Raw genomic sequence first — 45,887 nt, 5'->3', positions numbered from 1 at the left:
ATTTTCTTTGTGTAGCATAGGAGAACCTCATAAGTCCTTTTTCTTATATTATACTCCTAAATACGAAGAAAAGCCCTTAGAAAATCAATTCTAAGGACTTTGTCTTCAGTCTGACACTCTTGCACTAGATGCAGGAGTGTTTCTTTATATCAAGATTATTTCTTATCGTCTTCATCCATGCTGAGAACGCTGAGGAAGGCTTCTTGTGGTACTTCGACAGAGCCGATGGCTTTCATGCGTTTTTTACCGGCTTTTTGTTTTTCTAGGAGTTTGCGTTTACGGGAAACGTCACCACCATAACACTTGGCCAAAACGTTTTTGCGAAGGGCCTTAATATCGCTACGAGCAACGATTTTCTGACCGATCGCTGCCTGGATAGGCACTTCAAACTGCTGACGAGGGATGATTTTCTTGAGCTTGTCAACGATGATTTTCCCACGTTCGTAGGCAAATTCCTTGTGGACGATAAAGCTGAGTGCATCGACCTTGTCGCCATTAAGGAGAATATCCATTTTCACCAACTTGGATGAACGGTATTCCGAAATCTCATAGTCAAAGCTAGCATAACCACGAGTGGACGATTTAAGCTTGTCAAAGAAGTCAAAGACAATCTCCGCAAGTGGAATTTGGTAGATGACATTGACACGATTATCATCGATATAATCCATAGTTACAAAGTCACCACGTTTGCGTTGGGCCAATTCCATGACCGCACCGACGTATTCCTGCGGTACCATGATTTGTGCCTTAACGTAAGGCTCTTCAATCGTGGCAATCTTGGTTGGGTCTGGGAATTCTGAAGGGTTGGCTACATCAATCGTTTCACCGTCCGTCATGTTGACATGGTAGACTACCGACGGGGCTGTCATAATGAGATCAATGTTAAACTCACGCTCAATCCGTTCTTGAATAACATCCATGTGCAGGAGACCCAAGAAACCACAACGGAAACCAAATCCGAGTGCTTGTGACGTTTCTGGCTCAAACTGCAAGCTGGCATCGTTGAGTTGAAGTTTTTCCAAGGCTTCACGGAGGTCATTGTACTTGTTGGAATCGATTGGGTAGATACCTGCAAAGACCATTGGATTCATCTGCTTGTAGCCCGCTAGTGGCTCGCTGGCAGGATTTTCTGCCAAGGTCACTGTATCACCGACACGGGTGTCGGCAACCGTCTTGATAGAGGCTGCAATGTAACCTACATCACCAGTCGCCAAGTAATCACGACCGATTGCTTTTGGTGTGAAGATACCAACTTCCGTCACATCAAAGGTCTTGCCATTGCTCATCATCTGAATAGTATCGCCAGGTTTTACCACACCGTTGACAATACGAACTTGCAGGATAACGCCTCGATACGGATCGTAAACCGAGTCAAAAATCAAGGCTTGAAGCGGTGCAGCTACATCACCAGTCGGTGCTGGAACCTTCTCGACAATCTGCTCCAAGATTTCCTCGATACCAATACCAGCCTTGGCTGATGTTGGCACTGCTTCAGAAGCATCCAAACCAATCACATCTTCGATTTCCTGACGAACACGTTCTGGGTCTGCTGCTGGCAGGTCAATCTTGTTAATGATTGGCAAGATTTCCAAATCATTGTCCAAGGCTAGATAAACGTTGGCCAAGGTCTGTGCTTCAATCCCTTGAGCAGCATCCACCACTAAAATCGCTCCTTCACAGGCAGCCAACGAACGCGATACCTCATAGGTAAAATCCACGTGTCCTGGTGTGTCAATCAAGTGGAAAATGTATGTCTCTCCATCTTTAGCTGTATAGTTGAGTTCGATTGCGTTGAGTTTAATTGTGATGCCACGCTCGCGTTCCAAGTCCATACTATCCAGCAACTGGGCTTGCATTTCACGGCTGGAAACTGTTTCTGTCTTCTCAAGAATACGGTCAGCCAAGGTTGATTTACCATGGTCGATGTGGGCAATAATGGAGAAATTACGAATTTTCTCCTGTCGTTTTTTCAAATCTTCTAAATTCATGTTTCTTCCTCTACAAGAGTATTACTCTTTATTATATCAGAAATACCAAGAACTTGCCATAAGAAAAACACCTAGAAAACTAGGTGTCTGCTCTGCTATTTCCCCAACCACAGGGCGATTTCGCGTTGGGCTGCTTCCAGACTGTCTGAACCATGAACAACATTGGCCACAATACCATCAACTGGAGCTGTTGCAAAATCTCCACGAATGGTTCCTGGTAAGGCATTGGCTGGATTAGTCGCCCCCATCATATCACGCCAGGACTTGACAACCTCTGGTCCTTCCAAAATTCCAGCGATGACAGGACCACTTGTCATGTATTGCACCAAAAGCGGGAAGAAAGGCTTATCTGTTAAATGCTCATAATGTTGCGCGACTAAGTCCTCTGTCGCCGTCAGCATTTTCAAATCACGAATAACAAAACCACGACGCTCTATTCTGCTGAGAACTTGTCCAACAAATCCACGCTGAACAGCATCTGGCTTAATGATAAAGAAGGTTTGTTCCATTATCACTCCTAAATCTCACTTAAAATGGCATCCCAAGCCTGATCATAGCCGTGCCGAGTTTCAGATGAAAAGACGACAAACTGGTCATTCTTATCAAAATCCAATTTCTTTTTGATAATGGACTCATGCTTGTTCCATTTGCCACGAGGAATTTTATCAGCTTTGGTAGCAACGATGATGACTGGGATTTCATAGTACTTTAAAAACTCATACATCTGAACATCGTCTGCTGATGGTTCATGACGCATATCCACCAGACTGACAACCACGCGCAGATTTTCACGACTTGTCAAATATTCCTCAATCATCTTGCCCCATTTTGCTCGTTCAGCCTTGGAAACCTTGGCATAGCCATAACCGGGCACATCGACAAAACGAATCTTATCATCAATATTGTAAAAGTTTAACTGCTGGGTCTTTCCAGGTTTTCCCGAAGTACGAGCTAGATTTTTTCTTCCGAGTAAGGTATTGATGAAGGAAGATTTTCCGACATTTGATCGACCAGCCAGGGCGATTTCTGGGATATCGTCATCAGGGTACTGGGCCTTTGAAACTGCACTCAGAAGAATTTCAGCATTGTGTGTATTGATTTCCATTCTTTACCTCTCATAAATAAGGGGGAGAAAGCTAATTGCTTATCACCCCTAATGATCATTTTTAGGCAGTTTCTAGCAATGGTTTTTCCTTGCCATCTACTGCTGCTTTTGTAACACGAACACGTTTGACGTCATCTTGACTTGGAACTTCAAACATAACATCCAACATCGTTTCTTCGATAATGGAACGAAGACCACGTGCACCTGTTTTTCGCTCGATTGCTTTTTCAGCAATGGCAAGTAAGGCATCCTCGTCAAAATCCAATTCTACATCATCATAAGACAAGAGGGTCTGGTATTGTTTAACCAACGCATTCTTAGGCTCTGTTAAAATACGGACCAAGTCTTCGGTTGTTAATTGATCCAAGGCTGCAAATACCGGCAAGCGACCAATCAACTCAGGAATAATACCAAATTTTTGAATGTCGTCTGCAATGATATGTTGCATGTATGATTCTTTTTCATCAATGGCACGATTGTTTTGACCGAAACCGATGATTTTTTCACCAAGACGTTGTTTAACGATTTCTTCAATCCCATCAAAAGCACCACCTACGATGAATAAAATGTTTTTGGTATCCACATGAATCATTTCTTGGTTTGGATGTTTGCGTCCGCCTTGCGGTGGAACACTGGCAACTGTTCCTTCAATGATTTTCAAGAGAGCCTGTTGGACACCTTCACCCGAAACATCGCGGGTAATGGACACATTTTCACCTTTTTTGGCAATCTTATCAATTTCATCCACATAGATAATTCCTCGTTCTGCCCGGTCAATGTTAAAATCTGCAGCCTGCAAAAGCTTGAGGAGAATATTTTCTACGTCCTCACCGACATAACCCGCCTCAGTAAGAGCAGTCGCATCAGCAATAGCAAATGGGACATTCAAACTTTTAGCCAAGGTTTGAGCCAAGAAGGTTTTTCCTGAACCAGTCGGGCCAATCATGAGGATATTTGATTTTTGTAAATCAACATCGTTCTCATCACGACTATCCTGGAAATTGATACGTTTGTAGTGATTGTAAACAGCTACAGCCAAAGCACGTTTAGCACGGTCTTGTCCAATGACATAATTGTTTAAAATATTGAGTAATTCCTGTGGCTTAGGTGTGTCAGCCAAGTCTGTCAACACTTCTTCAGCCAATTCTTCACGAATGATTTCTTGGGCCAATTCTACACATTCATTACAAATGAAAACATTATTTCCTGCTATAATTTTTTTAACTTCTTCTTGATTTTTTCCACAAAATGAACAATAAATCAACTCATGGGTATGCTTAACAGCCATATATTTCCTCTTTCATATCTCTTATCTAAATAAAAAGCCATAAATAGCATGAATGCTATTAACCAGATTGGTAAAAGCATTCAATAAAAATAAAATGGCTAGACCAAAACGTTTCTTTCTAAAGGCTTGAATAGCACAAAGGACGCATATTCCGCAGAGAAACGCTGTAAATAAACCGAATAAACTTCTCTCCATGCCTAACCATCTCTTCTTTCATAGGTTTTTATTGTAAAATCATACGGGTTTTTCTCGTCTTTTGGACGTAAATTGGCGCTTTGTAGCTGAAATTTCTCCATAGGAAATGCTTTCGGAAAATACACATCGCCATTAAATTGACCGTGAATATCTGTCACTATTAAAGCTTCAATGTAAGGTGCAAAAGCAGTAAAAATTTGTCCCCCACCAAGCACAAATAGTGTCTGCTCCTGTTTGTTATACCAATCTAGGACAGCTTCCACACTGTGTAAAATGGTAACATGTTCATTCTCTAGTTGATAGGTTTTATCTGTAGTCAAAACGATGGTGTGACGATTGGGAAGAGCACGTTTACCCATGCCGTCGAAGGTTATACGTCCCATCACCATCGTGTGACCTGTTGTCGTTTCTTTAAAATGAGCCCAGTCAGCAGGCAAATACCAGGGCAATTTATCGCCTTTTCCAATCAATCCATTTTCATCTTGGGCCCAAATTGCAACTATCTTCTTTGTCATTTTCTCTCACTTTCCGTCCTATCATTCTATCAAAAAAACATGAAAAATGCACTTACCAAGTAGGTCTAGTGCAAATTTTTATCATGTTGAAACTATCACCGACTCCTCAGATATAGGGAAGATTCCGAGATTTGTAGAATGTGAATCTAGTGGGACTGGAAAGCCCCCTCATCTTAAATCGCCAAGTCAAACTTAAGTTGCGGTTTAACTGGATTGTAGTCCACCAACTCAAAATCTTCTGCTTTAATATCAAAAAAGTTTGTTCCGTCTGGGACGTTCAAGACCAAACGAGGCTCTACTTCAGATGGTGTACGACGAAGTAATTCTTCAGCCTGTTCAAACTGATTGTCATAGATGTGAAGATTGTTGATGAAATAGAAAAACTTCCCTACCTTCCAACCAAAATGCTTGGCAATCATCATTTGTAATGCAACATACTGCATAGCGTTGATATGATGGGCTACCAACATATCATTTGACCGTTGAGTGAGGGTCGCATCGAGATAAATCTCCCCATCCACTCGACGAACATCAAACATAGTTTGAAAGGCACATGGCAAGAGACCTGCAGATTGGTCAAAAGCTTCATAGTCCCACAAAGAAATCACATTGCGGCGATTCCATGGATTTTCCTCCAATTGCTTGAGGATTTTTGAAATGATGTCATGCTTTTTAACAATAGCACCGTAACGTTCACCGATTGTACCTGTTCCATCTACTTCCCAATCATTCCAATACTGGACACCGTATTTTTCCTGTAAAACCGACAAATCATTGGTCTGGTCTTGGTAAATCCAGAGAATTTCTTTAATGGCTGACTTGATTGGAATTGGTCTTAATGTAGTAATAGGGAACTCGCCCTTGGCCAAGTCATACTCTGCAAAGGCACCTGTAATGTACTTGGAATTGGCTACATTTCCATCCTTGTAACGAGGGCGAGCATTTTCCGAAAAAACGCCCTCTTCCATAATCTTACGAATGTTTTCTTTAAAAATTCTATCTGCTTTTGTCATGGTTTTAGTATAGCAAATTCTACGTAAAAACTCCAGTTTTGAACAGGAGTTGTCATTTATAGAGCAAGGGGTAGAGGTTGAGCTGGAACAAACCAGCGAGGGCAGTTACTAGACTGAACAAAATAAAATACAAGGCAACCAAGAGAACACTCAACAATATATGACGAACATTTTTAGTGTAAATAGCCGTTGGTAAACTAGCGAGACCGAAAAAGGGAATGATGAAAAATGTTAGTTTGAAATTCACATTTACAATATCAAACCATTGGCCTATTGGTAAAAATAGCATGACGATGAGAAAAGTTGCAAGGCTGTACAAGACTAGATTTAACCGTTTTAATAGTGTCAGATTCATGAGAAACTCCTTCTAGGGACCAAAGAAAACATAGCCCAGTCCAAATATCAAGGGGAAGGAAATAATCAATAGAATACTGGTAATGCCCGTCCAAAGTTTTTTATAGTAAATCGACAAGATGAGAATCAATGCCCCTAGCAAAGGCAAAATCATCATGGTCGCCACGTTTCCCCAACTAGACGGGAAGAACCAGTCTCGAATCCAGTAATCAAGGAAAAAAGCAGATAGCAAAATCAACAGACCAAGTATAGTCAGATAATTCGTTACTTTTGACATATTTACATTTTTCATGGACCAACACTCCTTTCTTCACTATTATTGTACGCCTAAATACTACATTTTTCAATATATGTATATAAAGAAATTGTGACAGCGGATTAAAAAAAGCAGAGTTCCCTCTGCTTTAGATATTATTTCAAAACGAGTGATGCAGCACCTAAGACACCTGCATCATTACCACGTGTTGCCAAAACAATTTGTGTACTTTCCTTGATTTGTGGGAAGCTGTTTTCAGCAAAGACCTTACGAACACCATCCAACAAGAAATCCCCTGCTGCTGACACACCGCCACCCAGAACGATGTAGGCAGGATTGAGGACTGCAGCAATGTTTGCACAAGCAACACCTAGGTATTCTGAGAAGTGACGGTAGACAATCAAAGCCAAATCATCGCCTTCTTTTGCCAAATCAAAGACATCCTTAGCCGTTACATCTTGTCCATCATCAATCATTTGTTTCAGTTTTGCATCGCCAGCGTATTGATCAGCATAGCGACGGCTGAGGTTGACAATACCTGTCGCAGAAGCAACGGTTTCTAGACAACCTTTCTTACCACAAGTACAAGCAAATGGCTCATCAAAGTCAACTGTGATATGGCCCAATTCACCACCAGCACCTTTGACACCACGAATCAGGTTTCCGGCAGCGATGACACCGCCACCGACACCTGTACCAAGCGTCATAAAGACAACGTTTGGATTATTGTTTCCAGCACCAACCCATTGCTCACCAAGGGCCGCTACGTTTGCATCGTTGTCGATAAAGAATGGCAAACCAAGGGCAGATTCAAACTGCTCTTTAACCAATTGCAAGGTTTTCCAGTTGAGGTTATAGGCACCGATAACAGTACCAGCTTCGCTATCAACCACACCAGGCGAACCCATACCAACACCCAAGAAATCATCCTTTGTCAAACCATGAGTTTCAAAGCGATGTTTGATGCTGTCAATGATATCAGGAACAATGTGACTTCCTTCATCCAAAATATTTGTCTTGATAGACCATTTTTCTTGAATCTCACCATCAGTCGTCAGAATTGCCAACTTAACAGATGTACCACCTAAGTCAATACCAATAATTTTTTTAGACATAATCATCACCTCAAATGTATTTTCTTTATTATAACACAATGCAAAGGTTTGCGTAAAGCCTTTTCATAAATTTGTAAGTATAAAAAATGCCCTATCTAAAAAGATAGAGCAAAATTAAAAATTGAATATGTAAGATAAACCTTCCAATGGAAAAGAGCATAACTGTTGTAAAATTACTACCTTCCTTGGTCCCATTGTAGAGAAAGAGGGTGGAGATAAAGGTAAAGCCCATAGCAAATCCAACCATCTGAACAGCATGATAAGACTGACTGTAAAAATAAAGCGTGACAGCCAGCAAGAGCATGGATAAAACCGTAAATATCAAGCGTAAAGCATTCATCTTTTTGGTCTTAAAATAGCTAAACAAAGCCGCTCCCAAGGTCACCAAGAGATAGATGACCATATATGACATAACAAGAACTTTCATCTAGCCCTCCAGTTCGCTCAGATACTCATACCGCTCATACTTTTCTAAGAGCAGGTCGTTTTTCTCATCCAATTCCTTCTGCAATTCGGACAATTTTGTAAAATCACTGCCACAGGTCAGCATTTCCGTCTCGATTTCCGCAATCCGCTCCTCCAAGCCAGCAATATCCTCTTCGATGGTCGCCCATTCCTGCTTCTCAAAGTAGGACATCCGCTTCTTGTTCTCTTTGCTTTTCTCGGTTTTCTCCTTTGGTTTTTCCAAGGAAATGGCAGAGCGGGAAGCCAGAAAGGCTTTCTCATCCAGATAGTCTGTGTAGTTGCCAAAGAAGGTCTGAATGCCGTCGTCTTCAAAGGCCAAGATTTTGTTAGCCACCTTGTCCAAGAAATAACGGTCGTGACTGACGGTAATGACCGGACCAGCAAAGCCCTGTAAGAAATGTTCCAAGACTGTCAATGTCGCTATGTCCAAGTCGTTGGTCGGCTCGTCCAGCAAGAGAACATTGGGTCGTTGCAAGAGAATTTTCAGCAGGTAAAGCCGCTTCTTCTCCCCACCAGACAATTTTTCAATCAGGGTACCATGGGTGTTACGTGGAAAGAGGAATTGCTCCAGGAGTTCTGCGATAGAAACCATACCAGATGTCGTCTTAGCTTCTTCTGCCACTTCCTGCAAGAAATTGATGACCCGCTTGCTTTCGTCCAAGCCCTTGATGGTCTGAGAAAAATAACCGATGCGGATGGTTTCGCCAATATCTACCTTACCGCTGTCTGTCTGCAAATCACCTGCGATTAGATTGAGTAAGGTAGATTTTCCTTTACCATTATCACCGACAATTCCTATGCGGTCCTTGTTTTGAATGAGCAGGTTAAAGTCTTTTAAAATGGGCTTGTCAGGATAGGAAAAGCTGACATTTTCAAAGTTAATGACTTTTTTACCGATACGAGAGGTTTCAAAATTGATTTCCAATTCGCTATCGTCTATCTTGTTGGCTAAATCGCCTTTGAGGTCATGGAAACGATTGATACGAGCCTGTTGCTTGGTAGCACGAGCTTGAGGTTGTCTGCGCATCCAAGCCAGCTCTTGTTTGTAGAGCTGCTCTTTCTTATGGCGAAGGGCGGCATCTCGCTCGTCCTGCTCTGCCTTCAAGCGAACATAGTCTTGGTAATTGCCCTGATATTCGGTCAAGCTAGCACGGTCTAGTTCGAAAATCCGTGTTGCCACATTGTCCAAGAAATAGCGATCGTGGGTAATAAAGAGAACAGACTTTTTAGTATTTTTCAAGAAAGTCGTCAACCACTCAATGGTATCAATGTCCAAGTGGTTGGTCGGTTCATCTAGCAAGAGCAAGTCAGCATTTCCAAGGAGGACTTGGGCCAATTGCACTCTTCTACGTAGACCACCTGATAACTCAGCAACAGTTTCGTTGAGGTCTGTTAGACCGAGTTTCGACAAGACAGTCTTGACCTGGCTTTCAATCTCCCAAGCGTTGTGAGCATCCATCTCAGCCATCACCTTTTCCAGCCTTGCTTGACTGCTTTCATCATAGTTTGACAAGAGCCGTTCATATTCACGGATTAACTGGGTTTCCCGTAAATCCGAAGACAGAACAGTATCTAAGACAGTTTGGCTTTCATCAAATTCAGGCTCTTGGGTTAGGTAAGAAATTTTATAGGCATTCTTAGTCTGGAAAGGCGACACATCGCCATCAAAACCGATGCGACCTGACAGAACATCCAGCAAAGTCGTCTTTCCTGTACCATTGACCCCAATAATCCCGATACGGTCGCCCTGATGGATGATGAAAGACAGATCAGCAAAGACCGTTTTATCACCAACAGACTTGGTCAGGTGTTCAACGATAAAATCACTCATTCTCTAAGATTCCTTTCACAAATGTCATAATGGCTTGCTCTTCGTTTTCCAGCTGTCCTTCCACGATTTGGAATTCAACCTCTTTGAGCAGTTCTCCTAATACTGGACCTGGTTTGAGGTCAAATGCCTTCATCAGATGTCCCCCATTGACAACAATTTCATGCTTGTCATGGATAGTCAAGGCTTGGTCAATCTTGTCAATTGCTGCAAAATCTGTAACAAGACCTTGTGCTTGACGGAGTTCCTCTACTAAGTACATGAATTCTTTGCCATACTTGAAACAGATTTGCTTGGTAACAGGTCCTGCTTGGCGAAGCTGGTAAATCTCTACCAACTTGACCACGCTGCGTTGGAAATCATTGCTGGTTTTCCATTTTTTCAGGAAGGATTTGATATTCTCGATACCTAAACAGACAAAGAGCATGGCCCAAGCTTGTTCAGAAGTCGAAAAGCGAAATTCTGCTGTCAAACTTGTTAGCATGGCCTCTAATTCATCACTTTTTCCAGCTAAATCAGGCAAGAAATTGTAAGCCTTGGAATCAATCATAGCGCGCAAGCCTTTTCGCCAAAAATCCGCTATCAAGAGTTTATCAAACTCGATAAAGCTACGTTCCACCGAGATTTTTTCCAAGAGCGGTGCAGTTTGAACCATGGCTTCAAAGGTAGTCGGCTCAATCTCAAAGTCCAAGGTCGCCGCAAAGCGAAATCCACGCATGATACGGAGAGCATCTTCGTTAAAACGCTCAGCCGGGATGCCTACAGCCCGTAGGGTACGGTTTTCTAAGTCAGTCATCCCATCAAAGAGATCAACAATCTGTGCTTCTTCATCCAAGGCGAAGGCGTTGACAGTGAAGTCGCGACGTTTGAGATCCTCTTCTAAGGAACGCACAAAGGAAACCTGGCTAGGCCTGCGGAAGTCGACATACTCCTCCTCTGTCCGAAAAGTCGTGATTTCATACTCTTTGCCACCTTCCAAGACTAGGACAGTTCCATGCTCAATCCCCACATCAATAGTCCGAGGAAAGATTTGCTTGGTTTCTTGCGGATAGCTAGAAGTCGCAATATCGACATCATGAATAGTCCTACAGAGAATGGCATCACGAACGGAACCGCCAACGAAATAAGCCTCGTAACCAGCTGCTTTAATTTTCTCTAAAATCGGCAAAGCCTCCTGAAACTCAGAAGGCAGATTGTTTAATTTCATAATAAGTGTTCCAAACCATAAACGAGTTGTGAGCGTTTGACTACCTCTTTAATGCCGAGATTGACACCGCCCATAAAGGAAATACGATCGTAAGAGTCATGACGAATGGTCAAGCCTTCTCCCTGTGCCCCAAAAATCACTTCCTGATGGGCAACAAGGCCTGGCAAGCGTACTGAGTGGATACGGAAGCCATCAAATTCTGCCCCACGAGCGCCAGCAATCAGTTCTTCTTCATCTGCTGCACCTTGAGCCTGCGACTGACGGACTTGTGAAATGAGTTCGGCCGTTTTGACAGCCGTACCACTCGGTGCATCCTTCTTCTTATCATGGTGCAATTCGATGATTTCAAGATTTGGGAAATACTTGGCTGCTTGAGCTGCAAATTGCATAAGCAAGATGGCTCCAATCGCAAAATTAGGGGCAATCAAACCTCCCAAGCCCTTCTCAGCAGACAAGGCGATTAATTCTTCAATTTCTTCTGGGGTAAAGCCCGTTGTTCCAACCACAGGTGCGAAACCATTTTCCAAGGCAAAACGGGTGTTTTCATAGGCAAATTTTGGCGTTGTAAAATCCACCCAGACATCAGCTTCTAGGCTGGCAACTTCTTCTTTGGTCTTGAAAACAGGAACACCATCTACTTCTGTTTCTGTCGCAAATGGGTCTACCAAGGCAGCCAGACTAAGTTCTGCGTCATCCTTGACCATCTCAACAGCCGTTGAACCCATTTTTCCTTTGAATCCTGCGATAATTACCTTAATTGTCATGCAAACTCCTATTCAATGATGGGAGAAATACCAAAGGCCACTGCCCCTTCTCCCAAGTGCGTACCGATGACCGAACCAAATGACACGATTGGTAAATCGCTACCGACACCTGCTTCTTCCAATTGCTGTTTAAAGTTATCAGCTTTTTCAGGAGCGTTGGCATGTATGATAGCAATCTGATACTGTCCTTCGGTCGTTTGTTCTTGGAGGATTTCCAAGAGTCGCTTAATGGCCTTCTTCTCCGTCCGAACTTTTTCATACACTTCAATCTTACCCTCGCCTGTAAAATACAGAATCGGTTTGATGCTCAAAAGATTGCCAAGCAAGGCCGCACCATTGGACAAGCGACCACCTTTTACCAAATGATTGAGGTCATCAACCATGATGAAGGCTGTAGTCTTCCCAATTTCTTGGTCCAATTTCACAGTAATTTCTTCAAAACTAAGTCCTGCATCAGCCCATTTGAGAACATTTTCGACCATCATGCCTAAAGGAGCCGATGTGATTTTGGTATCTGGAAAGGCAACGGTTAATCCTTCAAATTCATCAGCCAAATATTGAATATTTTGATAAAAACCTGAAATACCTGATGACAAGAATAAGCCAAGAGCGTGTGTATAGCCTTTCTCTGTTAATTTAGCCAGAATTTCTTCTAGTTCCATCAAACTCGGTTGACTTGTTTTAGGTAATTCTTTCGATGAAGCCATTTTTTGATAAAACTCTTCAACCGTCAAATTTTGCCCTTCGATATAATTTTCCCCATCGATGCTGACTGGAATACTTAGGACAAACAGGTCATCCCGCTCAATACTTTGAACATTCAAAACAGCTGATGAGTCAGTAATAACTGCTAATTTCATATTAAAACTCCAAATTTACCCCTGGTGCATCAAAAGCGATTTCAGTTACTTCATAAGTCATACGTTTCAAAATGCTCAACAATGGATCAACTAATTCGCGTTTTTCTTCATCAGTAAATTCAGTCGGTTCTTGAACATAGCGATCTTGTAGATGGACTCTTTGACTCATAGCACCAGAAATGACAAAGTGATTCAATACAATAATAAATCGCAAAATTGTAATCATTGAGGTCTTTTTTTCATCCTCATTGCGCTCTAACAATTGGAAATCAACATTTAATTTGGTCTCAGGAACACCGTTCTCCTTTTCCCAAGCATGATTTCGTGCATCAAAGTGATATTGATTAACAAATTCTTTATCGCGAATGATTTCCATTTTTCTACTCCTCTAAAAACAATAGTATTCATATTATATCACAAAGCAAACTAAAAATGCTAAAAAACCTTGCCCGGAGACAAGGTTTTCATACTTATTTCGATTGACGAAGGGCACCGTAGAGGACACCTGAAACAACTGCACCGACTGCTACATATGCTAGATAAAGCAATGGGTTAGATGTCAAAGCGATAACGAAGATACCACCGTGTGGAGCCATCAATTGAATACCTGACAAACCAACCAAGGCACCTGCAAGAGCAGAACCAGCGATAAAGCTTGGGATAGCACGTGCTGGGTCAGCTGCACCAAATGGAATCGCACCTTCAGTAATGAATGAAAGACCCATTACGATGTTTGTCAAACCTGAGTTACGCTCTTCTTGTGTGAATTTGTCTTTGAAAAGAAGGGTTGCAACGAATACTGCCAACGGTGGAACCATACCGCCTGCCATAACTGCTGCCATGGCAACAGAACCACCATCTGCAACAGTTGCTGCAAGTGTACCTGTACCGAAGACATAAGCTGCTTTATTGACTGGGCCACCCATATCGACTGCCATCATACCACCGAGGACAAGTCCAAGGAGAATTGCAGAGCTACCCTCAAGACCTGCAAGGAAGTTGTTCATACCAGTGTTGATAGCTGCCATTGGGATGTTGACGAAGAACATCAAGAAACCTGTGATAGCTGTACCCAAAAGTGGCAAGAGCAAGATAGCATTCAAACCTTGAAGTGATTTTGGCATATTACGCAAAGCATTGCGAAGAACAAGCACGACACCACCAGCAAGGAAACCACCTACAAGGGCACCCAAGAAACCAGATGATACTCCAGCAAGGGCAAGGGTTTCTTCGCCACCAGCTGCGTAAGGAATTTTACCGAATGCAAGACCGCTGCTAGCAATTGAACCAGCTACGAAACCTGCAACCAAACCTGGTTTTTCAGCGATTGAGTAAGCAATGTAACCTGCAAGAAGTGGCAACATAAAGCCGAAGGCTGCTCCACCAATTTTCATGAACATTGCTGAGATTTCATGGTATGAACCAAGACTACCAAGACTGTCTTGCGGCACACCTAGAGCTCCATCGAATAGGAAGGCAAGGGCAATCAAGATACCGCCACCGATAACGAATGGCAACATTTGAGAAACACCACTCATCAAGTGTTTATAGAATGCTTTACCAAGACTGAGTTTTTCAGAAGATTCCACTGTAGCAGCTCCTTCTGTTGCTGTATATGTAGATGCTTTTCCATCCAAAATGATGTTAATCAATTCTTCTGGTTGTTTGATACCAGCTGCAACTGGACGAGAGACCAATGGTTTACCATTGAAACGAGTCATATCAACAGCCTTATCTGCTGCGATGATAACACCTGCTGCTTTCTTGATGTCTTCAGCAGTCAGTTTGTTACCTACACCTGATGCACCGTTTGTTTCAACCTTGATATCAACACCCATTTCAGCAGCTTGTTTCTTAAGTGCTTCTTCTGCCATGTAAGTATGAGCAATACCTGTTGTACATGCTGTAACTGCAACGATAAATGGACGATCACCGCTTGGAGCTACAACCACTTCTTCAACTGCCTTATCTGCGGCTTCAGCTGTATCGAAGACTGCAATCACTTCTTCAGGATTTGTTGCTGCACGAAGTCTATCAGCAAATCCAGGCTTCATCAAGTATTTAGACAATTCCGCAAGGGCAGCCAAGTGAGTATCGTTAGCACCTTCTGGAGCTGCAATCATGAAGAACAAGTCTGTTGGTTGACCGTCAAGACTTGCGTAGTCAACACCCTTGTTTGATTTTGCAAAGAGAACAGTCGCTTCTTTTACAGCAGCATTCTTAGCGTGTGGCATTGCGATACCGTCGCCAAGTCCTGTTGTCGTTTGTGCTTCACGGTTCATAATACCTGTTTTGAATACCTCAAAATCATTCACATAACCTTTATCAACCAAGCTAGTTATCATTTCATCGATAACTGCTTCCTTGCTTGTCGCTTGCAAATCAAGCAACATGACATCTTTTCTCAAAACGTCTTGAATTTTCATAGTGTTTCTACCTCAACTTTTTCATAAGTTTCCTTAATAAATTCGATACTTGCCAAATCGTCTGAAAAGGCTGTTGCCGTACCGCAAGCAACTCCCCATTTTAGGGCTTCGATCGGATCTTGTGAGCGAACGTATTCGCCAGTAAATCCTGCCACCATGGAATCTCCAGCTCCGACAGAATTTTTCACTGTTCCCTTGATTGGTTTGGCAAAGTAAGTAGCTGCTGGAGTGACCAACAAGGCTCCGTCACCTGCCATAGAAATGATAACATTCTGAGCTCCCATATCTAAGATTTTCTTAGCATAGGTCTCGATATCTGCAATGCAATTCAACTCAACATTGAAGATTGCTTCAAGTTCATGATTGTTTGGCTTAACCAAGAGTGGTTGGTGAGCAAGTGAATCCAGAAGTGTTTGACCTTCAAAGTCACAGACAACTTGCGCTCCTGCTTTTTTCGCCACCGGAATCAGTCTGTTATAGACTTCATTACCAAGACTAGCTGGTGCAGACCCTGCAAAAACAACTGTGTCTTCCTTGGTCAAACCTGCTAAAACCATTTCTAATTCAGCCAATTGTGTATCTGTCACAATCGGTCCCAATCCGTTGATTTCTGTCTCTTGGTCGGCCTTGATTTTCACGTTAATCCGTGTATCTTGGTTAACTTGTACAAAATCGGTATCAATGCCTTCAGCAACCAATCCATCCTTGATGAACAGGCCGGTAAATCCGCCAAGGAACCCTGTCGCTGTGTTTGGATAGCCCAAACGTTTCAAGACACGACTGACGTTGATTCCCTTACCGCCGGCATACTTATCGTCGCTCTCCATACGATTGACACTGCCCGTTTCGACATGTTCTAAACGAACGATATAGTCAATGGCTGGATTGAGCGTAACTGTATAAATCATACCTCGATTACCCTCGTTTTCTCTTTTATGATGTCCAACAAACTGCTCTCCGAAGATTGACAGATAATGTTGGCTTTTTCGATTGCTGCAACTTTGGCAAAGGAAAATCGACCGATTTTTGACGCATCTGCTAAAACAAAGCTTTCTTTAGCATTGTCAATAATTGTGCGTTTGATGGTCGCTTCTTCGATATCTGGCGTTGTAAAGTAATTTTTATCAATGCCATTCATACCCAGAAATGCCTTATCAAAGTTGAGCTGACGAATTTGTTCCAATGCTATCGCACCGACAGAGGCATCGGTTGACCGCTTGACAATACCACCAATGATGATGGTCTTTACCTTGCGTTCAACTAATTTTACCGCATGGTGGATAGAGTTGGTCACGACTGTCAGATTTTCCTGTTGAAGATAATCAATCAGTACCCCTGTGGTTGTGCCTGCATCTAAGAAAATCACATCTCCGTCCAAAATCAGTTGAGCTGCTCGTTCAGCAATCTCTCTTTTTTCTTGAACGTTTTTGACAGATTTTTCAAGAATAGATTCTTCCAGTTGCAAATTGGCGGGTGCTTCTGCACCGCCATGTACTCTTCGAAGCTTCCCTTCATTTTCTAACTCGTCCAAATCCCTACGAACAGTGGATTCAGATGTTGCTAGAATGTCAACCAATTCTTCCAATCGGACAAATTGTTGTGCTTGAATACGTTCTAGTATGACTTGCTTGCGTTCTGATTTGAGAATATTCAACACCTCCTGCAATCGTTTACAAAATAAATTATACACTAAATAATATCATTGTCAATCATTTTCTAGCAAAATCTTTCAAAAAATGTCAATTTTCTTCAAAAAAAGAACAATCTCTTATGAAATTGTCCCATTTTCTATCAATGATATGATCATCTCTTTAACCTTAGCCATCTCTTCTGGTCTTCCAATAGATAGGCGAATATAGCCTGCCAATTTACCCGTTGGATAGTATTTGAAATTCCAATCCTGTGCCAAGGCTTGCTGATAAAAATCTTCTGCCCATGGTGCCTTGAAAGTTACAAAACTCGCCTGACTAGGTAGAACTTGACAGTTATTTAACCCTTGCAAGAATAAGATCATTTCTTCTCGCAAATTCTGAATTACTCCCACTGTTTCTAAAACTTTGTCTGTATAATTCAATGCAACGGCTGCCATTTTTGCAGTCAAGTTTGACAAGCTGAATGGGGGAATGACCTTGTCCAATTCATAAATTAACTCTTCACTTCCTACCGCAAAGCAACTCGTAAACCTGCAAGTCCAAAAGCCTTTGATAAGGTCCGTAAAACTAAAACATTGTCAAATTGTTGCAGACGACTGATAAAGCTTTCGACATTTGCAAATTCAATATAAGCCTCATCGATAACCAGCAAACCTTGAAAAGATTGTGCTAACCGCTCCAAGTCTTCCATAAAATAGGCAACAGATGACGGATTATTTGGATTAGACAGCATGAGAATTTTGGCGCTCGTTTCTTGAGCACGCGCCAACAGGCTCTCCACAGGCAAAACCAAGGTTCCATCATTTTCAACCAGGTCAACGGCTTCAAACTGGCTACCATGCATGTGATTATAAGTTTCATACATGAAAAAGTCAGGATTAACAGTCAAAAAAGTATCATCTTTTTCCATAAAGGTGGACACAATCATGTGAATAAGGTGATCAGAGCCCACACCTACCGTCACTTGTTTTGGACTCACTCCCAGATAGGTTGCATATTTCTCAATCAGTTCGGAGTAAGTGTTATCACCGTAATAACTCAACTGGCTTATTTCCAAGCTCTCCAAGGTTTTTTGTTGCAAAAATGACCAGTCGATTATGCGATTTTCATTGTTACCTAGGTCAAATTTGGCAATTCTTCCTAATTTGTATGGCTTATAATCATCAAATACTTTGCGTTTCATCATTTCTCCTTCTAGCAAGAAAAACACAGTCTAATCAACTGTGTCTTCTTCTTTGATTTTTTCAAAAATAGTTAATTCTTCAGCTGTAAAATTGTAGTTTTCTAACAAGTCTGGACGACGTTGGTAGGTTTTGCGTAGACTTTCTTCCAAACGCCATTTACGAATATTTTCATGGTGACCGCTCATGAGAACATCTGGTACAACCATACCCCGATATTCATAGGGACGCGTGTATTGCGGATACTCCAATAGTCCAGATGAAAAACTATCATCCGTATGGCTGGCTTCCTTGCCAATAACCTCTGGAATCAGGCGAACAGTAGCATCAATCATGGTCATAGCTGCCAACTCCCCCCCTGTCAGAACATAGTCCCCAAGAGAAATCTCATCTGTCACCAAGGTCTTAATCCGCTCATCATATCCTTCATAATGTCCACAGATAAAAATCAACTGTTCTTCCTGAGCTAATTCTTCAGCATAGGCTTGGTTAAACGTTTTACCAGCAGGATCCAGCAAGATAACACGTGGATTGGTTTGTTCAATGCTATCCATGGTATCAAAAATTGGCTGGGCACGGAGTAGCATTCCTTGGCCACCACCGTATGGCTCATCGTCCACATGGCGAGCCTTTTCAGCTTTTTCACGAAAATTGTGGTAGTTGATTTCCAACAAGCCCTTGTCGCGTGCCTTGCCCACGATAGAATGTTCAAGTGGGGCAAACATCTCAGGGAAGAGGGTCAAAATATCAATTCTCATCGTCTAAGCCCTCGAGCAATTCCACATCGACACGATTATTTGGAATATCAATGTTCAAAACAACAGGTGGAATATATGGCAAGAGCAGGTCTTTCTTACCTTTGCGTTTCACCACCCAGACATCATTGGCACCTGGTTGCAAGATTTCCTTGATTTGTCCGATCAACTGGTCATTTTCATAGACATCCAAGCCGATAATTTCATGGTAATAAAACTCGCCGTCTTCGAGATCGGTCAAGTTTTCCTCGGCGATTTTCAAACTAAAGCCCTTGTACTTTTCAATATCGTTGATATGGTACATGCCCTTAAATTTGATAATATCAAAGTTCTTAGCCTTACGGTGACTAGCAATTTCCACTTCCATGACAAACTGGTCTTTATCATTAAACAAGGCCAATTTTGCCCCTTTTTTGAAGCGTTCTTCTGCAAAATCGGTCACAGATAAAACGCGCATTTCTCCTTGCAAGCCTTGGGTGTTAACAATTTTTCCAACGTTAAAATAGTTCATGATTTCTCCATTTGATTTTCTATCCTTTTATTTTAACACGACGAAGGTATTTTCTCAATATCGAAACAAAAAAGCAGGAAAAAATCAATCCTACTTTTTAAATATTTCTCTATTGTTTATAATAGACTTCATTCACAAATTCTTCTGCTGATGGAAGAGCTTGACTTATAAATAATCTAACTCTTGAAATATCACTCAAATCTGTTTCACCTGTATTTGGAAACTCAAATGCAACACCTGAAGGAATTACTCTAAAGACTGCACCATGCATTCCAAAATGATAGCCTCCAATTCCAATTCCATTAGCATCTATTTCTTTAAGTTCTATTTTGGCATCTACTTCATTTGTGACATTACCTAATGAATCAATGCTTAATGTTTTACCATTTGCGTTTGACCATGTTCCTGCAATACTTGAGAAGTCGCCCGCCAATAATCCCTGCAAATTAATTGTAGTCGCAGATGTATGTTCTTGCACAGGTGTACCTTTTTCAAATTTTAGCCATGAAAGTGCGCTTAAATCTACAACTGCTGCAGACGAAGGATTGGTTGCTCCTTCTGCCTGTAAGGAAAGTTGACCTACAGCAGAGTCATATCTATAGTTTTTAAAACTACCAGCGGATTCTAAAGAGTAACTTCCGTCTTCAAGTGGCCATAACGTCACTTTTTCACCAATCTCTGGACCTTGCTGACGGAACTGATCAACCAGTCTTATCAATTGTCCGTCATTTCCTACAGTATAAAGGTCAATTAGAACAAATTGAGAATTTGTTGATAGGGCAACTGCTAATTCATCTACTCCATCTTTATCAAAGTCGTTTTGTATATAATATGCTCCAGTATAAACAGTTGGATATTGTTTAAGTCCATAAAGTAGACTACTCACTTCTTCACGATTTAAGGCTGAAAGTTCCAATCCCAAACTAGCTTGATACCGGTCGATAACCTTTTGATAGCTAGAATAATCCACATCTACCATCTTCGTTTCCGACTGACTTGAAGTTGTTGATGTAGTTGAACTCGATGTAGCTTGTGAACTAGATTGGCTACTTGCAGCTGTCTCCTGCTTCACTTCACCCGACTTACAAGCAGTCAAAAGCACAACAGATAAAAGTAATATTATTTTCTTCATTCTTTTATAGTCTCCTAAAATTTAGTGGTTCGTCTACCTACTTAGAGAATCCACATCATCTATTTTATAATAATAAACATATTTGTCAAGGTATCTGATTGGTACACAAACCAATAATTTACTAACATATTTTTTCAACTGGTGTACTTCCAGCGAGAATTAATATACTTATATTTTCATTTCCTGCTATTGAATGTGCATATTTACTTGCAGCTTCTTGGCTTAAAAATACATGGGCTTGATTATAGTCATAAACTATGTTGTAGATATCATTAAAACTATCAATAGTACCAACATAACTCTGTTTCTCGTTTATCAAGTCATAAAGTGTTATTCTATATTTTAATTGCTCTTCTGCCCATCTCTTCTCCTCATGTGATTTTTTCATTTTAGGGAAAACAAAAAATCTAAAATATATGGCACTACCAAGTAATAAATAAAATAATATTTCAGTCAATTTAGCATCTCCTACAATTTTTTGAAACTTTCATATTGTTCCTGAATTGCTTCTTTATATTTTTTTATTGTCCTAGTATGGGTAAATACTGATGAGTAAACCTGATAATAAACTAAGTAATAACGTGAAACAAATAGAAAAAGATACACAAATGCGACTGTTTTTACATTCTCAGTGTAATCCCTAGAAATGTTATTTTCATGGATTGTATAATGTGGTTCTCGTGCTAAACTATCTGCAGCTGCATTTTTTATACCGTCTTTACTAAAAACCGAGCGACGATATTTAAATATTTTCATTTTATTGTATGGGAATTTAAAAAGTTGGTAGTCTGAGTACCAGAAGAATGTATAAACTGAGAGCATTGAGTAAACAAAAAACAATATCGTCCAAATTTTAATGCCTCCAAAAAGAAAACACATTATTCCAATAAAAAGATTCCAGTAGAACACATCACCAAATTATTATTTCAACGGTATCTTTGGTGTATCAAAATAATTTTTGAAAAATGTTGTAATTTTTTCCATAAAATGTCTCCAAAATTAGTAATAGATAGATTAGCATTTCCTTGTAAAGCTCCTCCTTGAGCGCATATTTTCACACAGTGCTATCTATCTCTTATATTGTCCTCTCATGCATATTTTTTCAAAGCAAATGTTAAAAAATTAGAATTTTAAAAAGCCGGATTGCTCCGACTTCTTCTAGTCTATTAACTCAGACAGGGACTTTTTGGTTCTGACTATTCGCTCATAAGGAAATTCCAGATAGGTTTTGCCATTTTTCTCATAGAGATAAGCAATCTTCTTATGAGGCTGAAAGGTCAGTTGATAATAATTTTCTACACCGACTGGCTGGTCTTGATTGCTGGTATTGTCGAAGAAATAGGGATGAATTTGGACAAGGTCTGACAGAAAATCTTCTACTTCGCTACCTTCTATAGATTGTAACTCTTCCCCATCCTGATTACTGATTAAAATCTGGTCAGAATGAGGAAGTCTAATTTCTGTTTTCCTCATGTGAAGATAACCAAACAACAAGCAGATACAAGATAGTATTAACCAGATTAACCACTTCTTTTCCATGATGACAAGACCTTACCTTTTTGAGTAAATTCTATCAAGCACAGAAAAATATGTCAAGAGAAAAATCAAACATTTAGTGAAGACGAGCTATTTTGATCAAGCGCAAATTAAGAGCTATTCCGCAGACAAAAATCCCTGAAATAAGACCAATCCAATAGGCTTCTGGACCCATTTGGAAAAATCTTTCAAGCAAGAAAGCGACTGGGAATGTCATGGACCAATAGGCAACCAAACCAAGTACAAAGGGAACAGTCGTATCCTTGTAACCACGTAATATCCCCTGAATAGGTGCGGTAAAGGCATCTGCTAACTGAAACATGAGGGCAAAACTAAGAAAATGCGAGGTCAGACGGATAAATTCTACATCATTACCATAAAGGTAGGCAACTTTGGACCGGAAAAAATATAGGAATGTGAGTGTTAAGCCTGCAAAACCAAGTGCAACCAGGCGTCCTAGACGGCTATAGGCTTTCACATCCTGTGGTCGTTTAGCCCCTACTTCATATGCAATGACAATAGCTAGGGCTGAAGAAACTGAGGCAGGAAAGGCATATAATAATGTCGCAAAGTTCATAGCTGACTGGTGTGCTGCTATAATCTGGGCTGAAAATTTTGCCATGTAGAGCCCTACTACTGCAAAAATTGCTACTTCTGCAAAGACTTGTAAACCGATGGGAAGCCCGATTTTCAGTCCTTCTTTCAGTAAAGTCCAATCAATCGGACTCCACCGCCAAATCTGATAAGATGCAATGGTCTTATTTTTGCACATGACAATGACGATTACTAGCAGTACCGCCCAGTAAGCTAAAGCAGTACCCAATCCAGCTCCAGCTCCGCCTAGGGCCGGGAGGCCCATTTTCCCATAAATTAAGAGATAGTTAAATAGACTGTTAAATGGGACAAGGAGCAACATGAGGTACATGGATAGTCGGGTTAAGCCCAAGGCGTCGAAAAAAGAGCGACAGACACTAAAGAGTAAGAGAGGCAGGATGCCAATGGAAATAAAATAGAGGTACTGCCTACCAACTTGAAAAACAGATTCATCAAGTCCAAACTGAGCCAAGGCGGGCACAGCGATAAATAGGACCGAGCACAGGAGTAAAATGGTTAATCCGATGGCTAGATAGACAAACTGATGAAACTCCTGGCGAATCTTTGTCTTCTCACCTTGTCCTAGATATTGAGCAATGATTGGGACCAATGCAGATACAATCCCAGTTAGAAATGAAAAAAGCGGATTCCAAAGACTTGTTGCCATGGACACACCTGCCAAATCCATAGTACTAAACTGACCAGTCATCATGGTATCGATAAAGGATGCGGAGTAATTAGCGAACTGATAAATTAATATAGGTAAAAAAATCTTAATAAAAAGCCAGAGCTTTTCTTTGTTATTTCTTGTTTGGTACATACTTATTCTCTTTCAATTTTATATAAATATTGTAACAAGAAAAGGACCTGCATTGCAAGTCCTCTCTGACTAGATTGAGTCACCATTCCAGATAGAGTTTTTCACGATAACATAATCCACGTGTTTCAAGCTGGTAATATCACGACCACCTGCATAGGAAATAGAGGATTGCAAGTCCTGTTCCATTTCAATCAGAGTATCTTTCAAATGTCCCTTGGCTGGCAAGAGAATTTTCTTTCCTTCAACGTTTTTGTAAGCACCTTTTTGGTATTCAGATGCGGAACCGTAGTATTCCTTGAACTGTTTGCCATCCACTTCTACCGTTTTACCCGGGCTTTCAATGTGACCGGCAAAGAGGGATCCTATCATGACCATACTTGCACCAAAACGGATGGATTTGGCAATATCTCCGTGGGTACGAATACCACCATCCGCAATAATTGGCTTACGAGCAGCTTTTGAACACCAACGAAGGGCAGCCAGCTGCCAACCGCCAGTTCCAAAACCAGTTTTGACCTTGGTGATGCAGACCTTACCTGGCCCGATACCAACTTTTGTCGCATCCGCACCAGCATTTTCCAATTCACGAACAGCTTCAGGTGTGCCGACATTGCCAGCAATGACAAATGTCTCAGGCAATTCTTTTTTGATATGCTTGATCATCTTAATGACACTATCAGCATGACCATGCGCAATATCAATGGTAATAAACTCAGGCGCGTCAGCTTTTAAACTAGAAACAAAGTCGTACTCATAGTCTTTTACACCAACCGAAATGGAAGCAATCAAACCTTGGTCATGCATGCGCTTAATGAAGGGAATTCGTCCCTCTTCGTCGAAACGGTGCATGATGTAAAAATAATCATCTTTTGCCAACATCTCTGCCACATCCTCATCCAAAATCGTCTGCATGTTGGCAGGGACTACCGGCATTTTAAAGCTGTATTTTCCAAGAGTGACAGATGTATCTGCCTCCGAACGGCTATTGATGATACATTTATTAGGAATCAATTGGATATCTTCGTAGTCAAAAACAGGTGTTTCGTTAAACATAGGCTTCTCCTCTGTTCGTTTTTAAATGATTTTTGTATTAGGAAACGGCATTTTGTTCGTTTTTCCTAAACCGACATCTATGATTATAGTCTATTGTTTGTGTTTTGTCAATATCCATGTTCAAAACGTTAATTTTGTTCGTTTTTACTAACATTATTATTATTAAACAAATAAAATGTACGTCTTATTTAAAAGTGATGAACAATTTAATGGTTATTTTTAAAATAATGTACATATTTCACAAATGAGTTTATGAAAAGGTAGAAATAAAAAGGGGAAAATTACATTCTTGAAAATAAAAATTAGGAAACTAATGACGAATTGCCAAATGATACACTATCATATTTTAGACTCTCTAGTTCATCTCTAAAAGAACTAGCTAAACTAAACTTATTAAAACCAGATTCACTCCTAGCACTGTTCATCACTCTCAAAACAAGGGGTTCAACAATAGTTCCATCTCTAATCCCCATATCCCAGAGTTCTTGCAGGACTGTTTTTTTATATCTTCTTTCATACTCAGACATCCCCTGCTTAGCCCAAAATAGTTCACCACTCTCATTTTCAAGCCAATTCCAAACCAGATCAGGATTTTCTACTAAAGGTTTCTCAAATTGGCAAGATTGACAAAGAACCATTTTATTAGACAAAGAATAAGACAAGGGCCAGATTCTATTAACAATTTGACAAGCAGATACAGCAAAAGAAGTTTTACATCTCCAGCAAGAACCACTCAAATTGTCTTCTACTTCACGAATTCCCTTTTCAATTAAAGTACTTGCCCAATATTCTTCAACCTCTTTAACTCCTGATTTTTTAGCTACTAATCCAAACATTTTTATAATCTCCTTAATAATCATTCAAATTTGAAGTGTCAATAGAATGCCACATTTATAATAGGCTCTTAAAAATAGTCCAAATTAATTTATGTTTTTCATTCGACTTGTTCTTTATGATTATATACTACCACCATTTTTTAAATTTGTCAAACATGTTAAACAGAAGCTTGTAAAATAATTTTCTTCATGGTATAATGTGTTAAACGAATCGGAGGCAAACATGATTCTAGGTGATATTATCAAAGATTTTAGACAAAAAAATAAACTCACAATGGATAGTTTTGCAAGCTTATCTGGACTGACTAAAGGCTACATTTCCATGTTGGAAAAAAATCAACACCCAAAAACAAAAAAAGCCCTACTTCCTACTTTGGAAACTCTTGAGAAAGTAGCTAGAGGAATGGATATCGATGTTAGCGAGCTTGTTTCACTATTAGATTCCAATCAAGAAATAGCTTTGACAGTCACTCCTCAACAATTCCAACTTTTTCAAATGCCTCTCCATCCTCAAGTCCAGTTTTTGGACAGAGAATTGCGAGATGAGTTTCATAGTAAATGGATTGCATTTGGACAAGATCAACTTAATAGTATGTCGGCAAAACAACAATCTTCCAATCTTATTTCCTTAGATGATTTCAGAGACCGGGTTGAATTAGCCGTTCCTGGAAAGGTTTCTGCCGGAACTGGTTACTGGCAAGATGCTGACTTCAATCGTTTCGTATCTTTCTACACTGACGATTTACCAACAAGTACTCAGTATGATACTATTGCACAAGTCGTTGGAGACTCAATGTCCCCATTAATTCTTGACAGGGACTACTTGTTCATAAAACTGACTTCTTCTATTCCCATGAATTCTATAGGAGTTTTTTCTGTAAATGGTGAGAATTTTGTTAAAAAATTCAAAGGCGACTATCTTCAGTCCTTAAATCCAGACTATGATGATATTTATTTTACAGAAGACGATGAAATTCGAACAATTGGTCAGGTAGTCGAGATTATTAGCAATAATTAAAAGGAGACATTTGTCTCCTTTTTAAAATCAGAAAAGCCCATTATCAGCAAATTGACAATAATTAAATGATTAAATAATTATTCTGCTACCCTTATGTCATTGTTTGTCCTCTTACTATTTGTCTAAAGTGTGGAGATTGCTTATATACGATGAAAATCGCTAGAGGTTTTTGTGATTTTCTTAGGTGTGGTTCAAATATTTGAACACCAAGTTGTTACGACACGAATAATCTTAGCCTACTTTTGAGTGAACTGGGTAGCAAGGCTAATTGTAAGTTATGCTATGCATTTGGCAACAGATATCACAAATTGATATGAAACAGGGATAATGGACTTTTCCCCTAATAGCAACCTTGCCTTACGGAGCAAAATCACTAGTAGTATGTACTGCTCAAAGAACGCTAAATACTCCTTTCAATTGATCGGATGGCGTTCCACATCACTCTTCATCTCTTTTCAGTTACATTATACCACTATTATAAAACGCTTTCAAATAATTATGTGCTCCAATCACAATTTTTTTGCTTTAATATAGGCTTCCCACATTTTTTGTTGTGGTTTTGCAAATGGATATTTAGGAAAATCTTCTACAGAGACCCATTTTACTTCTTTTGAAACTGAAAACTTGGTCGTATCTGCCATGCCTTCAACCAAGTCAATCTGCCATTTACGGTGGCTAAAGATGTGTTGTACGGGAGCAAATTCTTCATCTTGCCAATCAACAGTCATGCCGTAATCTTCTGTAAAGCTCTGCCGAGTATCTGGCTGAACAGGTTCTTCTGCTACTTCAAAGAGTGAAACTTGTTTGTCAACAACAACCCCTTTTTCCAAAAGCGGAAAAGACCAAAAACCTGATAAGAGCCCTGCTTCATTATTTTTTTCCAATAAAAATTGATTATCTTTATTGCGGATAATAAAGCCCTGATAGGCCACGGGAATCGGCTTTTTCTTTGGTGCTTTGATAGGGTACTTATCCATGGTTCCGTTTAAATAGGCAGCACTAAAGTCTTTGACAGGGCTATCTTGAGGACGAGGATTGACTGGTGATTCAATATCCGACCCCAAATCCATCAAGGCTTGGTTGAAATCTCCAGGTCTGTCAGGGTCTATCAAGATTTCCATCATTGCTTGAAAAATCTTGCGGTTGCTGGGAATACCAATATCGTAATTAACCTCAAATAATCGACTAAGAACCCGCATGACATTGCCGTCTACTGCTGGCTCTGGCAAATCAAAAGCAATGCTTGAAATTGCACCCGCGGTATAAGGACCGATACCTTTTAAACTAGAAATTTCTGCATGCTTGGTTGGAAATTGTCCATTAAAATCTTCGACCATTTGCTGAGCAGCCTTTTGCATATTTCGAACACGTGAATAATAGCCCAGTCCCTCCCAGAGTTTGAGAATAGCCTCCTCGGGTGCCTGTGCTAAATCTCTAATCGTAGGCAAGTGATGCAAAAAACGTTCATAGAAAGGAATGACCGTGTCTACTCTTGTCTGTTGGAGCATGATTTCTGACACCCAAATGGCATAGGGATCCCTTGTTCTTCTCCAAGGTAAGTCGCGTTTATTGGTATCATACCAGTCTAAAAGAGATTTTCGGAAAGAGATGATTTTTTCTTCTGGCCACATTTGGATTCCATATTCTTTCAAATCTAACATACATCTAGTATAACACAAAGAAAGAGAGCTAGCTTTCACCAACTCCCTTAAACTATTTATTCCGCTTTGCCTGTTACAAACATGGTAAAATTAGCTGAAGCGATTGATTTTCCATCTTGATTTTCTATCTTTACTTCTACTACTTTTGTCCGACTTCCATCGTGTGTACAATGTCCAATTACCGATAAGTTATCTCCAGGTTTTGCTGCTTTCATATAATGAATATTGGATTGCAAGGTTACTGCATATGAGCCCTGGGCCACAATCGTTAATCCTGCAACTGAATCAGTAAGTGTAAATAGATAACCTCCGTGTGCCATACCATAGGGATTAAGCGATTTTTCAGTAACCCTAGTTTTTAATAAAACTTGATGTTCATTGATGATTTCAGCACTGTAATCGTCCAAGACAGTGATTGGCTTTAATTTTAATTTATCTAACACGTTCATCCTCCTCTGTCTGCTGACTGGTTTGCATTTGATAATAAACACCTTGTTCAGCCATCAATTCTTCATGATTCCCTTGCTCAACAATTTTTCCGTCTACCATGACCAAAATCAAGTCGGCCGATTGAATGGTTGATAGGCGATGGGCAATGATAAAGCTAGTCCGTCCCTCCATTAGTTTAGCAAACGCCTCCTGAACCAACATCTCTGTCCGTGTATCAATAGAGGAAGTTGCCTCGTCTAGAATCAGTATTTTAGGTATTTTGACAAAAACACGCGCAATAGATAAGAGTTGACGTTGCCCTTGGGATAAGGAGGCACCTCCATCTGCTAAAACCGTATCATACCCCTGTGGAAGCTGACGAATAAAGAAGTCTGCATTGGCTGCCTTAGCTGCCTCAATGACTAATTCCCGCGTGGCATTTGGATAGCCATAGGCAATATTATCATGAATGGTGCCAGACTTGATCCAGGTTTCCTGTAAGACCATCCCAATCTGTCTACGAAGATCTTCACGACTATACTGGCTAATCGGAACCCCATCTAAAACAATTTGACCAGCCGTTACATCGTAGAAACGCATGAGAAGGTTTATCATGGTAGATTTTCCTGCTCCTGTTGGCCCAACAATGGCTACCTTTTGACCAGATTTGACATCAATGTTTAACTGTTCTATCAGAGTACGGTCAGAGCTATAGGAGAAAGAGACATTTTCAAAGGAAATAGCTCCCTTCAGCTCCTCGGAATCAATTTTCCGCTCAGCAAAATCGTCAATGCTATCTTGAGCCAAAACAACAAAGAGCCTGTCTGCACACGCTAAGGCGCTCTGCAATTCCGATAGGACCGAGGAAATATCATTAAACGGCTTGCTGTACTGACTGGCATAATTGAGGAAGGTTGTCAGCGATCCCACTGTAAAATTCACTGCCATAATTCTCAGCGCACCAAGTCCAGCTAGTAAGGCATAAATAAGGGCATTGACAAAGCGAGTGCTAGGATTGACCGTTGAAGAGGCAAAGATAGCCTGTTGGGAGTAAGTCGCATACTGGTCATTGACGACCTGAAAATGCTTCGTAAATTGCTCTTGAGCATTGAAAGATTGAACCAGTGTCAATTGACTAATTGATTCCTCAAGCAACTGGGACTGCTGGCCACGCGCCTGAGTTTGCTTTCTATAATAACCATAGGATTTCTTAGCAATATAGCGTGCCACAAGCAGAGAAAGAGGGGTCAGAGCCACAACGACCAACATCATGGTCATGTCCAGTCTGGCCATAGTAAAAATGGTTAGGAAAATGGTCAAGATACCAATGAAAAATTGATTGAAAATCATCAAGAGACCATTTGTTAATTGCTCACTATCACTTGAAAATCGCGCTACTAAATCGCCGACTGATTGACGGTCTAAATAAGCTAGGGGCATATGGTGCAGCTTCACATAGACCTGTTCCCGCAAATCAGCCACCATTCCATAAACCAAGCGATTGGTTACGAGCGGGAGATACCATTGCACCAGCGTATTAAGCAAGATAACCATAACCATTTTGCCTAGAATACCAAGCAAGACCTGACTGTCTGCTATCAAAACTGCATCGACTGCCTGACCTATCAAGATCGGTAGATAAACTGTCAGAAGCACTTGCGCTAAACTTCCCACCATCATCAAGGACATTCTGAGAGGCTGTTTGAAAACCAGTTTGACCAGTGCCTTAAAACTAGATTGCTTCATGGCTGCCCTCCTCCCTATGTTGTGATTGATCGATTTCTTGGTAAATAGCAGAGCTTCTCAGCAAGTCCTCATGGCGACCAAGTCCAACTTGACGCCCTTGATCCAAGACTAAAATCTGATCAGCTACCCGTAAACTATTAGTCCTCTGCGACACCATTATTAAGGTTTGCTCTGGCAATTCACGACGAATTGAAGCCAATAAACGACTTTCTGTTAGGTAATCCAAGGCAGAGGTCGCATCATCTAAAATCAAAATCGGTGCTTTCTGCAAAATAGCGCGTGCAATGGTCAAGCGTTGACGTTGCCCACCAGAAAAATTCTTCCCAAAGGCTTCTACAGGGCTATCCAAGCCCCCCTTATCTTCAATGAAGGATTTAGCCTGGGCAATTTCTAGCGCCGCCCACAAATCATTGTCTGATACACTTTCTAAGCCCAAAGATAGATTAGAACGAATAGTTCCAGCAAAAAGCTGAGCCTGTTGCGGAACTATGGCAATTTGCTGCCGCCACTCTTTTAAATTCTTAGGACTTTGTCCATCAATATAGATAGAGAGTTGGTTGCTTGGTAAAGAATAGAGTGCCTGCAATAAATCTACTAGACTAGACTTCCCTGATCCAGTTCCTCCAATAATTCCCATGAATTGCCCCTTGCGCAGTTCAAAATCAATACCCGACAATGATTCTTCAGCTGAGTTAGGGTAAGCAAATGTAAGGTCATGAACTGAGAAAACCAAGTCTTTATCCCTACTTTTAACCACAGGCAAATCAGCTTCCACATTCTCAGATTCTTGATCGAAAACCTCTTGAATGCGTTGGGCCGAGATGTAGGTCTGGTTAAGTGTAGACACGACCATAATCATCTTAACTAGCTCAACCAAAATTTGAAGAAGGTAGTTGATGAGAGCGACCAACATTCCCTGTTCTAACAAATTGTGCGAAATAGCTATATTTCCCTGCCAGATAAGAATGAGCAGGGTACCATTTACAACCAGAAAGGTTAATGGCGATAAAAGACTAGACCAAAAACCAGCCTCTAACTGTTGCTTCTTATATCGTTGATTTATGCCTTGAAATGTCTTGATTTCCCGCTCTCTCTGCCCAAAAGCACGAATCACTCTCCAACCAGTTACCGTTTCTCTTACCTGCCCCACCAAACCATCTAATTCCTTTCGAATAGTTTGGTAAATACGGCTGGTCATGACTGAAATCCCTGCCACAATAACAAGTAAAAGGACAATCATACCTAGAAAATAAACAGATAAAGTCGGACTAATATAGAAGGACATGATCAGAGAACCAAATACTACAATGGGAGCCCGTAAGAACAAGCGCAAAAAAGTATTGATTCCCGTTTGAATCTGTAATGTATCACTTGACAGTCGATTCAGTAAACTAGAGGAGGAAAGAATATCTCGACTAGATTTTGGAAGCGATAGGACTTTCTTATACAAATCATTGGTAAGTTCCTTAGTTACGCCAACTGCTGCTTTAGCAGAAAAATATTGCGCTGTCAGCGAGACAATAATTCCAACAAGAGCAAGACCGACTAACAATAAAAGCATAGCAACCAGGTCTCCCCGGTTGCCATTTGGAATAATTGTATCAACGATATAGGCAATAATCAATGGAACAAGAAGCTCAAAGCTAGCCTCTAATAACTTGAAAATTGGACCTAATATTGATTCTTTCTTATAAGATTTAAAATATCGAAATAGAGATTTCATGATATAAATTAGTCTGCTAAGGATTGAGCTGCGGTGATAATACCTAATTTGTAGACATCTTCAGAACTACATCCACGTGACAGGTCATTAACCGGTTTGTTCAAACCTTGCAAGACTGGACCAACTGCTTCGTAGCCACCAAGACGCTCAACAACTTTATAAGTGATGTTACCTGCTTCAATAGCCGGGAAGATAAAGACATTGGCTTGACCTGCTACTGGGCTACCTGGTGCTTTCAAACGAGCTGTATCAGGTACTAAAGCCGCATCCATTTGCAATTCACCATCTATCAAAAGATCTGGACGGAGTTCTTGGGCAAGTCGAGTAGCCTCAACAACCTTGTCTACACGCGGTCCAGAACCAGATCCCTTAGTTGAATAGGAAATCATTGCTACCTTTGGATCGATACCAAAAGTTTTTGCAGTTTCTGCAGATTGGATAGCAATCTCAGCCAAGGTTTCAGCATCTGGCTCAATATTAATGGCACAGTCACCAAAGACAAATTTATGTTGGTCTTTAACCATCAAGAAGACACCTGAAGTGCGTTTAACACCAGGCTTGGTTTTAATGATTTGAAGGGCAGGACGTACCGTATCAGCTGTAGAGTGGATAGCTCCTGATACCATTCCTTCTGCCAAGCCCATTTGCACCAACATAACACCAAAATAATTGACATCACGCAAGATTTCATCCGCTTGTCCCTCATCAACTTTACCTTTACGAAGGGTAACAAATTCATGCTTCATAGCATCAAAGTTTGCGTAATTATTTGGGTCAATTACAGTAATCCCTGGGTTTGAAAATCCAAAGTCAGTCAACAAATTGTGAACATCCTCTGGTACACCAAGAATGATTGGCTCCACCAAACCTTCAAATTTCAAACGAGCCGCTGCACGTACAACGCGCTCATCTGTACCTTCTGGGAAAACAATTCGCAGCTTTTTACCTACGATTTTTTGCTTCATTTCACCAAATAAATTCCGAATTTCCATGAAAATTCTCCTTTAAAATATTATTTATTAGTTAACAAATTGATAACAGCCTGAAAATCGTCTGGAAGCTTTGCTTCCAAGTCAATCCTTTTGGCTGAGAAAGGATTGTCAAAGGCCAAGTTATGACAATGCAAGGCTTGACGTTCTATTCCACAATCCAAGCTTCCACCATACATATCGTCCCCCAAAAGCGGGAAACCAATATGCGAAAAATGAACACGAATCTGGTGCGTTCTGCCAGTGTGCAACTGAATATCCACTAGATGAATATCATCCCAAGACTCCACTACACGATAGGAGGTATGGGCATATTTTCCAGTCTTGGTCACACATCGAGTAATAATACTATCTTCTGGACGACCAATCGGTGCAATAATATCCCCCTCTTCTTCCAAAACACCATCCCCCTTAACTAGAGCATAATAGCGTTTGTGAATGAGTTTTTCCTGCAACTGCTTATCAAGTCGAGCATGAGCATAGCCATGTTTGGCGAATAGCATGATACCCGAAGTATCCCTATCCAAACGCGTTACGATATGGACCTGCTTATTTTCGTAGTTTTGCTCTACAAGGTAACCTTTCACAAAATTAGCAATAGTGGAGGAATGCAGAGCTGACGGAATAGAAGCATATCCAACCGGCTTATTGATCGCTAGAAAATGGTCATCTTCATAGACGATATCCAGCGGATAAGAAATCGGTTTCAAACTTCCCGTTAAATCCTCCTCAGCTGGTATGTCAATTGTAACCCTATCTCCAATATCTAGCAAGTAAGTTGCATTGCGTTCAATATCATTGACCCAAATATTGCCGCCTGTGTACTTGATTTTGGCCAACAAACCTTTTGAAACACCATGTTTTTTCAAAAAAGTTTTAATTTTAGTATGCTGGTCCGCAATAAATTCAAACCGCATTATTCCACCTCTCCAATAAAGGCATCCTTCACACGATTCCAAAAACTAGTATGGCTTGGGGTGGCAACAAAGTGAATCTTATACTGATCAATCTGGTACTCAATTTTTTCAATGTTGTCATAGACATAGGTCTTATTATCAACAGCAATTGAATAGCGATCACTGTGCTTGGGTTCAATAACAATCTTGTCTTTTTTGGGAACAACAATTGAAGACCCTAGTGTGCGATAAACGCGATTATTCAAACTAGCCACTTCTGCTATTTGCAAGGCTTCAATGGTCGGATGCAAGACCGCGCCGCCTAAAGACTTGTTGTAAGCTGTTGAACCAGTTGGGGTCGAGACAGAAATTCCGTCACCTCGAAAACGTTCGAAGGGAACATTATTGATGATAATATCTGCCACCATCGTTTTAGATAAACGCTTGATTGTCGCTTCATTTAAGGCACGCGCCTCTACAACACGACCATCTGCCATTTTGACTTTGACATTTAAAATTGGATAGGAAACCCTTGCACCATTGTCAAGCTTGAGATTTTCAATCAATTTGTCCACCTCAAAGTCACGATAATCTGTATAAAATCCCAAATGTCCTGTGTGAATTCCAACAAAACGCACACGATCAATCAACTTTTCATACTTATGAAAGGCTGACAACAGCATACCATCACCCCCAATGGAAATGACGATATCTGGATTTTTGGGTGTCAAAATAAAATTGGCTTGTTTTAATTTCGTCCATAATTCTTTGGACACTGCTTCACTCTGAGGATTTCGGCTAGCGAGCAGAGCGATTTTTAATCTACCTGTATTCTTCATCTGTATCATCACTATTTCCAACACCGTCATTCAACTTACGGTGAGCAGGGTCAAACAAGGCCTGCGCCTCTTGAATGTCGTTGCGGATTTTTCGCATCTCCTCGTCTAATTCATAGGCAATTTTTGCGGTTATTTCTAAACGTTTCTTGATTTCTTCTGGAAAATTCCCCTTATACTTATAATTCAGCGAATGTTCAATCGTCGCCCAAAAATTCATGGAAAGGGTACGGATTTGAATTTCTGCTAAAACCGTTACATTGCCATTAATTGTGTCCACCGGATACTCAATCACCACATGATAGGAACGATAACCCGAAGCTTTCATATGATTGATATAATCCCGCTCATGAATAATTTGCATATCCTTGCGTTTTCGTAAAATAGCTAGCACTTCTTCAATATCGTCCACAAATTGAACCATAATCCGAAGTCCAGCAATATCCTGCATATCTTGAGCAAGATTTTCCAACTTGATATGCCGCAGGGCCATCTTCTCTTTGATAGATTCAATCGGTTTTACCCGACCTGTCACAAACTCAATCGGAGAATGACGATTAGCCTTGCGGTACTGTTTGCGAATCCCACGCAGTTTGATTTTTAGTTCCCCAACAGTTTGGATGTAGGGATCCAAAAACTCTTCCCAATTAAAATCCATATGGCCCCTTTCTTGTCAAAACTATAAAATTGTATTAGAATAACACAAAGACCATTCTATTATAACACATTGAAAGGGTTTACTGCATGAAAAACCACCTTGAAATTGAGTATAAAACCTTATTGACGAAATCAGAATACAAACGCCTACTTGCTGACTTTTCAGATGTAAATCCAGTCCTCCAAACCAATCACTACATCGATACTCCAAATCTTGATATGAAAAATAACCGCTTTTCGCTCCGAATCCGTACTTTTGAGGACATAGCAGAGCTGACTTTAAAAATTCCACAGGAAGTTGGAAATCAAGAATACAATCAAGTTTTGGACATCCACGCTGCTCAACAGCTATTAGAAAACTTTCAACTACCTGCTGGACAAATAGCTGACATCATCTCAACTACTAATGTACCCGTAGAAAAACTAGCAGTTTGGGGAAGCTTGACCACAAAACGATTTGAAAAAGAAACGTCAATCGGACTCATGGCCCTCGATGAAAACACATATGCCGACAAAATAGACTATGAATTAGAACTAGAAGTCACAAATGCAGAAGAAGGAAAAATACTGTTTGATGAATTTCTACGTAAAAAAGCCATTCAATTCAAATATGCCAGTAGTAAAGTGGCACGGACAGCAGCCAGCAAAAAATCAGAGAATTAAGTCTGATTTTTTTGTTTGGTTACTGAAAAATTTCTAATTTTTTGATAAAATAAAGCTATCTATTGTTAATTTTACTTTTATGATGTCCATAAAAGCCTAGTGTTTAAAAGGAGCTACTTAAAAATGAGTCAACCACTTGGTGAAAACAACATTAAAATTTTCTCACTTAATAGCAACCGTGATATTGCTGAAAAAATTGCTGCCTCAGCTGGTCTACCACTCGGAAAGCTATCATCTCGTCAATTCTCAGACGGTGAAATCCAAATCAACATTGAAGAATCTGTTCGCGGCGTTGATGTTTACATCATTCAATCTACTAGCTTCCCAGTTAATAATCATTTATGGGAATTACTAATTATGATTGACGCCTGCAAACGTGCTAGTGCTAACACAATCACTGCGGTTATGCCCTACTTTGGCTATGCACGTCAAGACCGTACAGCATCTCCTCGCGAACCAATCACAGCAAAACTGGTTGCTAACATGCTCGTAAAAGCTGGTGTTGATCGTGTATTGACTCTGGACCTACATGCGTCACAAATTCAAGGATTTTTCGACATTCCAGTTGATAACCTTCTCACTGAACCGCTTTTTGCATCTTACTACATGGAAAAAGGTCTCTGTGGTGATGACGTCGTGATTGTCAGTCCAAAAAATTCTGGTATCAAACGTGCACGCAACATCGCAGAATTTTTGAATGCACCAATCGCTATTATTGACTACGCACAAGATGATTCAGAGCGTGCAGAAGGCTATATCATTGGGGATGTTGCTGGCAAAAAAGCCATCTTGGTAGATGATATCTTGAATACCGGACGTACTTTTTCTCAAGCTTCAAAAATTGTACAAGAAGGTGGCGCAACTGAAATTTACGCCGTTGCTAGCCATGGTCTATTTGCAGGAACGGCCGCTGAACTGTTGGACGCTTCTCCAATCAAGGAGATTCTTGTAACCGATTCAGTTGCAAGTAAAGAACAGGAACCACAAAACATCGCATTTATTACAGCGAGTGATTTGATTGCTAATGCCATTCATCGCATCCAAGAACATCAACCACTTAGTCCACTTTTCAAATTTACAAATCCTGATAAAAATAACTAGGAGAACCTTATTTGATTTATTTAGATAATGCAGCTACAACTGCCCTATCTCCCACTGCACTCCAACGAATGATGGAAGTTGCTCAGGATACCTTCGGAAATCCATCTAGCATTCATCAAGCTGGCCGGAAAGCTAACCAAATTTTACGACAGGCTAGACAAGACATTGCACAAGTTCTTGACGTCCATCCTGACCACATTATTTTTACAGCTGGAGGTTCAGAAGCTGATAATCTAGCAATTCAAGGCTATGCTCTGGCCCATCAAGCCAAGGGCAAACACCTGATTACGACTGCTATAGAACATCACGCAGTCCTCCATACCATGCAATATCTTGAGGAACGCTTTGGATTTGAGGTAACTTATATCCAACCTGTCAATCAAGTCATCACAGCAAAACAAATTCAAGAAGCACTGAGGCCAGACACTATTCTAGTCAGTACCATGTTTGCCAATAATGAAACAGGCCAACTACTTCCCATCCAAGAAATCGGCCAACTATTGGCTGACCATCAGGCAGTCTTCCATGTAGATGCTGTGCAGGTAGTCGGAAAAATGGATTTGAAGCCTGCTGACTATGGCATTGATTTGTTAGCTGCTTCTGCCCATAAATTCCATGGACCAAAAGGAGTCGGTTTTCTATACAGTCGCTTGCAGGGATTTGATTCGCTTATTCACGGTGGAAAACAAGAAAATAAACATCGTGCAGGAACAGAAAACCTTCCAGCTATCGCTGCGATGGCAACTGCGCTTTCTGAGCAATATTCTCAGTTTGAGCCAAACCTTGAACATATAAGCAAATTGCGAAATCATCTTTTAGAAGGCCTTTCAGGTTTAGATTTCTACCTCAATCAAGCTGGACAACAATTGCCATATGTTCTTAACATTGGATTTCCAGGTCAATTAAATGAACAACTTCTCATGCGACTAGACTTAGAAGGAATTGCGGTATCTAGTGGTTCAGCATGTACTGCTGGCGTTGTCCAAAACAGCCATGTCCTTGAAGCAATGTATGGCAAGGATTCTCACCGTTTGAAGGAATCAATCCGAATCAGTCTTTCTGATAAAAATACTTTTGATGAAATTATTACTTTCACCACTAAACTCAAACATATTTTAGGAGCATAGAAATGGCATTTCAACAATCCGTTCATTTAAAAGATTGCGCATTTACGTACCACATCAGCCCACAAGTAAAAAAATACACTCTTCGCGATAATACTTTTGAGCAAACCAAGGCTGGACACTATCAATTGACAAGGCTTCTGGAAGAAATTCCAAATTCAAATCAAGGCTTTCTTTTAAAGATTATTGTCAATAAAGAACTTACTGGCTTTAAAATCAACATTACAGATAAATCTGGTTTGCATTTGGTAAATATCTTTAAAGAAAATGGTAACAAGGTCATTCAAGAAAAATTCTATTTCTTAATGGATAGCCTAGTAGACCGCGACCTGTTTACAAAGGAAGGTTAATGATGATTGTTGTTCACTATCAAGATGCCTACAAAATAGACAGAAAACAGGAGTTTGGCAATCTGGATGCGGCCAAACTGGCCTTCTCTGGTTGCCTCACTCTTCCCGATTACTATCCTGTGACCAAACTAACACGAGATGGTCAAGAATTAGATTACAGAGGCACAATCGGCGACCTCTACCGCTACTTTCAAACACTAGACTAAGCAACATCTCATGCTTAGTCTTTTTCAATCCAATCTGTTGATTTTTTCACAAACTTAAACTAGAATAGAAGGAAGAACTGAATGAAAAATAAATAGAAGTAGGTTTCGAATACTATTTCCTACTTACTAAAAAAGGAGTCACTTGTGAAAAACGACAAAAAATCAACTATTCCACGCGCAACCGCCAAACGCCTTTCGCTCTATTATCGCATTTTCAAACGTTTCTATGCAGGCAATATCGAAAAAGCTAGTTCAAAAGAAATTGCTGAAGCAATCGGTATTGACTCAGCGACTGTTCGACGTGATTTTTCCTATTTCGGAGAATTAGGTCGGCGCGGCTTTGGTTACAATGTGAAAGAATTGATGGATTTCTTCGCAGACATTCTTAACGATAATTCTATTACAAACGTTATGCTAGTTGGTGTCGGAAATATGGGACGCGCCCTCCTCCACTACCGCTTCCATGAACGCAACAAAATGAAGATTGTCATGGCCTTCGAGGTTGATGATAATCCCGCAGTTGGCACAACAGATGAAAATATTCCAATCCATGCTATTTCTGAAATCAAGGAACGAATCCAAGAAGCTGATTCTCAGACTGCCATTTTGACTGTACCTAGCGTGAAAGCACAGGAAGTTGCAGACATTCTCGTTGAAGCAGGTGTCAAAGGTATTCTTAGTTTCTCTCCAGTTAATCTGACAGTTCCAAAAGATGTTGTGGTTCAATACGTTGATTTAACTAGTGAATTACAAACTCTTCTCTATTTCATGCGTAAGGGTGAATAAAAATAAACAGAGGGTTCCAAATATGAGCCCTCTGTAATCTATATTAGAATAATTCACTTTCTTCTCTGAATGAGTAATAATCCTTATTCCCAACAATCAAATGATCCAATAAGACTAGTCCTAGCGTTTCGCAGGACTTTTTTAAATTCTCTGTAAAGAGTAAATCGTTCTTACTTGGTTGCACAGAACCAGACGGATGATTGTGAACAATGATGATGGACGTTGCCATACATTTAACTGCATAGTGAAGGATTTCTCGCGGCTCAGCAATACTACGATTGACACTTCCGATAAAAATCGTTTTTTGATGAATGACTTGATTTTGAGTATTAAGATATAAGGCGACAAGATGTTCCTGCTTCTTATCCCCTAACTCTTGAATCATTTTTCTGCCCAGCTTTTCACTCCCCAGAATACGTTCATTTAGTAGCAATTCTGACTGATTAATTCGTTTCCCTAGCTCAATCATTGCTTTAATTTCAATCGCCTTGACACGTCCAATTCCGGTTAGATTCTGTAATTCTTCAATAGATAACTCTCGCAATGCGGCTAAAGATTCCAAACGATTTAGTAAATTGTTAGATAAGATAGAAACAGGCTCTTTTTTAGTCCCTGTTCGGATAAAAATAGCCAATAATTCTTGATTACTTAATCTCTCTGCCCCTACTTCTAACAATCGTTCACGTGGCAATAGACCTTCTTCTTTAAAATCGATTTGATACATAAATTCCTCCTCACTTATTTATTCGGAAAAGAATTCAAAAAAAGAGAGAACAAAATTTGTCCTCTCAACGAATCATTCATTTTAATAAAAGACTATAATTGAAGTTGGTTATAAGACTGTTCAAAATATTTTAGTGTTTCTGCTGGGGCTCCATCATAAGAAATTACCGACTCCAAATCACCTTTAACAATTGTTCTCATTGTAGCTGCAGCATCTTCACAGGTTACAAGTGTTATTTCGTTTTTTCCTTCAGTGTCTTCAATTACATAAACACTATCAGGCGTAACGGTCTGAACGCTTTTAATAGTATAAATATAAATATTTTCTTTATCAGTCAAATATATTTTCATACCTTCTTTAGTATTTTCTAAAGGTGAAAAGAGAGTCTCACTTGCTCCAGCGATTCCGAATACATGGTGACTAGCGAGAGAATAATTTCCTTGACCCATGACCTGAGTTTCTTTCATCGTTCCAGCACCATACATGAGTGCTACGTTTGATAAACCTTTAAAAATTGGTAGATTTATATTGACATCAGGAATTGCAATTCCTCCAATTACTGGTAGTTGTTGCGACTCCCACTGTGCTTTCATGACAGCTTCAGTTGAGATCGACTGAACTTGTTCAAAGTCAAAAGTCGTATCGGCTGTTTGATTTACCTCAATTTCCTCTTTGGAAACATTTACAACTTGATACTTATTACTATTCCAAGCAATCATCATATTTCTTATTGAAGTATTAAAAATCAATGCTAAAGAAATCAATACTAATACAATAGTTAATAGATTCCACCAAATTGAACCTTTACGCTTTTTCTTTTTATTTTCGAATTGTGACAATTAATTATTCCTCTTCTTCTTTATTTTCGGCTGCATCGACCAAGGCAAAGGTCATGATTTTCGCTTCATCATTTAGACGCATAACTTTTACACCCATGGTTGAACGACCTGTTTGTGAAATATTTGCAACACTTGTACGAATAATCACACCAGTATCAGTAATCACCATAATGTCTTCATCACCAGATACAGTTGTCAAACCTGCCAGAGAACCGTTTTTCTCAGCAACTTTAAGGGTCTTAATCCCCTTACCACCACGACCTTTTGTTGGGTACTCGCTGGCTGGGGTACGCTTACCAAAACCTTTTTCTGTCAAGACAAGGACTTCCTGATCATCTGAAACCATTGTCGCCCCTACTAGTTGGTCTCCTTCACGTAGTTTAATACCACGTACACCAGTTGCAATACGGCTCATATTTCGAACGTCTTCCTCTGCAAAACGCACAGAGTAGCCAAATTTGGTTCCCATGATAACATCTGCCTGACCATTTGTCAAGAAAACGTTAATCAGCTCATCATCTTCTTTCAAGTTCAAGGCCTTAAGACCACTTTGACGGATGTTGGCAAATTCTGAAACACTTGTCCGCTTGACCACACCTTGACGGGTTGCAAAGAAGAGATAGCTATCTGCTTCTTGATCCTTGGTTACGTTAATAATAGTCTGAATAGACTCATTTTCTTCTAACTTGAGGAGGTTAACCACTGGTAGCCCCTTGGCAGTACGGCCATATTCTGGGATTTCATACCCTTTCAAGCGATAAACACGACCTTTGTTGGTAAAGAACAAAAGGCGGTCATGAGTGCTGGTCGACACCAACTCACGCACAAAGTCATCGTCCTTGACGCCAGTTCCTTGAACCCCACGTCCTCCGCGTTTTTGAGCCTGAAATTCATCCTGAGCCAAACGCTTGATGTAGCCTTGGTTTGACAGGGTAATCAAGATATCTGTTTCCTCAATCAAGTCCTCATCCTCAAGAGAAAGAACTTCTCCGACCATCAATTCTGTACGACGTGGGTCAGCGTATTTGCGTTTAACTTCATCTAATTCTTCCTTGATAATCGTGACAACACGCTCTGGTTTGGCCAAAATATCAGCCAAATCAGCAATCAGAGCAATCAGCTCATCATATTCAGACTGAATCTTGTCACGTTCCAAGCCTGTCAACCGACGCAGACGCATATCAAGAATAGCCTGGCTCTGGCGTTCAGAAAGCTCAAATTTCTCCATCAACTCAGCCTGGGCAATAGCATCTGTTTCTGAGTTTCGGATAATGCGAATGACCTCATCAATGTGGTCAAGGGCAATCAGCAAGCCTTCTAAAATATGAGCACGCGCTTCTGCTTTTTCCTTATCAAATTGCGTACGACGAGTGACGACTTCCTTCTGGTGTACAATATAGGATTCTAAAATCTGACGGACAGATAAAATTTTCGGCACACCATTTTGGATGGCCAACATATTGAAACTAAAGTTGGTCTGAAGCTGGGTTTGCTTGAATAAATTATTCAAAATAACGTTAGCAGAGGCATCCCTGCGAACTTCGATAACAAATCGTACACCTTCGCGGTTGGATTCATCCCGAACAGCCGTAATCCCGTCGATGCGCTTTTCTTGCACCAATTTAACAATGTGCTCTTGTACTTTGGACTTGTTGACCATGTATGGAAACTCAGTTACGACAATTCTCTCACGGCCATTGCCATATTCTTCAATCTCTGTACGAGAACGTAGGGTAATAGAGCCTTTCCCTGTCTCATAGGCCCGGTGAATACCTGATTTACCCATAACCAGGGCTCCCGTTGGAAAGTCAGGCCCCGGTAAAACCTCCATAATTTCACGAGTGGTGACTTCTGGATTGTCCATAACCAGCTTGACCGCATCAATGGTTTCACCCAGATTATGCGGCGGAATATTGGTTGCCATACCAACGGCGATACCTGTCGTCCCGTTGACCAAAAGGTTGGGGAATCGTGCTGGCAATACCTCTGGCTCACGCTCGCTGGAATCATAGTTGTCCGCGAAATTAACGGTATTTTTGTTAATATCACGCAACATTTCTAACGCAATCTTGCTCATCCGAGCTTCAGTGTAACGCTGGGCAGCGGCACCGTCCCCGTCCATGGAACCAAAGTTCCCGTGACCATCAACTAACATGTGGCGATAAGACCACCACTGGGCCATACGGACCATGGCCTCATAGATGGCAAAATCCCCATGCGGATGGTATTTACCCATAACATCACCCGTGATACGGGCAGATTTCTTATGGGGCTTGTCGGGAGTGATTCCCAATTCGTTCATTCCATACAAAATACGGCGATGAACCGGCTTAAGACCGTCACGCACATCTGGCAGTGCACGAGAAACAATGACACTCATCGCATAGTCAATGAATGAGCTTTTCATTTCGTTGGTCAGATTCACCGTCACTAAGTTTTTATCTTGCATTCTATGCCTCTTTCAACAGTCATTGTGTTTCAATTATACCATATTTAGGGATAAAATTCTTTGTTGGAAACTAGCATGTAAACATTTTCAAAGTCCCTTTCACAAGTGACAAAACCTTTAAAAAGTGCTAGAATGGAATATAGTCGGGATGAGGTCATCCCCAAATAAAACTAAGGAGATGTTTAGAATGACTGCAACTAAACAACACAAAAAAGTTATCCTTGTCGGTGATGGTGCCGTAGGTTCAGCTTATGCGTACGCACTTGTAAACCAAGGTATTGGTCAAGAATTGGGTATTATCGATATCAATAAAGATCGTACACAAGGTGATGCTGAAGACTTGAGCCATGCATTGGCCTTCACTTTCCCTAAAAAAATCTACTCTGCTGAGTATTCTGATGCTCATGATGCAGACTTGGTTGTTTTGACAGCTGGTTTGCCACAAAAACCAGGTGAAACTCGCCTTGAATTAGTAGAGAAAAACCTTCGTATTAACCAACAAATCGTTACTGAAATCGTTAAATCTGGTTTCAACGGTATCTTCCTTGTTGCTGCTAACCCAGTTGACGTATTGACTTACTCAACTTGGAAATTTTCTGGTTTCCCTAAAGAGCGCGTTATCGGTTCTGGTACTTCTCTTGACTCAGCTCGTTTCCGTCAAGCATTGGCTGAGAAAATTGGTATCGACGCACGTTCAGTACACGCCTACATCATGGGTGAGCACGGTGATTCTGAATTCGCAGTTTGGTCACACGCTAACGTTGCTGGTGTGAAATTGTACGACTGGTTGCAAGATAACCGCGATATCGATGAGCAAGGTCTTGTTGACTTGTTTGTATCTGTTCGTGACGCGGCTTACTCAATCATCAACAAAAAGGGTGCTACTTACTACGGTATCGGTGTTGCTCTTGCTCGTATTACTAAAGCAATCTTTGATGATGAAAATGCTGTTCTTCCATTGTCTGTATATCAAGCAGGTCAATACGAAGGTGTTGAAGATGTCTTCGTCGGTCAACCAGCTATCATCGGTGCACACGGTATCGTTCGTCCAGTAAACATCCCATTGAATGATGCTGAATTGCAAAAAATGCAAGCTTCTGCTAAACAATTGAAAGACATCATTGACGATGCTTTTGCTAATCCAGAAATTGCAGCTGGTGTCAAAAACTAATGAATACTTAAAAAGGTGAGCTAAGGCCCACCTTTTTCTTATTTCCGAATATCATATCGCAACATCGCAATGCCATCCGTCACTGTTGATTCTACCAAAGTCAACATTTGCTCTTCTTCTAATTGATCAAAGAGTGAAATTCCATCTCCAAGGATCGTCGGTATAATTCCAATAATGAAATGATCAATAAGTTTGGCTTTCAAACAGGTCTGAACTAGTCCCGCACCACCAAAAAGCCAGATATCACTTCCATCATCTGCTTTCAAACGCTCAATTTCTGAAACAATATTGTCTACAAAACGAACATTATCATAATCCGTCTGTTCAGAATGACTTGCAATGATAAATGTCTTCTCTTGATATCCATCAATCATTTCTAGTGGACAATCCTCTAAGGATTTTCGCCCCATAATGACTGTATCACAACCCTCGAAAAAAGCAGGATTATCAAACTGTAACTGAGTATCATAACTGGAAGTACCATGACCTTCTATCCAGTCATAACTACCATCTTTACGAGCAATAAAACCATCCAAACTCATTGCAATATTCAAGACTAAACGCCTCATTCTGTATCCTCCGTTAAAAAATGTAGAAACCTAGTATAGCATAAAGAAAGAGAAAAGAATTGGGAAAGGGCTCGATAGGCAAAGAAAATGCTTTTATCTTCTATGGTTGACTTGTAGCACTTTCCTATTTTTAAACTCCCTTTCCTCCCCCACTTCTTTATTTATTTGCTCGGGTTAAAACAGTTCACTGAACTGTTTTAATCCACCAGCCTTAACTCGCTTTTGTATCTTCAAGCTCATGATAAAAAGGTCCACTGGACCTTTAATCGCTTTCGTGTTTTCATGCTCGTGAAAAAACAACCCATCGGGGTTGTTTCAGATTGCAGACAAACATCGTTTTGGTGTTTGTCTTTTTTACTGTTTTTAGGGAAAAATAGCTGTTTTGGTGCTTAAACCACCTCATCTGGACAAAATAAAAAGGCCTTCTTGCCATCCTTTTAACTAGTTTTTTGAGATTTAAGCACGCCAAAGTCAGTCCAATCTTATCCTCCATTTTGGACT

Annotated in this window: 46 protein-coding genes and 2 pseudogenes; 8 read left to right on the top strand and 40 right to left on the bottom strand. The window is 40.5% G+C overall.

Going from position 1 to position 45,887, the window contains the following annotated elements:
* Positions 1-155: 155 nt before the first annotated feature.
* The 27 genes and pseudogenes from lepA to C1E99_RS07820 all read right to left on the bottom strand — a co-directional run bounded on the left by lepA (position 156) and on the right by C1E99_RS07820 (position 25,449).
* Entirely contained in the window at positions 156-1,988 is a 1,833-nt protein-coding gene (lepA, locus tag C1E99_RS07960) for a translation elongation factor 4 (RefSeq protein ID WP_105129155.1), read from the bottom strand.
* A 95-nt stretch (positions 1,989-2,083) separates the two neighbouring features.
* On the bottom strand, positions 2,084-2,497 hold the full coding sequence (ndk, locus tag C1E99_RS07955; RefSeq protein ID WP_105108328.1) for a nucleoside-diphosphate kinase: 414 nt from the start codon (positions 2,495-2,497) through the stop codon (positions 2,084-2,086).
* Positions 2,498-2,505: 8 nt separating this feature from the next.
* The gene (yihA, locus tag C1E99_RS07950; RefSeq protein ID WP_105124577.1) at positions 2,506-3,093 is read right to left on the bottom strand and encodes a ribosome biogenesis GTP-binding protein YihA/YsxC; all 588 of its coding nucleotides are present in this window, start codon (positions 3,091-3,093) and stop codon (positions 2,506-2,508) included.
* A 61-nt stretch (positions 3,094-3,154) separates the two neighbouring features.
* Positions 3,155-4,381 (bottom strand): ATP-dependent Clp protease ATP-binding subunit ClpX, encoded by a 1,227-nt coding sequence (gene clpX, locus C1E99_RS07945; RefSeq protein ID WP_105207194.1) that lies wholly within the window; start codon positions 4,379-4,381, stop codon positions 3,155-3,157.
* A gap of 197 nt (positions 4,382-4,578) precedes the next feature.
* Positions 4,579-5,091 (bottom strand): dihydrofolate reductase, encoded by a 513-nt coding sequence (locus tag C1E99_RS07935; RefSeq protein WP_029176986.1) that lies wholly within the window; start codon positions 5,089-5,091, stop codon positions 4,579-4,581.
* A 173-nt stretch (positions 5,092-5,264) separates the two neighbouring features.
* A complete protein-coding gene (locus C1E99_RS07930) occupies positions 5,265-6,104 on the bottom strand; it encodes a thymidylate synthase (RefSeq protein WP_105207193.1) in 840 nt (279 codons plus the stop codon).
* 52 nt (positions 6,105-6,156) lie between these two features.
* Positions 6,157-6,459, bottom strand: a complete 303-nt coding sequence (locus tag C1E99_RS07925; protein WP_105207192.1) for a hypothetical protein — start codon at positions 6,457-6,459, stop codon at positions 6,157-6,159.
* 12 nt (positions 6,460-6,471) lie between these two features.
* A complete protein-coding gene (locus tag C1E99_RS07920; RefSeq protein ID WP_105108321.1) occupies positions 6,472-6,750 on the bottom strand; it encodes a hypothetical protein in 279 nt (92 codons plus the stop codon).
* A 119-nt stretch (positions 6,751-6,869) separates the two neighbouring features.
* Positions 6,870-7,829, bottom strand: a complete 960-nt coding sequence (locus tag C1E99_RS07915; protein WP_105207191.1) for an ROK family glucokinase — start codon at positions 7,827-7,829, stop codon at positions 6,870-6,872.
* 91 nt (positions 7,830-7,920) lie between these two features.
* Positions 7,921-8,256 (bottom strand): hypothetical protein, encoded by a 336-nt coding sequence (locus tag C1E99_RS07910; RefSeq protein WP_105145530.1) that lies wholly within the window; start codon positions 8,254-8,256, stop codon positions 7,921-7,923.
* Entirely contained in the window at positions 8,257-10,125 is a 1,869-nt protein-coding gene (locus C1E99_RS07905; protein WP_105207190.1) for an ABC-F family ATP-binding cassette domain-containing protein, read from the bottom strand. It abuts the gene before it with no gap.
* A complete protein-coding gene (locus C1E99_RS07900) occupies positions 10,118-11,329 on the bottom strand; it encodes a CCA tRNA nucleotidyltransferase (protein ID WP_105207189.1) in 1,212 nt (403 codons plus the stop codon). The genes C1E99_RS07905 and C1E99_RS07900 overlap by 8 nt, the downstream gene beginning before the upstream one ends.
* A complete protein-coding gene (dapB, locus tag C1E99_RS07895) occupies positions 11,326-12,093 on the bottom strand; it encodes a 4-hydroxy-tetrahydrodipicolinate reductase (protein ID WP_105207188.1) in 768 nt (255 codons plus the stop codon). The genes C1E99_RS07900 and dapB overlap by 4 nt, the downstream gene beginning before the upstream one ends.
* Before the next feature lie 8 nt (positions 12,094-12,101).
* Positions 12,102-12,953: a DegV family protein gene (locus C1E99_RS07890; protein ID WP_105207187.1), complete on the bottom strand. Its 852-nt coding sequence runs from the start codon at positions 12,951-12,953 to the stop codon at positions 12,102-12,104.
* Position 12,954: 1 nt separating this feature from the next.
* A complete protein-coding gene (locus C1E99_RS07885; protein WP_105104765.1) occupies positions 12,955-13,329 on the bottom strand; it encodes a DUF1149 family protein in 375 nt (124 codons plus the stop codon).
* A 94-nt stretch (positions 13,330-13,423) separates the two neighbouring features.
* Positions 13,424-15,379 (bottom strand): PTS fructose transporter subunit IIABC, encoded by a 1,956-nt coding sequence (locus C1E99_RS07880; RefSeq protein WP_105207186.1) that lies wholly within the window; start codon positions 15,377-15,379, stop codon positions 13,424-13,426.
* On the bottom strand, positions 15,376-16,287 hold the full coding sequence (gene pfkB / locus C1E99_RS07875; RefSeq protein WP_105207185.1) for a 1-phosphofructokinase: 912 nt from the start codon (positions 16,285-16,287) through the stop codon (positions 15,376-15,378). Before pfkB ends, C1E99_RS07880 begins: the two co-directional genes overlap by 4 nt.
* Positions 16,284-17,033 carry a DeoR/GlpR family DNA-binding transcription regulator gene (locus tag C1E99_RS07870; protein ID WP_105207184.1) on the bottom strand — a complete coding sequence of 250 codons (750 nt, stop codon included), beginning with the start codon at positions 17,031-17,033 and terminating at the stop codon, positions 16,284-16,286. Before C1E99_RS07870 ends, pfkB begins: the two co-directional genes overlap by 4 nt.
* Positions 17,034-17,147: 114 nt before the next feature.
* Positions 17,148-18,214: pseudogene (locus C1E99_RS07865) on the bottom strand (pyridoxal phosphate-dependent aminotransferase).
* 30 nt (positions 18,215-18,244) lie between these two features.
* The gene (trmD, locus tag C1E99_RS07860; protein WP_105108309.1) at positions 18,245-18,970 is read right to left on the bottom strand and encodes a tRNA (guanosine(37)-N1)-methyltransferase TrmD; all 726 of its coding nucleotides are present in this window, start codon (positions 18,968-18,970) and stop codon (positions 18,245-18,247) included.
* On the bottom strand, positions 18,960-19,478 hold the full coding sequence (gene rimM, locus C1E99_RS07855; protein ID WP_024378675.1) for a ribosome maturation factor RimM: 519 nt from the start codon (positions 19,476-19,478) through the stop codon (positions 18,960-18,962). Before rimM ends, trmD begins: the two co-directional genes overlap by 11 nt.
* Before the next feature lie 109 nt (positions 19,479-19,587).
* The gene (locus C1E99_RS07850; protein ID WP_105107050.1) at positions 19,588-20,610 is read right to left on the bottom strand and encodes a DUF6287 domain-containing protein; all 1,023 of its coding nucleotides are present in this window, start codon (positions 20,608-20,610) and stop codon (positions 19,588-19,590) included.
* A gap of 121 nt (positions 20,611-20,731) precedes the next feature.
* Positions 20,732-21,067, bottom strand: coding sequence for a hypothetical protein (locus tag C1E99_RS07845; RefSeq protein ID WP_105207183.1), 336 nt, complete (start codon positions 21,065-21,067; stop codon positions 20,732-20,734).
* 701 nt (positions 21,068-21,768) lie between these two features.
* Positions 21,769-22,083 carry a DUF5301 domain-containing protein gene (locus tag C1E99_RS07835; RefSeq protein ID WP_161951174.1) on the bottom strand — a complete coding sequence of 105 codons (315 nt, stop codon included), beginning with the start codon at positions 22,081-22,083 and terminating at the stop codon, positions 21,769-21,771.
* Positions 22,084-22,222: 139 nt separating this feature from the next.
* Complete coding sequence (locus C1E99_RS07830) at positions 22,223-23,560, bottom strand: MATE family efflux transporter (RefSeq protein WP_105207180.1); 1,338 nt, start codon at positions 23,558-23,560, stop codon at positions 22,223-22,225.
* Between the two features lie 69 nt (positions 23,561-23,629).
* A complete protein-coding gene (gene guaC, locus C1E99_RS07825; protein WP_105207179.1) occupies positions 23,630-24,613 on the bottom strand; it encodes a GMP reductase in 984 nt (327 codons plus the stop codon).
* A 302-nt stretch (positions 24,614-24,915) separates the two neighbouring features.
* The gene (locus C1E99_RS07820; protein WP_105207178.1) at positions 24,916-25,449 is read right to left on the bottom strand and encodes a hypothetical protein; all 534 of its coding nucleotides are present in this window, start codon (positions 25,447-25,449) and stop codon (positions 24,916-24,918) included.
* Positions 25,450-25,672: 223 nt separating this feature from the next.
* Between C1E99_RS07820 and C1E99_RS07815 the strand changes: the two genes are divergently transcribed.
* Complete coding sequence (locus tag C1E99_RS07815) at positions 25,673-26,467, top strand: helix-turn-helix domain-containing protein (RefSeq protein ID WP_105107043.1); 795 nt, start codon at positions 25,673-25,675, stop codon at positions 26,465-26,467.
* 509 nt (positions 26,468-26,976) lie between these two features.
* Here the strand turns inward: C1E99_RS07815 and mutY are convergent.
* Genes mutY through C1E99_RS07775 form a run of 8 tightly spaced genes read right to left on the bottom strand, consistent with a single transcriptional unit; the run spans position 26,977 to position 35,405 of the window.
* Positions 26,977-28,128: an A/G-specific adenine glycosylase gene (gene mutY / locus C1E99_RS07810; RefSeq protein ID WP_161951173.1), complete on the bottom strand. Its 1,152-nt coding sequence runs from the start codon at positions 28,126-28,128 to the stop codon at positions 26,977-26,979.
* A 56-nt stretch (positions 28,129-28,184) separates the two neighbouring features.
* The gene (locus C1E99_RS07805; RefSeq protein ID WP_193441798.1) at positions 28,185-28,577 is read right to left on the bottom strand and encodes a PaaI family thioesterase; all 393 of its coding nucleotides are present in this window, start codon (positions 28,575-28,577) and stop codon (positions 28,185-28,187) included.
* On the bottom strand, positions 28,561-30,303 hold the full coding sequence (locus C1E99_RS07800; protein WP_105207176.1) for an ABC transporter ATP-binding protein: 1,743 nt from the start codon (positions 30,301-30,303) through the stop codon (positions 28,561-28,563). Before C1E99_RS07800 ends, C1E99_RS07805 begins: the two co-directional genes overlap by 17 nt.
* Positions 30,290-32,026, bottom strand: a complete 1,737-nt coding sequence (locus tag C1E99_RS07795; RefSeq protein WP_105207175.1) for an ABC transporter ATP-binding protein — start codon at positions 32,024-32,026, stop codon at positions 30,290-30,292. Before C1E99_RS07795 ends, C1E99_RS07800 begins: the two co-directional genes overlap by 14 nt.
* A gap of 8 nt (positions 32,027-32,034) precedes the next feature.
* Positions 32,035-33,018, bottom strand: a complete 984-nt coding sequence (gene pta, locus C1E99_RS07790) for a phosphate acetyltransferase (RefSeq protein WP_105107039.1) — start codon at positions 33,016-33,018, stop codon at positions 32,035-32,037.
* 20 nt (positions 33,019-33,038) lie between these two features.
* Positions 33,039-33,932 carry an RluA family pseudouridine synthase gene (locus tag C1E99_RS07785; RefSeq protein WP_105207174.1) on the bottom strand — a complete coding sequence of 298 codons (894 nt, stop codon included), beginning with the start codon at positions 33,930-33,932 and terminating at the stop codon, positions 33,039-33,041.
* On the bottom strand, positions 33,932-34,750 hold the full coding sequence (locus C1E99_RS07780; protein WP_105207196.1) for an NAD kinase: 819 nt from the start codon (positions 34,748-34,750) through the stop codon (positions 33,932-33,934). The genes C1E99_RS07785 and C1E99_RS07780 overlap by 1 nt, the downstream gene beginning before the upstream one ends.
* A complete protein-coding gene (locus C1E99_RS07775; protein ID WP_105107037.1) occupies positions 34,734-35,405 on the bottom strand; it encodes a GTP pyrophosphokinase in 672 nt (223 codons plus the stop codon). The genes C1E99_RS07780 and C1E99_RS07775 overlap by 17 nt, the downstream gene beginning before the upstream one ends.
* A gap of 86 nt (positions 35,406-35,491) precedes the next feature.
* Here C1E99_RS07775 and C1E99_RS07770 point away from each other — a divergent pair, with 86 nt between their 5' ends.
* The 6 genes from C1E99_RS07770 to C1E99_RS07745 all read left to right on the top strand — a co-directional run bounded on the left by C1E99_RS07770 (position 35,492) and on the right by C1E99_RS07745 (position 39,634).
* Complete coding sequence (locus C1E99_RS07770; protein WP_105207173.1) at positions 35,492-36,067, top strand: CYTH domain-containing protein; 576 nt, start codon at positions 35,492-35,494, stop codon at positions 36,065-36,067.
* Positions 36,068-36,190: 123 nt separating this feature from the next.
* Positions 36,191-37,168 carry a ribose-phosphate diphosphokinase gene (locus tag C1E99_RS07765; RefSeq protein WP_105207172.1) on the top strand — a complete coding sequence of 326 codons (978 nt, stop codon included), beginning with the start codon at positions 36,191-36,193 and terminating at the stop codon, positions 37,166-37,168.
* Between the two features lie 11 nt (positions 37,169-37,179).
* Complete coding sequence (locus C1E99_RS07760; RefSeq protein ID WP_105207171.1) at positions 37,180-38,295, top strand: cysteine desulfurase family protein; 1,116 nt, start codon at positions 37,180-37,182, stop codon at positions 38,293-38,295.
* 2 nt (positions 38,296-38,297) lie between these two features.
* Positions 38,298-38,642: a DUF1831 domain-containing protein gene (locus tag C1E99_RS07755; protein ID WP_105207170.1), complete on the top strand. Its 345-nt coding sequence runs from the start codon at positions 38,298-38,300 to the stop codon at positions 38,640-38,642.
* The gene (locus C1E99_RS07750) at positions 38,642-38,848 is read left to right on the top strand and encodes a DUF4649 family protein (RefSeq protein ID WP_193441797.1); all 207 of its coding nucleotides are present in this window, start codon (positions 38,642-38,644) and stop codon (positions 38,846-38,848) included. The genes C1E99_RS07755 and C1E99_RS07750 overlap by 1 nt, the downstream gene beginning before the upstream one ends.
* Positions 38,849-38,992: 144 nt before the next feature.
* The gene (locus C1E99_RS07745) at positions 38,993-39,634 is read left to right on the top strand and encodes a redox-sensing transcriptional repressor Rex (protein WP_105207169.1); all 642 of its coding nucleotides are present in this window, start codon (positions 38,993-38,995) and stop codon (positions 39,632-39,634) included.
* A gap of 43 nt (positions 39,635-39,677) precedes the next feature.
* Here the strand turns inward: C1E99_RS07745 and radC are convergent, their stop codons facing one another.
* The 3 genes from radC to gyrA form a co-directional block, all read right to left on the bottom strand.
* On the bottom strand, positions 39,678-40,358 hold the full coding sequence (gene radC / locus C1E99_RS07740; protein ID WP_105207168.1) for a RadC family protein: 681 nt from the start codon (positions 40,356-40,358) through the stop codon (positions 39,678-39,680).
* A 92-nt stretch (positions 40,359-40,450) separates the two neighbouring features.
* Complete coding sequence (locus tag C1E99_RS07735) at positions 40,451-41,197, bottom strand: class A sortase (protein ID WP_105207167.1); 747 nt, start codon at positions 41,195-41,197, stop codon at positions 40,451-40,453.
* A 4-nt stretch (positions 41,198-41,201) separates the two neighbouring features.
* Positions 41,202-43,646 (bottom strand): DNA gyrase subunit A, encoded by a 2,445-nt coding sequence (gyrA, locus tag C1E99_RS07730; protein ID WP_105207166.1) that lies wholly within the window; start codon positions 43,644-43,646, stop codon positions 41,202-41,204.
* A 187-nt stretch (positions 43,647-43,833) separates the two neighbouring features.
* Here gyrA and C1E99_RS07725 point away from each other — a divergent pair, with 187 nt between their 5' ends.
* Positions 43,834-44,817 carry an L-lactate dehydrogenase gene (locus tag C1E99_RS07725; RefSeq protein WP_105207165.1) on the top strand — a complete coding sequence of 328 codons (984 nt, stop codon included), beginning with the start codon at positions 43,834-43,836 and terminating at the stop codon, positions 44,815-44,817.
* A gap of 38 nt (positions 44,818-44,855) precedes the next feature.
* Here the strand turns inward: C1E99_RS07725 and C1E99_RS07720 are convergent, their stop codons facing one another.
* Both C1E99_RS07720 and C1E99_RS15245 read right to left on the bottom strand, forming a co-directional pair.
* Positions 44,856-45,386 carry a dihydrofolate reductase family protein gene (locus C1E99_RS07720; protein ID WP_105207164.1) on the bottom strand — a complete coding sequence of 177 codons (531 nt, stop codon included), beginning with the start codon at positions 45,384-45,386 and terminating at the stop codon, positions 44,856-44,858.
* Positions 45,387-45,666: 280 nt separating this feature from the next.
* A pseudogene (locus C1E99_RS15245) lies at positions 45,667-45,887 on the bottom strand (IS5/IS1182 family transposase); the annotation flags it as partial.

Origin of the sequence: Streptococcus suis, assembly GCF_002964045.1 — a bacterium.
Lineage (GTDB): Bacteria > Bacillota > Bacilli > Lactobacillales > Streptococcaceae > Streptococcus > Streptococcus suis_U.
Note: the sequence above shows the minus strand (reverse complement) of the source record. Positions and strands in the feature narration are given on the sequence as shown.

Bases quoted from the DNA above. Each gene is read 5' to 3' on its own strand.
- C1E99_RS07775 (WP_105107037.1), bottom strand. From the start codon at position 35,405: ATGGATTTTAATTGGGAAGAGTTTTTGGATCCCTACATCCAAACTGTT.
- lepA (WP_105129155.1), bottom strand. From the start codon at position 1,988: ATGAATTTAGAAGATTTGAAAAAACGACAGGAGAAAATTCGTAATTTC.
- C1E99_RS07920 (WP_105108321.1), bottom strand. From the start codon at position 6,750: ATGAAAAATGTAAATATGTCAAAAGTAACGAATTATCTGACTATACTT.
- C1E99_RS07830 (WP_105207180.1), bottom strand. From the start codon at position 23,560: ATGTACCAAACAAGAAATAACAAAGAAAAGCTCTGGCTTTTTATTAAG.
- guaC (WP_105207179.1), bottom strand. From the start codon at position 24,613: ATGTTTAACGAAACACCTGTTTTTGACTACGAAGATATCCAATTGATT.
- rimM (WP_024378675.1), bottom strand. From the start codon at position 19,478: ATGAACTATTTTAACGTTGGAAAAATTGTTAACACCCAAGGCTTGCAA.
- C1E99_RS07750 (WP_193441797.1), top strand. From the start codon at position 38,642: ATGATGATTGTTGTTCACTATCAAGATGCCTACAAAATAGACAGAAAA.
- C1E99_RS07910 (WP_105145530.1), bottom strand. From the start codon at position 8,256: ATGAAAGTTCTTGTTATGTCATATATGGTCATCTATCTCTTGGTGACC.
- pfkB (WP_105207185.1), bottom strand. From the start codon at position 16,287: ATGATTTATACAGTTACGCTCAATCCAGCCATTGACTATATCGTTCGT.
- C1E99_RS07820 (WP_105207178.1), bottom strand. From the start codon at position 25,449: ATGTTTGGATTAGTAGCTAAAAAATCAGGAGTTAAAGAGGTTGAAGAA.
- C1E99_RS07890 (WP_105207187.1), bottom strand. From the start codon at position 12,953: ATGAAATTAGCAGTTATTACTGACTCATCAGCTGTTTTGAATGTTCAA.
- C1E99_RS07885 (WP_105104765.1), bottom strand. From the start codon at position 13,329: ATGGAAATCATTCGCGATAAAGAATTTGTTAATCAATATCACTTTGAT.
- C1E99_RS07915 (WP_105207191.1), bottom strand. From the start codon at position 7,829: ATGTCTAAAAAAATTATTGGTATTGACTTAGGTGGTACATCTGTTAAG.
- C1E99_RS07720 (WP_105207164.1), bottom strand. From the start codon at position 45,386: ATGAGGCGTTTAGTCTTGAATATTGCAATGAGTTTGGATGGTTTTATT.
- C1E99_RS07755 (WP_105207170.1), top strand. From the start codon at position 38,298: ATGGCATTTCAACAATCCGTTCATTTAAAAGATTGCGCATTTACGTAC.
- pta (WP_105107039.1), bottom strand. From the start codon at position 33,018: ATGGAAATTCGGAATTTATTTGGTGAAATGAAGCAAAAAATCGTAGGT.
- gyrA (WP_105207166.1), bottom strand. From the start codon at position 43,646: ATGCAAGATAAAAACTTAGTGACGGTGAATCTGACCAACGAAATGAAA.
- C1E99_RS07850 (WP_105107050.1), bottom strand. From the start codon at position 20,610: ATGAAGAAAATAATATTACTTTTATCTGTTGTGCTTTTGACTGCTTGT.
- C1E99_RS07880 (WP_105207186.1), bottom strand. From the start codon at position 15,379: ATGAAAATTCAAGACGTTTTGAGAAAAGATGTCATGTTGCTTGATTTG.
- C1E99_RS07935 (WP_029176986.1), bottom strand. From the start codon at position 5,091: ATGACAAAGAAGATAGTTGCAATTTGGGCCCAAGATGAAAATGGATTG.
- C1E99_RS07780 (WP_105207196.1), bottom strand. From the start codon at position 34,750: ATGAAGAATACAGGTAGATTAAAAATCGCTCTGCTCGCTAGCCGAAAT.
- C1E99_RS07800 (WP_105207176.1), bottom strand. From the start codon at position 30,303: ATGAAGCAATCTAGTTTTAAGGCACTGGTCAAACTGGTTTTCAAACAG.
- clpX (WP_105207194.1), bottom strand. From the start codon at position 4,381: ATGGCTGTTAAGCATACCCATGAGTTGATTTATTGTTCATTTTGTGGA.
- C1E99_RS07770 (WP_105207173.1), top strand. From the start codon at position 35,492: ATGAAAAACCACCTTGAAATTGAGTATAAAACCTTATTGACGAAATCA.
- C1E99_RS07725 (WP_105207165.1), top strand. From the start codon at position 43,834: ATGACTGCAACTAAACAACACAAAAAAGTTATCCTTGTCGGTGATGGT.
- trmD (WP_105108309.1), bottom strand. From the start codon at position 18,970: ATGAGAATTGATATTTTGACCCTCTTCCCTGAGATGTTTGCCCCACTT.
- C1E99_RS07925 (WP_105207192.1), bottom strand. From the start codon at position 6,459: ATGAATCTGACACTATTAAAACGGTTAAATCTAGTCTTGTACAGCCTT.
- dapB (WP_105207188.1), bottom strand. From the start codon at position 12,093: ATGACAATTAAGGTAATTATCGCAGGATTCAAAGGAAAAATGGGTTCA.
- C1E99_RS07765 (WP_105207172.1), top strand. From the start codon at position 36,191: ATGAGTCAACCACTTGGTGAAAACAACATTAAAATTTTCTCACTTAAT.
- C1E99_RS07795 (WP_105207175.1), bottom strand. From the start codon at position 32,026: ATGAAATCTCTATTTCGATATTTTAAATCTTATAAGAAAGAATCAATA.
- C1E99_RS07835 (WP_161951174.1), bottom strand. From the start codon at position 22,083: ATGAGGAAAACAGAAATTAGACTTCCTCATTCTGACCAGATTTTAATC.
- C1E99_RS07785 (WP_105207174.1), bottom strand. From the start codon at position 33,932: ATGCGGTTTGAATTTATTGCGGACCAGCATACTAAAATTAAAACTTTT.
- radC (WP_105207168.1), bottom strand. From the start codon at position 40,358: ATGTATCAAATCGATTTTAAAGAAGAAGGTCTATTGCCACGTGAACGA.
- C1E99_RS07900 (WP_105207189.1), bottom strand. From the start codon at position 11,329: ATGAAATTAAACAATCTGCCTTCTGAGTTTCAGGAGGCTTTGCCGATT.
- C1E99_RS07930 (WP_105207193.1), bottom strand. From the start codon at position 6,104: ATGACAAAAGCAGATAGAATTTTTAAAGAAAACATTCGTAAGATTATG.
- C1E99_RS07805 (WP_193441798.1), bottom strand. From the start codon at position 28,577: ATGAACGTGTTAGATAAATTAAAATTAAAGCCAATCACTGTCTTGGAC.
- ndk (WP_105108328.1), bottom strand. From the start codon at position 2,497: ATGGAACAAACCTTCTTTATCATTAAGCCAGATGCTGTTCAGCGTGGA.
- yihA (WP_105124577.1), bottom strand. From the start codon at position 3,093: ATGGAAATCAATACACACAATGCTGAAATTCTTCTGAGTGCAGTTTCA.
- C1E99_RS07905 (WP_105207190.1), bottom strand. From the start codon at position 10,125: ATGAGTGATTTTATCGTTGAACACCTGACCAAGTCTGTTGGTGATAAA.
- mutY (WP_161951173.1), bottom strand. From the start codon at position 28,128: ATGTTAGATTTGAAAGAATATGGAATCCAAATGTGGCCAGAAGAAAAA.
- C1E99_RS07815 (WP_105107043.1), top strand. From the start codon at position 25,673: ATGATTCTAGGTGATATTATCAAAGATTTTAGACAAAAAAATAAACTC.